At 58.6% G+C, this 53,489-nt stretch carries 67 protein-coding genes (1 of these 67 running past the window's edge); 36 read left to right on the top strand and 31 right to left on the bottom strand.

Annotated elements, in window-relative coordinates; genetic code table 11:
- The 3 genes from ACR0J0_RS19625 to ACR0J0_RS19615 all read left to right on the top strand — a co-directional run.
- Window positions 1–1,556 carry the 3' end of an AAA family ATPase gene (locus ACR0J0_RS19625; protein WP_480665708.1) on the top strand. The gene continues 1,900 nt to the left of window position 1, outside the view, so only the last 1,556 of its 3,456 coding nucleotides appear in the window; its start codon lies off the left edge, out of view; its stop codon occupies window positions 1,554–1,556.
- A gap of 54 nt (window positions 1,557–1,610) precedes the next feature.
- Entirely contained in the window at window positions 1,611–1,973 is a 363-nt protein-coding gene (locus tag ACR0J0_RS19620; protein ID WP_480665707.1) for a hypothetical protein, read from the top strand.
- Window positions 1,974–2,111: 138 nt separating this feature from the next.
- On the top strand, window positions 2,112–2,789 hold the full coding sequence (locus ACR0J0_RS19615; protein ID WP_480665706.1) for a cyclic nucleotide-binding domain-containing protein: 678 nt from the start codon (window positions 2,112–2,114) through the stop codon (window positions 2,787–2,789).
- 28 nt (window positions 2,790–2,817) lie between these two features.
- Here the strand turns inward: ACR0J0_RS19615 and ACR0J0_RS19610 are convergent, their stop codons facing one another.
- From ACR0J0_RS19610 to cobD, 3 genes are read right to left on the bottom strand one after another with little or no spacing between them, the layout of a single operon-like run.
- Window positions 2,818–3,981 carry a lytic murein transglycosylase gene (locus ACR0J0_RS19610; protein ID WP_480665705.1) on the bottom strand — a complete coding sequence of 388 codons (1,164 nt, stop codon included), beginning with the start codon at window positions 3,979–3,981 and terminating at the stop codon, window positions 2,818–2,820.
- 11 nt (window positions 3,982–3,992) lie between these two features.
- Entirely contained in the window at window positions 3,993–4,913 is a 921-nt protein-coding gene (cbiB, locus tag ACR0J0_RS19605) for an adenosylcobinamide-phosphate synthase CbiB (protein WP_480665704.1), read from the bottom strand.
- A complete protein-coding gene (cobD, locus tag ACR0J0_RS19600) occupies window positions 4,910–5,875 on the bottom strand; it encodes a threonine-phosphate decarboxylase CobD (protein WP_480665703.1) in 966 nt (321 codons plus the stop codon). The genes cbiB and cobD overlap by 4 nt, the downstream gene beginning before the upstream one ends.
- Before the next feature lie 183 nt (window positions 5,876–6,058).
- Here cobD and ACR0J0_RS19595 point away from each other — a divergent pair, with 183 nt between their 5' ends.
- A complete protein-coding gene (locus tag ACR0J0_RS19595; protein WP_480665702.1) occupies window positions 6,059–6,421 on the top strand; it encodes a response regulator transcription factor in 363 nt (120 codons plus the stop codon).
- Here ACR0J0_RS19595 and ACR0J0_RS19590 read toward each other — a convergent pair.
- On the bottom strand, window positions 6,403–7,392 hold the full coding sequence (locus tag ACR0J0_RS19590) for a glutathione S-transferase family protein (protein WP_480665701.1): 990 nt from the start codon (window positions 7,390–7,392) through the stop codon (window positions 6,403–6,405). The genes ACR0J0_RS19595 and ACR0J0_RS19590 overlap by 19 nt on opposite strands.
- Window positions 7,393–7,593: 201 nt before the next feature.
- Between ACR0J0_RS19590 and ACR0J0_RS19585 the strand changes: the two genes are divergently transcribed.
- Window positions 7,594–7,947, top strand: a complete 354-nt coding sequence (locus tag ACR0J0_RS19585) for a hypothetical protein (RefSeq protein ID WP_480665700.1) — start codon at window positions 7,594–7,596, stop codon at window positions 7,945–7,947.
- On the opposite strand, the gene ACR0J0_RS19580 is transcribed toward ACR0J0_RS19585, so the two are convergent.
- Both ACR0J0_RS19580 and ACR0J0_RS19575 read right to left on the bottom strand, forming a co-directional pair.
- Window positions 7,944–8,375, bottom strand: a complete 432-nt coding sequence (locus ACR0J0_RS19580; protein ID WP_480665699.1) for a L,D-transpeptidase family protein — start codon at window positions 8,373–8,375, stop codon at window positions 7,944–7,946. The two genes, ACR0J0_RS19585 and ACR0J0_RS19580, sit on opposite strands and share 4 nt — an antisense overlap.
- A gap of 99 nt (window positions 8,376–8,474) precedes the next feature.
- On the bottom strand, window positions 8,475–9,647 hold the full coding sequence (locus ACR0J0_RS19575) for a MalY/PatB family protein (protein WP_480665698.1): 1,173 nt from the start codon (window positions 9,645–9,647) through the stop codon (window positions 8,475–8,477).
- A gap of 94 nt (window positions 9,648–9,741) precedes the next feature.
- Here ACR0J0_RS19575 and def (ACR0J0_RS19570) point away from each other — a divergent pair, with 94 nt between their 5' ends.
- From def (ACR0J0_RS19570) to speB, 6 genes are all read left to right on the top strand, one after another.
- Window positions 9,742–10,260, top strand: a complete 519-nt coding sequence (def, locus tag ACR0J0_RS19570; RefSeq protein ID WP_480665697.1) for a peptide deformylase — start codon at window positions 9,742–9,744, stop codon at window positions 10,258–10,260.
- A complete protein-coding gene (gene def, locus ACR0J0_RS19565) occupies window positions 10,257–10,751 on the top strand; it encodes a peptide deformylase (RefSeq protein ID WP_480665696.1) in 495 nt (164 codons plus the stop codon). The genes def (ACR0J0_RS19570) and def (ACR0J0_RS19565) overlap by 4 nt, the downstream gene beginning before the upstream one ends.
- A gap of 2 nt (window positions 10,752–10,753) precedes the next feature.
- A complete protein-coding gene (fmt, locus tag ACR0J0_RS19560; protein WP_480665695.1) occupies window positions 10,754–11,668 on the top strand; it encodes a methionyl-tRNA formyltransferase in 915 nt (304 codons plus the stop codon).
- Between the two features lie 6 nt (window positions 11,669–11,674).
- Window positions 11,675–11,911, top strand: a complete 237-nt coding sequence (locus ACR0J0_RS19555; protein ID WP_239344498.1) for a hypothetical protein — start codon at window positions 11,675–11,677, stop codon at window positions 11,909–11,911.
- A 1-nt stretch (window position 11,912) separates the two neighbouring features.
- A complete protein-coding gene (locus ACR0J0_RS19550; protein WP_058273291.1) occupies window positions 11,913–12,149 on the top strand; it encodes a GlsB/YeaQ/YmgE family stress response membrane protein in 237 nt (78 codons plus the stop codon).
- A 63-nt stretch (window positions 12,150–12,212) separates the two neighbouring features.
- Window positions 12,213–13,034: an agmatinase gene (gene speB, locus ACR0J0_RS19545; protein WP_480665694.1), complete on the top strand. Its 822-nt coding sequence runs from the start codon at window positions 12,213–12,215 to the stop codon at window positions 13,032–13,034.
- Here speB and ACR0J0_RS19540 read toward each other — a convergent pair.
- From ACR0J0_RS19540 to ACR0J0_RS19515, 6 genes are all read right to left on the bottom strand, one after another.
- The gene (locus tag ACR0J0_RS19540; protein WP_480665693.1) at window positions 13,031–13,654 is read right to left on the bottom strand and encodes a trimeric intracellular cation channel family protein; all 624 of its coding nucleotides are present in this window, start codon (window positions 13,652–13,654) and stop codon (window positions 13,031–13,033) included. The genes speB and ACR0J0_RS19540 overlap by 4 nt on opposite strands.
- Window positions 13,651–14,118, bottom strand: coding sequence for a ribonuclease HI (rnhA, locus tag ACR0J0_RS19535; protein ID WP_480665692.1), 468 nt, complete (start codon window positions 14,116–14,118; stop codon window positions 13,651–13,653). Before rnhA ends, ACR0J0_RS19540 begins: the two co-directional genes overlap by 4 nt.
- A complete protein-coding gene (locus tag ACR0J0_RS19530) occupies window positions 14,111–14,698 on the bottom strand; it encodes a class I SAM-dependent methyltransferase (protein WP_480665691.1) in 588 nt (195 codons plus the stop codon). Before ACR0J0_RS19530 ends, rnhA begins: the two co-directional genes overlap by 8 nt.
- Window positions 14,695–15,147: a DUF3429 domain-containing protein gene (locus ACR0J0_RS19525; protein WP_480665690.1), complete on the bottom strand. Its 453-nt coding sequence runs from the start codon at window positions 15,145–15,147 to the stop codon at window positions 14,695–14,697. The genes ACR0J0_RS19530 and ACR0J0_RS19525 overlap by 4 nt, the downstream gene beginning before the upstream one ends.
- The gene (gene ispH / locus ACR0J0_RS19520; RefSeq protein ID WP_480665689.1) at window positions 15,144–16,094 is read right to left on the bottom strand and encodes a 4-hydroxy-3-methylbut-2-enyl diphosphate reductase; all 951 of its coding nucleotides are present in this window, start codon (window positions 16,092–16,094) and stop codon (window positions 15,144–15,146) included. The genes ACR0J0_RS19525 and ispH overlap by 4 nt, the downstream gene beginning before the upstream one ends.
- Window positions 16,095–16,289: 195 nt before the next feature.
- Window positions 16,290–16,862: a LabA-like NYN domain-containing protein gene (locus tag ACR0J0_RS19515; RefSeq protein WP_239344490.1), complete on the bottom strand. Its 573-nt coding sequence runs from the start codon at window positions 16,860–16,862 to the stop codon at window positions 16,290–16,292.
- A 141-nt stretch (window positions 16,863–17,003) separates the two neighbouring features.
- Between ACR0J0_RS19515 and folK the strand changes: the two genes are divergently transcribed.
- The 9 genes from folK to rnc all read left to right on the top strand — a co-directional run bounded on the left by folK (window position 17,004) and on the right by rnc (window position 24,250).
- Window positions 17,004–17,573 carry a 2-amino-4-hydroxy-6-hydroxymethyldihydropteridine diphosphokinase gene (folK, locus tag ACR0J0_RS19510; RefSeq protein ID WP_480665688.1) on the top strand — a complete coding sequence of 190 codons (570 nt, stop codon included), beginning with the start codon at window positions 17,004–17,006 and terminating at the stop codon, window positions 17,571–17,573.
- 94 nt (window positions 17,574–17,667) lie between these two features.
- Window positions 17,668–18,021, top strand: coding sequence for a DNA-directed RNA polymerase subunit omega (rpoZ, locus tag ACR0J0_RS19505; protein WP_155142277.1), 354 nt, complete (start codon window positions 17,668–17,670; stop codon window positions 18,019–18,021).
- A 26-nt stretch (window positions 18,022–18,047) separates the two neighbouring features.
- Complete coding sequence (locus ACR0J0_RS19500; RefSeq protein ID WP_480665687.1) at window positions 18,048–20,180, top strand: RelA/SpoT family protein; 2,133 nt, start codon at window positions 18,048–18,050, stop codon at window positions 20,178–20,180.
- 16 nt (window positions 20,181–20,196) lie between these two features.
- Entirely contained in the window at window positions 20,197–20,895 is a 699-nt protein-coding gene (locus ACR0J0_RS19495; protein WP_480665686.1) for a DUF2062 domain-containing protein, read from the top strand.
- On the top strand, window positions 20,888–21,634 hold the full coding sequence (locus ACR0J0_RS19490) for a pyridoxine 5'-phosphate synthase (protein ID WP_480665685.1): 747 nt from the start codon (window positions 20,888–20,890) through the stop codon (window positions 21,632–21,634). The genes ACR0J0_RS19495 and ACR0J0_RS19490 overlap by 8 nt, the downstream gene beginning before the upstream one ends.
- Window positions 21,631–22,254 carry a LysE family translocator gene (locus ACR0J0_RS19485; protein WP_480665684.1) on the top strand — a complete coding sequence of 208 codons (624 nt, stop codon included), beginning with the start codon at window positions 21,631–21,633 and terminating at the stop codon, window positions 22,252–22,254. The genes ACR0J0_RS19490 and ACR0J0_RS19485 overlap by 4 nt, the downstream gene beginning before the upstream one ends.
- A complete protein-coding gene (gene acpS, locus ACR0J0_RS19480; RefSeq protein WP_480665683.1) occupies window positions 22,251–22,670 on the top strand; it encodes a holo-ACP synthase in 420 nt (139 codons plus the stop codon). The genes ACR0J0_RS19485 and acpS overlap by 4 nt, the downstream gene beginning before the upstream one ends.
- Window positions 22,671–22,727: 57 nt before the next feature.
- On the top strand, window positions 22,728–23,567 hold the full coding sequence (gene lepB / locus ACR0J0_RS19475; RefSeq protein WP_480665682.1) for a signal peptidase I: 840 nt from the start codon (window positions 22,728–22,730) through the stop codon (window positions 23,565–23,567).
- Window positions 23,564–24,250 carry a ribonuclease III gene (gene rnc, locus ACR0J0_RS19470; RefSeq protein ID WP_480665681.1) on the top strand — a complete coding sequence of 229 codons (687 nt, stop codon included), beginning with the start codon at window positions 23,564–23,566 and terminating at the stop codon, window positions 24,248–24,250. Before lepB ends, rnc begins: the two co-directional genes overlap by 4 nt.
- Window positions 24,251–24,287: 37 nt before the next feature.
- Here the strand turns inward: rnc and ACR0J0_RS19465 are convergent, their stop codons facing one another.
- From ACR0J0_RS19465 to ACR0J0_RS19450, 4 genes are all read right to left on the bottom strand, one after another.
- Window positions 24,288–25,007 (bottom strand): hypothetical protein, encoded by a 720-nt coding sequence (locus ACR0J0_RS19465; RefSeq protein WP_480665680.1) that lies wholly within the window; start codon window positions 25,005–25,007, stop codon window positions 24,288–24,290.
- On the bottom strand, window positions 25,004–25,318 hold the full coding sequence (locus tag ACR0J0_RS19460) for a hypothetical protein (RefSeq protein WP_480665679.1): 315 nt from the start codon (window positions 25,316–25,318) through the stop codon (window positions 25,004–25,006). Before ACR0J0_RS19460 ends, ACR0J0_RS19465 begins: the two co-directional genes overlap by 4 nt.
- A gap of 15 nt (window positions 25,319–25,333) precedes the next feature.
- Window positions 25,334–25,501, bottom strand: coding sequence for a hypothetical protein (locus ACR0J0_RS19455; protein WP_480665678.1), 168 nt, complete (start codon window positions 25,499–25,501; stop codon window positions 25,334–25,336).
- Window positions 25,502–25,882: 381 nt separating this feature from the next.
- Window positions 25,883–27,259: a multicopper oxidase family protein gene (locus tag ACR0J0_RS19450; protein ID WP_480665677.1), complete on the bottom strand. Its 1,377-nt coding sequence runs from the start codon at window positions 27,257–27,259 to the stop codon at window positions 25,883–25,885.
- A gap of 158 nt (window positions 27,260–27,417) precedes the next feature.
- Here ACR0J0_RS19450 and era point away from each other — a divergent pair, with 158 nt between their 5' ends.
- Both era and ACR0J0_RS19440 read left to right on the top strand, forming a co-directional pair.
- The gene (era, locus tag ACR0J0_RS19445; RefSeq protein WP_480665676.1) at window positions 27,418–28,326 is read left to right on the top strand and encodes a GTPase Era; all 909 of its coding nucleotides are present in this window, start codon (window positions 27,418–27,420) and stop codon (window positions 28,324–28,326) included.
- Window positions 28,323–28,652 (top strand): DUF1491 family protein, encoded by a 330-nt coding sequence (locus tag ACR0J0_RS19440; RefSeq protein ID WP_480665675.1) that lies wholly within the window; start codon window positions 28,323–28,325, stop codon window positions 28,650–28,652. The genes era and ACR0J0_RS19440 overlap by 4 nt, the downstream gene beginning before the upstream one ends.
- Window positions 28,653–28,655: 3 nt before the next feature.
- On the opposite strand, the gene ACR0J0_RS19435 is transcribed toward ACR0J0_RS19440, so the two are convergent.
- Window positions 28,656–28,961 carry a hypothetical protein gene (locus tag ACR0J0_RS19435; protein ID WP_480665674.1) on the bottom strand — a complete coding sequence of 102 codons (306 nt, stop codon included), beginning with the start codon at window positions 28,959–28,961 and terminating at the stop codon, window positions 28,656–28,658.
- 104 nt (window positions 28,962–29,065) lie between these two features.
- A complete protein-coding gene (locus ACR0J0_RS19430) occupies window positions 29,066–29,506 on the bottom strand; it encodes a cupin domain-containing protein (protein WP_480665673.1) in 441 nt (146 codons plus the stop codon).
- A gap of 279 nt (window positions 29,507–29,785) precedes the next feature.
- On the opposite strand from ACR0J0_RS19430, the gene ACR0J0_RS19425 reads away from it, so the two are divergent.
- Both ACR0J0_RS19425 and recO read left to right on the top strand, forming a co-directional pair.
- Window positions 29,786–30,634: a hypothetical protein gene (locus tag ACR0J0_RS19425; RefSeq protein ID WP_480665672.1), complete on the top strand. Its 849-nt coding sequence runs from the start codon at window positions 29,786–29,788 to the stop codon at window positions 30,632–30,634.
- Window positions 30,635–30,713: 79 nt separating this feature from the next.
- Window positions 30,714–31,439 (top strand): DNA repair protein RecO, encoded by a 726-nt coding sequence (gene recO / locus ACR0J0_RS19420; protein ID WP_480665671.1) that lies wholly within the window; start codon window positions 30,714–30,716, stop codon window positions 31,437–31,439.
- On the opposite strand, the gene ACR0J0_RS19415 is transcribed toward recO, so the two are convergent.
- From ACR0J0_RS19415 to ACR0J0_RS19405, 3 genes are all read right to left on the bottom strand, one after another.
- Window positions 31,423–31,815 (bottom strand): META domain-containing protein, encoded by a 393-nt coding sequence (locus ACR0J0_RS19415; RefSeq protein ID WP_480665746.1) that lies wholly within the window; start codon window positions 31,813–31,815, stop codon window positions 31,423–31,425. The genes recO and ACR0J0_RS19415 overlap by 17 nt on opposite strands.
- A 37-nt stretch (window positions 31,816–31,852) precedes the next feature.
- A complete protein-coding gene (locus ACR0J0_RS19410) occupies window positions 31,853–32,407 on the bottom strand; it encodes a hypothetical protein (protein WP_480665670.1) in 555 nt (184 codons plus the stop codon).
- Window positions 32,408–32,623: 216 nt separating this feature from the next.
- On the bottom strand, window positions 32,624–34,315 hold the full coding sequence (locus tag ACR0J0_RS19405) for an acyl-CoA dehydrogenase family protein (protein WP_480665669.1): 1,692 nt from the start codon (window positions 34,313–34,315) through the stop codon (window positions 32,624–32,626).
- 145 nt (window positions 34,316–34,460) lie between these two features.
- Between ACR0J0_RS19405 and ACR0J0_RS19400 the strand changes: the two genes are divergently transcribed.
- Entirely contained in the window at window positions 34,461–35,225 is a 765-nt protein-coding gene (locus ACR0J0_RS19400) for a sulfite exporter TauE/SafE family protein (RefSeq protein WP_480665668.1), read from the top strand.
- On the opposite strand, the gene ACR0J0_RS19395 is transcribed toward ACR0J0_RS19400, so the two are convergent.
- From ACR0J0_RS19395 to ACR0J0_RS19385, 3 genes are all read right to left on the bottom strand, one after another.
- Complete coding sequence (locus ACR0J0_RS19395) at window positions 35,222–35,686, bottom strand: hypothetical protein (protein ID WP_480665667.1); 465 nt, start codon at window positions 35,684–35,686, stop codon at window positions 35,222–35,224. The two genes, ACR0J0_RS19400 and ACR0J0_RS19395, sit on opposite strands and share 4 nt — an antisense overlap.
- 111 nt (window positions 35,687–35,797) lie before the next feature.
- Window positions 35,798–36,088: a hypothetical protein gene (locus ACR0J0_RS19390; protein WP_170764026.1), complete on the bottom strand. Its 291-nt coding sequence runs from the start codon at window positions 36,086–36,088 to the stop codon at window positions 35,798–35,800.
- A 372-nt stretch (window positions 36,089–36,460) separates the two neighbouring features.
- Window positions 36,461–38,059 (bottom strand): phosphoenolpyruvate carboxykinase, encoded by a 1,599-nt coding sequence (locus ACR0J0_RS19385; RefSeq protein WP_480665666.1) that lies wholly within the window; start codon window positions 38,057–38,059, stop codon window positions 36,461–36,463.
- Window positions 38,060–38,407: 348 nt separating this feature from the next.
- Between ACR0J0_RS19385 and ACR0J0_RS19380 the strand changes: the two genes are divergently transcribed.
- Genes ACR0J0_RS19380 through ACR0J0_RS19350 form a run of 7 tightly spaced genes read left to right on the top strand, consistent with a single transcriptional unit; the run spans window position 38,408 to window position 43,823 of the window.
- Window positions 38,408–39,112: a response regulator transcription factor gene (locus ACR0J0_RS19380; RefSeq protein WP_480665665.1), complete on the top strand. Its 705-nt coding sequence runs from the start codon at window positions 38,408–38,410 to the stop codon at window positions 39,110–39,112.
- Between the two features lie 32 nt (window positions 39,113–39,144).
- Window positions 39,145–40,857 carry a sensor histidine kinase gene (locus ACR0J0_RS19375; protein ID WP_480665664.1) on the top strand — a complete coding sequence of 571 codons (1,713 nt, stop codon included), beginning with the start codon at window positions 39,145–39,147 and terminating at the stop codon, window positions 40,855–40,857.
- A gap of 3 nt (window positions 40,858–40,860) precedes the next feature.
- A complete protein-coding gene (locus tag ACR0J0_RS19370) occupies window positions 40,861–41,331 on the top strand; it encodes an HPr kinase/phosphorylase (RefSeq protein ID WP_480665663.1) in 471 nt (156 codons plus the stop codon).
- Window positions 41,316–42,209, top strand: a complete 894-nt coding sequence (gene rapZ / locus ACR0J0_RS19365) for an RNase adapter RapZ (protein WP_480665662.1) — start codon at window positions 41,316–41,318, stop codon at window positions 42,207–42,209. Before ACR0J0_RS19370 ends, rapZ begins: the two co-directional genes overlap by 16 nt.
- The gene (locus ACR0J0_RS19360; RefSeq protein ID WP_480665661.1) at window positions 42,206–42,598 is read left to right on the top strand and encodes a PTS sugar transporter subunit IIA; all 393 of its coding nucleotides are present in this window, start codon (window positions 42,206–42,208) and stop codon (window positions 42,596–42,598) included. Before rapZ ends, ACR0J0_RS19360 begins: the two co-directional genes overlap by 4 nt.
- Window positions 42,599–42,615: 17 nt before the next feature.
- A complete protein-coding gene (locus ACR0J0_RS19355; RefSeq protein ID WP_170428736.1) occupies window positions 42,616–42,885 on the top strand; it encodes an HPr family phosphocarrier protein in 270 nt (89 codons plus the stop codon).
- Window positions 42,886–42,923: 38 nt separating this feature from the next.
- On the top strand, window positions 42,924–43,823 hold the full coding sequence (locus tag ACR0J0_RS19350) for a lysophospholipid acyltransferase family protein (RefSeq protein ID WP_480665660.1): 900 nt from the start codon (window positions 42,924–42,926) through the stop codon (window positions 43,821–43,823).
- A 73-nt stretch (window positions 43,824–43,896) separates the two neighbouring features.
- Here the strand turns inward: ACR0J0_RS19350 and ACR0J0_RS19345 are convergent, their stop codons facing one another.
- On the bottom strand, window positions 43,897–44,772 hold the full coding sequence (locus tag ACR0J0_RS19345) for a 3-hydroxybutyryl-CoA dehydrogenase (protein WP_480665659.1): 876 nt from the start codon (window positions 44,770–44,772) through the stop codon (window positions 43,897–43,899).
- 162 nt (window positions 44,773–44,934) lie between these two features.
- Between ACR0J0_RS19345 and ACR0J0_RS19340 the strand changes: the two genes are divergently transcribed.
- Entirely contained in the window at window positions 44,935–45,756 is an 822-nt protein-coding gene (locus ACR0J0_RS19340) for a DUF6473 family protein (RefSeq protein WP_480665658.1), read from the top strand.
- A 54-nt stretch (window positions 45,757–45,810) separates the two neighbouring features.
- Here ACR0J0_RS19340 and ACR0J0_RS19335 read toward each other — a convergent pair whose 3' ends face one another.
- The 6 genes from ACR0J0_RS19335 to ACR0J0_RS19310 all read right to left on the bottom strand — a co-directional run bounded on the left by ACR0J0_RS19335 (window position 45,811) and on the right by ACR0J0_RS19310 (window position 50,041).
- The gene (locus ACR0J0_RS19335; protein WP_480665657.1) at window positions 45,811–46,740 is read right to left on the bottom strand and encodes an electron transfer flavoprotein subunit alpha/FixB family protein; all 930 of its coding nucleotides are present in this window, start codon (window positions 46,738–46,740) and stop codon (window positions 45,811–45,813) included.
- Window positions 46,740–47,498 (bottom strand): electron transfer flavoprotein subunit beta/FixA family protein, encoded by a 759-nt coding sequence (locus ACR0J0_RS19330; RefSeq protein WP_480665656.1) that lies wholly within the window; start codon window positions 47,496–47,498, stop codon window positions 46,740–46,742. Before ACR0J0_RS19330 ends, ACR0J0_RS19335 begins: the two co-directional genes overlap by 1 nt.
- A 184-nt stretch (window positions 47,499–47,682) precedes the next feature.
- Window positions 47,683–48,255, bottom strand: a complete 573-nt coding sequence (locus tag ACR0J0_RS19325; RefSeq protein WP_480665655.1) for a cob(I)yrinic acid a,c-diamide adenosyltransferase — start codon at window positions 48,253–48,255, stop codon at window positions 47,683–47,685.
- Window positions 48,256–48,459 carry a twin transmembrane helix small protein gene (locus ACR0J0_RS19320; RefSeq protein WP_480665654.1) on the bottom strand — a complete coding sequence of 68 codons (204 nt, stop codon included), beginning with the start codon at window positions 48,457–48,459 and terminating at the stop codon, window positions 48,256–48,258.
- A gap of 79 nt (window positions 48,460–48,538) precedes the next feature.
- On the bottom strand, window positions 48,539–49,366 hold the full coding sequence (locus tag ACR0J0_RS19315; protein WP_480665653.1) for an SDR family NAD(P)-dependent oxidoreductase: 828 nt from the start codon (window positions 49,364–49,366) through the stop codon (window positions 48,539–48,541).
- Between the two features lie 69 nt (window positions 49,367–49,435).
- The gene (locus ACR0J0_RS19310) at window positions 49,436–50,041 is read right to left on the bottom strand and encodes an SH3 domain-containing protein (RefSeq protein ID WP_480665652.1); all 606 of its coding nucleotides are present in this window, start codon (window positions 50,039–50,041) and stop codon (window positions 49,436–49,438) included.
- Window positions 50,042–50,244: 203 nt separating this feature from the next.
- Here ACR0J0_RS19310 and ACR0J0_RS19305 point away from each other — a divergent pair, with 203 nt between their 5' ends.
- The 3 genes from ACR0J0_RS19305 to ACR0J0_RS19295 form a co-directional block, all read left to right on the top strand.
- Complete coding sequence (locus ACR0J0_RS19305) at window positions 50,245–52,593, top strand: DNA topoisomerase IV subunit A (protein ID WP_480665651.1); 2,349 nt, start codon at window positions 50,245–50,247, stop codon at window positions 52,591–52,593.
- A 98-nt stretch (window positions 52,594–52,691) separates the two neighbouring features.
- On the top strand, window positions 52,692–53,285 hold the full coding sequence (locus ACR0J0_RS19300) for a hypothetical protein (RefSeq protein ID WP_480665650.1): 594 nt from the start codon (window positions 52,692–52,694) through the stop codon (window positions 53,283–53,285).
- A gap of 113 nt (window positions 53,286–53,398) precedes the next feature.
- The coding region (locus tag ACR0J0_RS19295; RefSeq protein ID WP_215675807.1) for a GTP-binding protein at window positions 53,399–53,489 on the top strand (91 nt) is incomplete at its 3' end.

Genomic DNA, 53,489 nt, shown 5'->3' with positions numbered 1-53,489 from the left:
AGCAGCTCAACAAGCTGGAGGCGCTGAAGCAAGAGCTGACCCGAACGGAGGCGCAGGCCGAAGGCGCCCGCGCGGCCCATGAAGCCCTTTCGCAGCAACTGGCTGACGTGACCGAAGCAGACCGCCGCGCGCGCGAAGCACGTCGCGCAGCCGATCAGCGTATGGCTGAAACTGCACGTCAACTCAGCCGCGCCGAAGCTGATCGCAACTTGGCGCAAGGTAAGCTTGAGACATTGACCCTGGCGGTTGATCGCCACAAGGAAGACGCCATGTCGGCCCGCGCCCAACTGCGCGAGGCTGAGGGTGCTTTGACCGAGTTAGGCGATCTCGACAGCGCCCGCGCGCAGGTCGAGGACATCAAACAGACGGTCGAGGCGGCGCGGATCACGATGCTGACCCATCGTTCGACCCATGATGAGCTGCGCCGCGAGGGCGAGGCGCGCACCCGGCGCACGCAAGAGGTGACAAAGGACCTGAGCGGTTGGCGACATCGGTTGGAGACAGCTGAGAAACGTATCTCCGAACTGGCCGAACGCAAGGAAAGCTCGGAGAAGGAGCTGTCCGAGGCGATGGCGGCGCCCGGTGAAATCGCCGAGGCACGCGAAGAACTGAATGAGTTGATCGAAGTGGCCGAAGCCCGCCGGGCCGAGGCTGCTGACAAGCTATCGGAGGCCGAAACTCAGCAGCGTGAGGTCGTGCTGGCCGAACGTGAAGCCGAACGTATGGCGTCGGAAGCCCGTGAAACCCGCGCGGCCGCCGAGGCACGTTGCGACGCCGCCAAGGAAAGCGTTGTTGCGGCGGCGGAACGTATCGCTGAGGATCAGCAGCTGACCCCGAACCAGTTGCTCAACCAGTTGGACGTGAACCCGGATCAGATGCCGGCGGCAGACGCACTGGAGGCAGAAGTAAACCGGCACAAGCGTCAGCGCGATGCGATGGGGGCGGTGAACCTGCGGGCCGAGGAAGACGCCAAGGAAGTTCAGGAAGAATTTGACACGCTGAACAGCGAGAAAGCCGATCTGGAAGAGGCGATCAAGGCCTTGCGCAGCGGTATAGCCAGCCTCAACCGTGAAGGGCGCGAACGCCTGTTGACTGCGTTCGAGCAAGTGAACTCGAACTTCGCCATGCTGTTCAAGCACTTGTTCGGCGGTGGTGAGGCCAATCTGGTCATGGTGGAAAGCGACGATCCGCTGGATGCCGGGCTTGAGATCATGTGCCAACCGCCGGGCAAGAAGCTCTCGACACTCAGCCTGCTTTCAGGCGGGGAACAGACCCTGACCGCGACGGCGTTGATCTTCGGCGTATTCCTCGCCAACCCCGCGCCGATCTGCGTGCTGGACGAGGTCGACGCGCCGCTGGATGACGCCAACGTCACCCGTTTCTGCGACCTGCTGGACGAAATGTGCCGCCAGACAGACACGCGGTTCCTGATCATCACCCACCACGCGGTGACGATGGCGCGAATGGACCGTCTGTTTGGTGTCACCATGCAGGAACAGGGCGTCAGTCAGTTGGTTTCGGTCGACCTGAAGAAGGCCGAACAGATGGTCGCCTGACCGCTCACCGCAACGTTATGACGGTTTGGCACTGAGGCAGGCTATGGTGGGCGCATGACCCGATTGTTCCTGATTTTGTCGACCTTTGTCGCGACACCGCTTTGGGCGGCTGAGTGGGCTACCAAGCCCGGTGATGTGCCCTTGAACCAACAGGAACTGGCCGCTTTGGAAGGGCAGACGTTGACCTTCTATGATGACGGACAGTCCCGGTTCTCGGCGGGTGGTGCCTATTCCTATACCTATTCGGCAATCAACGGCGGTGGCACAGCCTACGGCACGTTCTCTATCGCCGACGACGGCAGCGTGTGTATCCAGTATCGTAACGGTTTCAGCCGCTGCGATCTCTATGTCCGCAGCGGTGAACGGTTGATCCTGATCGACGAAAAGGGCGATCGGTATCCGGTGCGACCCGAGTAACAGACCCACGGTTCAACATCAGAGCATTAGGGGTTCGGCGTCCGTTTCCGGGCAGCTGTCGGGTTTTCACCTCCCACGTTGCTCTTTGCCTGCAGTCATTTACGGTGTTCAACATCCGCGCAGAAACGAGGTGACGGTATGTTAGGCTTGGACGTGTTGGTCAATACGGCGAACATTTTCTATCTTTTGTCCTATTCAGCAAAAGACATTTTCTGGCTGCGTGTCCTGTCCGTCATCGGCGCCTGTTTGCTGCTGCCTTACTATTACCTGCAAAGCGCGCCGCTTTGGGCGCCCATTGGGTGGAATCTGTTTTTCACCGCAATCAATATCTACTGGATTATTCGAATAATGCTGGAACGCCGCCCTGTGCCTTTCACGCATGAAGAGCGGCATCTTTATGAAACCGCGCTTCGCAACTTTACGGAACAAGAGGCGTTCAAGCTCCTTCGGATGGGCACGTATGAGACCGTTCCATCGGGGACCAGCCTGCTTACACAAGGCGCCAAGGTTACTCAGCTTTCGCTCATCGTTGAGGGCGCTGCCAGAGTTGAGATGAACGGATCAAACGTGGACCAGCTGGGAAGTGACCGGTTTCTGGGCGGAACAGCATTTCTGAGCGACCACACCACGTTCACGGCCCCGGTGACGGTTGTGACCACCCGCGAGACGCGCATCCTCGTTTGGCAGTTTTCAAAGCTTGAGGCCGAGTTCAAGAAGAATACGAACCTTCAGATTTCAATTGAGGCCAGCCTCGGACTGGAGATCTCACGCTTTCTGCAATCGGCACGGCTGCAATTGCCGCAACCGGCACCATAGGGTGCCGATCGAAGCGTTTGAGTAGGCCCTATAATTGGTTCAGCAGGTCCACAGTCGGCCATGCATCTGCGGGCAGTCCCAAGCGCGCTTGTTCAGATTGAACCGCAGCGCGCGTTCCAGCCCCCAGAATCCCGTCGATTTTGCCCACATCGTGGCCACGCGCCTGTAGCTTGCTTTGCAGTTGCTTCATCTGAGCCCCCGAAAGCGCCTGCGCTGTGTTGCCTGCGTCATAGATCTGTGCGCCTTCAAGTCTTGTTCCAAAATAGGCGGCGGTCAGGACGTAGACAAAGCTCTGGTTCCATTCGAAATAGACGTCGAAGTTTGGATAGGCCAGAAATGCAGGGCCTTGATGGCCTTGGGGCAAGATCAGAGAGGCGGGCAAGTCACTCAATGATCCGCCGCGCGCCTGAACGCCCATTGCTTTCCATTCTGACACCGGGCGCGGTTTGCCGGGGCCCGACAGCGACCAGTCCATCTGCGCGGGGACTGTCACTTCTTGCAACCATGGCTCACCCGGTCTCCAGCCCAGATGCGACAACATCTTGGCCCCGGACATCAGAGCGTCCGGCGCCGAGGTTTTCAGCGACACCGTACCGTCGCCATCCCCGTCTACGCCATTTTCAAGAATGTCACGGGGCAGCATTTGCACCATCCCGATCTCTCCTGCCCAGGCACCGGTTGTGCGGGCGGGATCGAAATTGCCCTGATCGTACAGCTCGATTGCTGCAAAAACCTGTGGCCGGAACAGCTCGGGACGGCGGCAGTCATGGGCCAGTGTTACCAGCGCGTTGCGGGTGTTGAAATCGCCTTGCACCGCGCCGTAGTCCGTCTCAAACGCCCAGAAGGCCAGCAGGACACCGCGCGACACGCCGTATTCCTGCTCGATCCGGTCAAACACGGCGTCGTATTTTCGAGACATGGCCTGCCCGCGATCAATGCGGTTTTGCGAGATCAGGCGACGCGAAAAGTCGACAAAAGGTTTCTGGAACACCCCTTGCGCCCTGTCAGCCTTGAGCACTGCACCGTCCTGCTGAACGCCCTTGAAAAAGCTATCTACCGTGGATTTGTCAAATCCTTGTTCAATCGCTTCGGCCTTGAGGCCCTTCACGAAGGAATTGAACCCGCCGCCGCATTGGGCCAGAGCGGGAGAGGCAAAAAGGGCGGCGGCAACGATGCCGGAGAGAATGCGCATGATCGGGTCCGTCAGAAAATGAAACTTGCCCCAACCCACACCGACACGAGGCCCAACGCAAGCCCCCAAACCTTCCACAGCATATCGCATGCGCGGAAAACTTCTGACGCGCCGATTTCGCGCGGGGCTTTGCCGTTGACCCAGGCCAGATCGCGGATCTGCCCGTCATAACTGCGCGGCCCAGCGAGGGCGACGTTCAACGCGCGCGCCATTGCAGCCTCGGGCCACCCGGCATTGGGTGAGATATGGCGGCGCGCATCTGCGACCATCTCGGACCAGCGCTCCCACTGGCCAGACAGGGCGACAATCATCACACAGGTCAATCGGGCAGGGATCAGGTTCAGCACGTCGTCCAGACGGGCTGCGGCCCAACCGAACTCGCGGTATTTTTCGTTGCGGTACCCGATCATGCTGTCGGCGGTGTTGACCGCCTTGTAGATCAGCAGCCCGGGCAGGCCAGCGATCAGGAACCAGAATGCAGGCGCGATGACGCCGTCGCTGAGGTTTTCCGCCGCGCTCTCGATGGCGGATCGGGCGACCTGCGCTTCGGTCATGTCCCGCGTGTCGCGTGAAACGATCATGGCCACTTTGGCGCGGCCCTCTTGCAATGAGGCCCGCAACCCTTCGCCCACGTCGCGGACATGAGATACCAGCGATTTCTGAGCCAAGAGGATTGCGCAGATAATGCCCTCGACCACCGGCCCAAGCAAAGAGAGTGCGCGGCCTAAAACCAACGCTCCGACGACCAGCAGAACCACAACCGCAGCTCCTTTCAGCCGCCGGTGCGTACCCTGATTCAGTCGCTTGTCCAGGCAGCCGATGACTTTGCCGATCACTACCGCCGGATGGCGGATGCGTGACCATAGCCAGTCGGGCTCTCCCAAGGCTGCGTCCAGACACATGGCGCAGACCAGAAGGAAAGCGGTGCTCACAGCGCGGCCTCCAGCCGATCCCAGCCGTCAGACGAGGGAAGGCCGAGGCGCAGATAGGTTTGCGAATAGGGGAAGACGCGGCTCCAGATATGGTTGCGGGCCAGCTTGTCTTGCCATGCCGCTGCGTTGTCGACCTCGTAAAGGCGGAACAGGGTGGTTCCACCGACCAGCGAAGCGCCTTTGGCTGTGACGATCCGATCAAGCCGATCAGTCGCTTGGCTTAGCTTCTGACGCGTGGCAACGGCCCATTCGGTATCTCGCAACGCCTGTTCGCCGATCCGCAGCGCGGGGCCGGAGACCGACCATGGCCCGGTTAGATCGTTCAGCCGCGAGATTAGATCAGGTTGACCGATCGCAAACCCCAGCCGTAGCCCGGCCAGCCCCCAGAATTTGCCGAAACTCTTGAGTACGAGCACTCCGGGCCGTTCAGCCATTTTGATCAATGAGGCATCAGGACAGACATCGCAAAAGCTTTCGTCAATTACGGTCAACGGTGCATCCACGTCAGCGGCATTCCAGATGCGCCCATCCGGGTTGTTGGGGTGCACGATAACGCGGGCTTCGGCTGGTCCGTCTGACTGTACGTTCCAACCCTGCGCTGAAAAGGCGGCCGCATGTTCGTTGTACGTGGGCGCAGTGATTTGCACGCGTCCAGTCGCTGCAAGAGCGGGGATTCGGGCGATAACTGCTGATGCGCCGGGTGCGGGCAATATTGCGGCGCTGCCCGGTACGGACCAGAAACGGCGCGCGGCGATGGACAGCCGTTCGAAAGCACCGTGATCGGGCAACGCCGCCCAATCCGACGAGGTCAGGCCCGACACAGCGTACGGGTGAGGATTGATACCGGTGGACAGATCCATCCAGTCCTCACGCGCACCGCCATATTGGGCGATTGCGCCGTCCAACCCACCTCCGTGGTCACGGGAGGCGCGTGGGTTCAAGTCTTGTTTGTGGCTTGCCATCGGGGTTCTCGCCGGAATTGCCTGTTTAGGCCCGCTTCAAGCGGATTTTTGCCGTTTGCACAAGCAAATCCGCGTGAGCAGCCCGGTTGATCGGCGTTGTTAACACTTTGTTAAGGAATAAGCGTGATCACAAACCACGGGGGTCGGCACCAGTCATTCTATCAAGTGCCGAGGTTGTTGCAAATGAAAGTACTGATTGTTGAGAGTAACCCCGACCTTGGTCGGGTCTGGAAAAGGCATCTGGAGAGGCAAGGTGCCGAGGTGACGCTTGTTGCCGGGCAAGAGGCGGCGATTCTTGCGCTTTATGGCACGGATTTCGATATCATTGTGCTGGATCTTGTTCTGGAAACCGGCAGCGCACTGGCCGTGGCCGATTTCGCCAGCTATCGCCGCCCGAAAGCGCGGGTGATCTTTGTCACCAATACCACGTTCTTTTCGGACGGGTCGATTTTTGCCCACAGCCCGAATGCCTGCGCTTATGTGCAAAGCGGTACGCCGCCAGAGGATCTGGCGGCGATGGTCGAACATTACGCAGCGGGTCGCTGACCGCGTCCGTGCGCCGCCATGTAATCCAGCACCGGGTTCGTCGGGATGATGCGATGCGGATTGATGCTGTCGTGGCTGTAGTGATAGTGGCGCACGATGTGATGCATGTTCACAGTCGATGCGACGCCCGGCCACTGGTAAAGCTCACGGGTGAATGCCCACAGGTTCGGGTAGTCGATCAAACGCCGCCGGTTGCATTTGAAATGCAGGTGATAGACCGGATCGAAGCGGATCAGCGTTGTGAACAGCCTCCAGTCGGCCTCGGTAATGCGGTTGCCCATCAGGTAACGGTTCGAGGCCAGCCGGTCTTCGAGCCAATCCAGGGTTTCGAACAGCGGGTTCACCGCATCGTCATAGGCTTGCTGGCTGGTGGCAAAGCCGGATTTGTAGACGCCATTGTTGACGTTGGAATAGATGCGCTCATTCACCTCTTCGATCTCATCGCGCATCGCCTCGGGCCAGTAATCATCGGTGTTGCCGGTGATTCCGTCAAAGGCCGAGTTGAACATACGAATGATTTCAGAGCTTTCGTTCGAGACTATCGTCTCCTGCTCTTTATCCCACAGGATCGGCACGGTGACTCGACCGGAATAGGAGGGATCGGCTTTGGTATAGATCTGATGGGCATGGCTCAACCCATACAGAGTGTCACCTGTTGCGCCATGGTCGTCAGGCTCAAGAGTCCAACCCTGATCCAGCATGTCGGGATGTACGACGGAAACCGAGATGTGATCGCTCAGCCCTTTCAACTTGCGAAAGATCAGGGTGCGGTGTGCCCATGGGCAGGCATGGCTGACATATAGGTGATAACGGCCGGACTCGGCTTTGAACCCGCCTTTACCCGAAGGCCCGGCACTGCCGTCGGCTGTCATCCAATTGCGAAACTGTGCAGCGCTGCGTTTGAAGGCGCCGCCCGTGGATTTGGTGTCATACCAGGTGTCGTGCCATTTGCCGTCGACCAAAAGGCCCATCTTTCGTCCTCCGAATAGCGATTTGGCCAAACATAATGGGTCGTAGGCGCGGTTCCTACGCGAGCGCGCGCGCACGTTGCCTGCGCACATGCACAGTTAGCTTGGGATTTCTGTGCAACAAATTTAAATCCGAGCGCTCTCGTTCATTGGATTTTTACGATAAGGGCTTCACAATATAAGTCATTGCCGGGGGAAGGTTTTATGACGACATATATTTCAAAGGAAATAACGGCCGAACTGGATGCGGCGCGAATCGCGGGGCTGAAGAAAACCAGCCGCCTGCGTGTTCAAATCAGCGACAATACCTACAAAATACTGAGATTGTGGAAGGATGGCTTTACGGTCGAGGCAGAAACCACGCCGCAACTGCGTGGGCTTGTCGACATCTATGATGGGGCCAATCACCTGTATCAGTGCCTCATCATCGCGGATGAGGAAGAGGCGGGTGAAATGCGCTATGAATTCAAGCGTAGCACCGCTGCCGCTGACAAGGCGCCGCTCGACTTTTATCGCGCGCCGGGCGCGCCGATCGCGCTGTTGGGGAATAAGGACTAGGGGCGGATTTCAACCACTGCGCCGTCAGGGGTTAGGCTCCAAAGGCGCTCCATTTCTGCATTCGACAAGGCAATGCAGCCTGCGGTCCAGTCACCGGGCAGCGTAAAACCGGTGACGCCATTTGGTTGCCCGTGAATAAAGATGTCGCCGCCAGGGTCAACGCCCTGACGATTGGCGCGCTCGATGTCCTGCGGCTGCGGATAATCAATCCCGAGTGACAGGTGAAATGCGCTCTGCGGGTTGCGACGGTCGATCCTGAAAATTCCCACAGGTGTCTTGCCGTCTCCCTCTTGCTGCTTGTCGCCATCGGGTGCGAATCCCAGCGCAATATCCGCTTGCAACACAACCGCGCCGTTTTGAGTTGCAGTCAGACGACGAGCGGACTTTTCGATCAAAATGTGGTCGATCCATGCGGCTTGCGGCGCCATAGGCGGCGCGGGAGGGCGTGGACCGAAACGGTGCCAGCCAAACCACGCCGCGCCCGCCACAAGGATAAGCAGCGTTATGAGGGCAAACCGACGCACAGCTTACTGTAGATCGGCAAACGCCAGCTTCAGCCGCGTGCACGCGTCTTCAACCCGTTCGCGTTGGGTGGCCAGATTGAACCGTTCGAACGTCTCACCACCTATGCCAAATCCGGGACCAGAGGATGTAGCGATCTTTGCATCCTCGCGCAGGCGGCGGACAAACTCGTCGTGATTCATCCCAGTACCTGAAAAATCGACCCAGGCCAGATAAGTGGCTTGCAATGGCATGGACCACAGGCCGGGGATTTCGGCGATGGCCGCATCAAAGACGGCGCGGTTGCCGGAAAGATGCGCGATCTGTTCGTCGACCCATGCAGCGCCCTCGGGCGAATAGGCGGCGGTGATCATGGCCACGCCAAGCGCGCTGGGGTCATAATCCAGCGTATGAATGCGGTGCCGCATCGCCGCGCGCAGCTTGGGATCGGGAATGATCATGTTCCCCGTCCGCTGCCCCGCGATGTTAAACGTCTTGGATGCCGCCGTCAGGGTCACGGTCCAGGAACGCGCGTCCGGAGCAGCCACATCCATCGGCACAAACGTGTTTCCGGGATAAACCAGATCGTGATGAATCTCATCCGAGATCAGGATCAGCCCGTTGCGCTCTGCAAAGGTAGCCACGGCGCGCAACTCATCCGGTGTCCAGACCCGACCCGACGGGTTCTGGGGCGAACACCACAGCAGCATCTTTTCCGACCCGTCCAGACGTTCCTGCGCATCGTCCAGGTCAATGCCGTAAGTATCACCTTGTCGAACCAACGGGCACTCAACGACGCGGCGACCGGTTTTGTTCACCTTGTGCGCGAACTCATGGTAAACGGGTGTAAAAATCACCACGCCGTCGTCAGGTTCCGTCCAGACGTCCAGGCACAGAGCGATTGCATTGCCCAAGCCTTGCGAGGTCAGGACCCAATCTGTGTCGATGTCCCAGTTGTGGCGGTTTTTCATCCACCACTGGACAGACCCCAGGTAATGCGGGTGCAGCCAAGAATAGCCGAACACACCGTGATCGGCTGCTTTGCGGACGGTATCGATGACGCAGGGCGCGGTTGGATAGTCAGAATCTGCCGTCCACATGGCCAGCCCGTCTTTTGGCGAAACGCCGTAGAGCTGCTCCATCTTGTCCCATTTTGAACTATTGGTTCCGCGGCGGTCGATCAGGTCGTTGAAAGTCATGTCTGCTCCATCTGTCGGATCGAAAGCTAGCCACTATTCCGGCGGGCGCAAGGGGGGCGTTGCGGCGCGGGACGGGATGCCCTAAATCAACCCCATGAAACGCAATATTCTGATCCATCCCGATCCCCGCCTGAAAAAGGTCTGTGCGCCTGTGGCCGACATCAGCGACGAGCTGCGCAAGCTGGCCGACGACATGCTGGAGACGATGTACGATGCCCCGGGCATTGGCCTTGCCGCGCCCCAAATCGGTGTGCTTGACCGGCTGATCGTGTTGGACTGCGTAAAGGAAGAGGGTGAGTCGCCGCGCCCACTGATCATGTTCAACCCCGAGATCATTGCGTCATCGGATGAAACCAATGTCTACGAGGAAGGCTGCCTGTCGATCCCCGAGCAATTCGCAGAAGTGACGCGTCCCAAAGTGGTTGATGTCGCTTGGATCGACCGGGATGGAAATGCGCAGCAGGAAACCTTTGATGGCCTCTGGGCAACCTGTGTTCAGCATGAGATCGACCATTTGAACGGCAAGCTTTTCATCGATTACCTCAAGCCGCTGAAACGCCAGATGATCACGCGCAAAATGCAGAAACTGAAACGCGAACAGGCCCGCGCATGACCGTCCGCACCTGCCTGCCATGGCCCGACCAGCGCCTGCGGACCAAGGCCGAGGATGTTACCGAGATCACGGATGAGATCCGCGCCATCTGGGACGATATGATCGACACGATGGAAGCGATGCCCGGTGTTGGTCTCGCCGCGACCCAGATCGGTGTCATGCTGCGGCTGGCTGTTGTCGATGGGTCGACCGAACGGGGCAAGGCGGTGCGTCTCGCGAATCCGGAGATCCTGCACAGCTCGATCGAACTGCGCGAACATGACGAGGCCAGCCCGAACCTGCCCGGTGTATCGGCCAAGGTGAAACGCCCGCGCGCTGTGACCGTTAAATACCTGAACGAACAGGGGATTGTGGATCGTCGCGACTTTGTCGGGATCGAGGCCACCAGCGTCCAGCACCAGATCGATCATCTGAATGGCCGGATGTATTTCGACCGGCTCAGCAAGGTCAAACGGGACATGCTGCTGCGTAAAGCGAAAAAACAGGGTTAAAGATGCGCGTCATTTTCATGGGTACACCCGACTTTTCAGTCCCGGTTCTGGATGCATTGATCGAGGCTGGGCATGAGGTTGCAGCCGTCTACTGTCAGCCACCGCGTCCGGCGGGGCGCGGCAAAAAGGACCGCCCGACGCCTGTCCATGCCCGGGCTGAATCGTTAGGTTTGACAGTTCGCCACCCGGTTTCTCTGAAATCGGCCGAGGAACAAGATGCATTTGAGGCGCTGAAGGCCGATGTGGCCGTCGTGGTGGCTTATGGCCTGATCCTGCCGCAACCCATTCTGGACGCGCCAAAGCAAGGGTGTCTGAACATCCATGCCAGCCTGTTGCCGCGCTGGCGCGGGGCCGCCCCGATTCATCGCGCGATCATGTCTGGCGATGCCCAGACCGGTATCTGCATCATGCAGATGGAGGCCGGGCTGGACACAGGGCCGGTTCTGTTGCGCGAGGCGACAGATATCGGCATCGAGGAGACCACCGATCAATTGCACGACCGCCTCTCGGTCATGGGTGCGAACCTGATCGTCGAGGCGCTGCGTGATTTACCCAACCTGACGCCCGAACCGCAGCCCGAGGTTGGCGTCACCTATGCCGCCAAGATCGACAAGGCCGAGGCCCGGATCGACTGGTCCCAGCCCGCGGTTGAGGTCGACCGGCGGATTCGAGGACTGTCCCCGTTTCCCGGTGCCTGGACCGAGTTTGAGGGCGCGCGCATCAAGCTGCTGGCGTCTCGGATATCCGAAGGGCAGGGTATGCCCGGCCAGGTTCTGGATGACGCCCTGACCGTCGCCTGCGGTACGGGCGCCGTAGACCTGTTGCGCTTGCAACGGGCGGGAAAAGGCGCGCAGGATAAGGAAACCTTTTTGCGGGGCTGGCCCATTCCGGCTGGCAGCCGCTTGTCTTCGGAGTAGCGCCCCATGTTCATGGTCCTTATGGGCACTGTCGTGATCGCCGGGATCGTCGGCTATCTGTCCGAGGCGACGGGCTTTACGCACAACGGATACCTGCCATCCATCATTATCTGTGTTGGTGGCGCATTTCTGTTCTATTTCGTGCGTATCATGTTCGGCATCAGTTTTGGCCCACCGGGCCTGAACGCCGTAATCTCATCCATCGGTGCGTTGATCATCGTGCCGACGCACTGGAGGAAGTGACATGCCCGTCATTGCCTTGATCGTCATTGGCGCCGCTGCAGGATTTCTGGCCACGCGCCTTATGCGGATCGAGGCGAATATTCCCACCACAATGCTGATCGGCATCGTTGGTGCGCTGGTGGGGGGATTCCTTTTGCGGGCGTTAATCACCGTGGCGGGTTGGCTGTCGGGCTTTGTCGGCGCGGTGCTGGGCGCCCTGCTGGTAATCTGGATCTGGCAGACTTACCTACGCCGCTAACCTCTTGACCTTTGGGCGGGTTAACGGCCAGATCGCCGGAACTTATAGCCCAATAGGTATCTCATGCCACATGATCTGAACCCCGGTGACGTTGCCCTGATGGGCGTTCCGCTGGATCTGCACTCGTCTTTCCTGCAGGGTCCTGCTTTTGCGCCGGGGCGTATCCGCGAGGCGCTGCATTCCGGTGCCGCCAATCTGACCGCCGAGGATGGCACAGATCTGAGCGCGACGGATCGTTTCAAGGATACCGGCGATCTCGACGTGTTCGAGATGGTGGGGCAGGAACCCATCGACCGGATTGAGGCCGGGGCAGCCGCCCGTATCGAAACCGGCGCACGGCTTTTGTCGCTGGGGGGCGATCACTCGGTGGCGTTTCCGCTGATCAAGGCCCATGCCGAACGGTATAAGGGGTTGAACATCCTGCATATCGACTCGCATCCGGACCTCTATGACAGCCAGCAGATCGGCCCGCTGGGCCACGGCTGCCCGTTCGCGCGCGTGATGGAAACTTGCCAGATCAACCGATTGGTACAGGTGGGCATCCGTACCATGAACAAGCATCAACAGGAACAAGTCGACAAGTTCGGAGTCGAGGTGATCGATATGCGAAACTGGCGGCCAGATCTTGAGATCAGCTTTGACGGCCCAGTATATCTGTCATTGGATCTGGACGCGCTGGACCCGGCCTTTGCGCCTGGGGTTTCGCATCACGAGCCCGGCGGATTAAGCACCCGTGAGGTCATCAACCTGATCCATCGGTTCGAAGGCCAGTTGGTCGGCGCGGATATTGTCGAGTTGAACCCGCATCGGGACCCCTATGGCATGACCGCAATGGTGGCCGCGAAGTTCGTCAAAGAGATCGGTGCGCGACTGTTGTCACGCTAATGACGTGGCGGGCGGCTTTTGTAGACCGGCAGTTGCCATCCGAACACCAGAGACCCTGCCCGCAAGGCCCAGCAAATCAGGGCGCAAGCTGCCAGCGTGGCCAGTTCATCGAATCCAAGACGGTCTGCCACCACAGCGGCCAGCGCGCCGCTGAACGCGCAAGAGACATAAAGCTCGCCCTGTTTTAGGACCAAGGGCACCTCGTTGCAAACCACGTCGCGCATCAGCCCGCCCAGGCAGCCGGTCGTGACACCCATCAGCACGACGATCACTCCGGACTGGTTCATGGACAGGGCCGCTCCGGTTCCTGCTGCAACTGCGATGGCAAGCGCGAAGCTGTCCAGCCAGACCAGCAAGTTATACCGGCTTTCGACCAAATGAGCGGTGAAAAACACCAGCACCGCCGCCGCTGAGGCGATCAGGATATAGTCGGGTTGTCCGACCCAGAACACCGGGTGCCGGTTCAACAGCAGATCGCGGATGGTGCCGCCACCCACCGCCGTCAGGCAGGCGATAAAGGCGAATCCCACAAGGTCCAGCTGCGCCCGGCTGGCAACAAGGGCACCTGTCAGGGCAAATACCAGAACCGAGGCGTAATCGAGCAGTGCAAGACCGCTCACGCCTGCGCCTTTTTGGGTTTGAAAGGGGCCATGCCTGCGCGCGCCAGCTCGTCAGCCTTTTCGTTTTCGGGGTGACCCGCGTGGCCCTTGACCCACTCCCACGTCACGTCGTGGCGGGTCTGTGCTTCATCCAGTCGCTGCCACAGATCGACATTCTTGACGGGTTTTTTGTTCGAGGTCTTCCAGCCGTTCCGCTTCCAACCAAAAATCCAACCGGTCACGCCGTTCTTTACGTAGGCGCTGTCGGTGACGACGGTTATTTTCGAAGCGCGTTCCAGTGTTTCAAGCGCACTGATCGCCGCCAGCAGTTCCATTCGGTTGTTGGTGGTCTCGGCCTCGCCGCCGTTCAACTCGCGCTCTTTCAGGACGGTGTCGCCGTCCATTGCGCGCAAAAGCACGCCCCAGCCACCGGGGCCTGGATTACCCGAGCACGCGCCGTCGGTATAGGCAAACAACTCAGGCATGGGCGATCACCAGAATAAAGCCGTCATAAGATCCGGCCAGGCCTGTGCCCATGCCGGTTGTGATCCGGTCGATGGTGAACCCGGCCATGGCCAGCGCCTCTTCGATCTCAGTCTGTGAGAAATAGGTGTAATAGCGATCAAGATCGTCGCGGTGGTCTCCGGTTCCCAGTTTCAGACCGAGGAAAAAGATGCCCTCTGGTTTTAGCGCACGATGAATGGCTGCCAGATGGCGCGGGAAATCCTCACGCGGCGCGTGCAGCAAGGAAAAGCTGGCATAGATGCCGTCATACGTGGCCACTTCGGTCACGTCTTCGAAGGTGCCCAGATGTGCGTCCACACCGTTTTCGCGCGCGTGGTCCACAAAGGCAGGGGTCGCATCCAAGGCCCTGACCCGCAGCCCTTCGCGCATGAAAAACGAACTGTCTGCGCCAGGGCCTGATCCCAGATCCAGAACATAGCCCTCGGGCACAACAGCTTCGGCAAAGGCCATTCGGGCCTCGATCTGTTCGGGGGGCAGGGGAATGCTCAGATACTCGGCCACGCGCGTGGTGTAGGCGTCGATTGTCTTACGGTCGGTCACAGGTAAACTCCTACGGCAAGGCATAGTAGCACGATAACGGTAAGCAAAACGCGCAACCTGAGCCACCATGTGGGCGTCAGCCGCCAGTACGCGAAGATGGCGTCCAATATCAGCAATCCGGCAAATCCATACATAAGGTTGATGCCCGCTGTGACGGGGCCGCCCCCTGTCATGAAGAACGCCCACAAGGTCGGCAAAACTGACAGCACATAACATGTCGCCGCTTTGCTGCCCGAGGTTTTGGTGGCGAACCCCCAAAGGACACCGGACATGAAGCTAAGAATGACTGAGCCGTAAAACAGCTGAATATACGGCCCGACAAAGCGTGATCCGAGCGTCTGTCTGCCCCAGTCCTGCAGGTCGCCATTCAAGTAGGTCAGTGCGCCCCAGATGAATGGGATAAGGCCTGCCAGTGAGAGGATCAGCGGAGCCCTTGGCACGCCCCTCATGCGGGTTGCCTTAAGACGCGCGGGACTTTGAATTCGACGTTTTCGACGGCGGTTTCGACCATCTCGACGGTCACGTCGTAATGCGCGCGAAAGCCGTCGATCACCTCATTGACCAGAACTTCGGGGGCCGATGCGCCAGCGGTGATCGCAACGCTGGAAATTCCATCCAGCGCGCGCCAGTCGATGTCACCGGCGCGCTGCACAAGCTGGGCATAGTTGCATCCGGCGCGCGAGGCGACCTCGACCAAACGACGCGAGTTCGATGAGTTCGGCGCACCGACGACCAGCAGAGCGTCCGATTTCGGTGCAACGGCCTTGACCGCCTCCTGCCGGTTGGTGGTGGCGTAACAGATGTCTTCCTTATGTGGGCCAACGATCGCGGGGAACCTAGCCTCGAGTGCCGCGATTATGTCCTTTGTATCATCCACCGACAGGGTGGTCTGGGTGACAAAGGCCAGCTTGTCCGGATCGCGGACCTGAACCGTGGCGACGTCCTCTACGGTTTCAACCAGCAGGACTTCACCATCGGGCAATTGGCCCATCGTGCCAACGGTCTCCGGATGGCCTTTGTGACCGATCATGATCATCTGCAGACCGGCATCCGCGTGACGCTGCGCTTCGACATGCACTTTGGAAACAAGTGGGCAGGTTGCGTCGACATAGATCATTTCGCGTTGGGCAGCTGCGGCCGGAACGGATTTCGGCACGCCATGCGCTGAAAAGATCACTGGACGGTCATCAGGGCATTCGTCCAGTTCCTCGACAAATACGGCCCCTTTGGCACGCAGACCATCGACAACAAATTTGTTGTGCACGATCTCATGGCGCACATAGACGGGCGCACCCCATTTCTGCAGCGCCATTTCAACGATCTTTATGGCCCGGTCGACACCGGCGCAGAAGCCGCGTGGCGCGGCGAGGTAGAGCGTAAGGGGCGGCTTGGTCATGTCACAGTCTCCATAGGCCACAGGTAAGTCTTTTCCCGGTCATGGTCCAGACAGGACGGCGTCATTGATCTGACATGAATCAGTGCTAGCCAGTGGGTGTTTCAGCACCTGACCTTAGTTAAAGAAGCGCGGTCAGGCAGATAAAGCCTGACCGCGCCAATTTCTTCCCCCCCCCGGTAAGTGAGTGGCCGGGTATTACTGCCCACCTGCAGCGACGCTGCGGGGTTCCATTGGTACCTCGCGCGGAGGACGTCCGATCACGTCGCGCAGGTCCTCAAGCTCGATGAAGTTGTCTGCCTGACGGCGCAGCTCGTCCGAAATCATCGGCGGCTGGCTGCGAATGGTCGAGACGACCGAAACACGCACGCCCTGACGCTGCAGGCTGGCAATCAGCGGGCGGAAATCCCCATCGCCCGAGAACAGCACGATATGATCCACGCGCGGTGCCAGCTCCATGGCGTCGACGGTCAGTTCGATGTCCATGTTTCCTTTGACTTTCCGACGCCCCATGCTGTCGGTGTATTCCTTTGCCGGTTTCGTCACCATGGTGAAGCCGTTGTAGTGCAGCCAGTCAACCAAAGGACGGATCGGAGAATACTCGTCGTTTTCCAAAAGCGCTGTGTAGTAAAAAGCTCTGAGCATTTTGCCGCGGCGCATGAATTCCTGGCGCAGCAATTTGTAGTCGATGTCAAACCCCAGTGCCTTTGCGGCTGCATATAGATTCGAGCCGTCGATGAACAGCGCTAGCCGTTCGTCTTTATAGAACATAAATAGGTCCTTCCGGTATAATACAGAGCGCCTTGGTGTTACGTGAGTGGGTATTGGAAATAAGCGGCGCGCTGGTATTCCTATAATTAGGCCATTTCGGACGTATCGCAAGCATGCAATTCGCCGAATATAGGGAGTAGAATGCACAAAATCATGTCAAAAGCCGTTATCGCGCTGGGCGCAAATCTCAAAATGAGAGAATGGGAGCCCAAGGTGACACTTCAGAGAGCACTTGACGCGATTTTGCGTCAAGGGGTGGTGATTCGCGCCACCAGCCGCTTCTTCGAGACGCCTTGTTTTCCTGTGGGTGCCGGGCCGGACTACGTTAACGCGGCTGCATTGATCGAAACGGATAGGACGCCGCCCGAATTGCTGCATCTGCTTCACCAGATTGAGCATGAATTCGGTCGCGAAAGGGTGCAGCGCTGGGGTATGCGCACGCTGGATCTGGATCTGGTGTGTTATGACGATCTGGTACTACCGGACCGCACCGAGTTTGACCGTTGGCTGGCTTTGCCGGCAGAGGAGCAAAAGCAAAAGGCGCCCGACCAACTGATCCTGCCACACCCGCGATTGCAGGACCGTGCTTTTGTGCTGGTTCCTATGGCCGATGTCGCCCCCGACTGGCGGCATCCGGTGCTGGGCCGGACAGTGACCGAAATGCTCGCCGACCTTCCTGCGGAGGACATTGCGGCGGTCACGGCCGCGTGATCGGTGCATTTGCAGCATTTCTTGCTTGTCAAGGCAAGGATTCGCCCTTAGATAAACCTCTTCCTGACATGGATTCAGTAACGGAGAGCGCCCAATGGCCCGCGTGACGGTTGAAGATTGCGTAGACAAGGTTCCTAACCGGTTTGAACTGGTGATGCTTGCCGCCCATCGTGCGCGCGAGATTTCCGCTGGTGCGGCGATCACCGTTGACCGCGACAACGACAAGAACCCTGTCGTATCGCTGCGCGAAATCGCCGACGAAACCCAGAGCGCGGACGAACTGCGCGAGCGCCTGATCGAGGCTAACCAGACTCAGATCGAGGTCGACGAGCCGGAAGAAGATCAGATGGCGCTGCTGATGGGTGCGGAATCGGACAAACCTGCCGATGACGATATGTCGGAAGAGAAGTTGCTGCGCGCTCTGATGGAGGCTCAAGGCCAGGGGTAATCCCCAAAGATGAAGGTGCGGACCGGATGATTTCTGCAGACGACCTGATTGCGTTGGTCCGCAACTACAATCCAAAGACGAATGCTGACCGCATCGCCCGAGCCTATGAGTTCGGCAAGCAGATGCACGAGGGTCAGTTCCGCCATTCCGGCGAACCCTATTTCACCCACCCCGTTGCCGTTGCCGCCATCCTGACCGAACAGCGTCTGGATGATGCGACCATCATTACGGCCCTGTTGCACGACACGATCGAAGACACCAAGGCCAACTACGGCAAAGTGTCCGAGCTGTTTGGGGAAGAGGTCGCCAAACTCGTTGATGGCGTCACCAAGCTGACCAACCTGCAGCTTTCCAGTCGCGAAACCAAGCAGGCCGAGAATTTCCGCAAGCTGTTCATGGCCATGTCCAAGGACCTGCGGGTCATTCTGGTCAAGTTGGCTGACCGTCTGCATAACATGCGCACCATCAAGGCGATGCGGCCGGAAAAGCAGATCGTCAAAGCGCGTGAGACGATGGACATCTACGCGCCGCTTGCGGGCCGCATGGGTATGCAGTGGATGCGTGAGGAATTGGAAGACCTCGCCTTCCGTGTCCTGAACCCCGAAGGTCGCCAGTCGATCATCCGCCGTTTCATTACCCTGCAGCGCGAAACCGGGGATGTGATCCACCGGATTACCGGCGATATGCGCCATGAACTGGAAAAGGCGGGTATTGAAGCCGAAGTTTTCGGCCGTGCTAAGAAACCATATTCGATCTGGCGCAAGATGCAGGAAAAGGATCAGGGCTTCTCGCGCCTGTCCGACATCTACGGCTTCCGCATTATCACGCAGTCTGAAGAAGATTGTTACCGTACGCTCGGAGCAATCCATCAGCGATGGCGCGCGGTGCCGGGTCGGTTCAAGGATTACATCAGCCAGCCGAAATCGAACGGCTATCGCTCGATCCATACAACGGTCTCAGGACGTGATGGTAAGCGGGTCGAGGTGCAGATCCGTACCCGCCAGATGCACGATGTGGCTGAAACCGGCGTTGCGGCGCACTGGTCCTATCGTGACGGCGTCCGCTCGGAAAACCCCTTTGCGGTCGATCCGGCCAAATGGATTGCAAACCTTACCGAGCAATTTGACAGCGAGGACGATCACGAGGACTTCCTCGAAGCCGTCAAGCTTGAAATGTATTCGGACCAGGTGTTCTGCTTCACGCCCAAAGGCGATGTAGTCAAGCTGCCGCGCGGTGCGACGCCGATTGATTTTGCCTACGCCATTCACACCCGCATTGGTCACGCCTGTGTCGGGGCCAAGGTGGATGGCATCCGTGTCCCGCTGTGGACCCGGATTAAGAACGGGCAATCGGTGGACATCATCACCGCCGATGGTCAGACGCCACAGGTCACATGGCTTGAGATCGCAGTCACCGGCAAAGCGCGCACGGCCATCAGAAGAGCGCTGCGCGAGGTGGACCGCGAACGCTTTATCAAGCTGGGCAAGGAACTCGCGCGCTCAGGGTTTGAACATGTCGGCCGCAAGGCCACCGAAAAGGCGCTGGATACGGCCGCCAAACACCTGCGCCTGAAGGACCGGCACGAGTTGCTGGCGCGATTGGGCAGCGCCGAACTGACGGCGCACGACGTTGTCAGCGCGGTCTATCCTGAGCTTACGCAGGACGAGGGCGACGCCATTTCGCCGCGCCGCGCGGTGATTGGCCTAGAGCCCGGCCAGAAATTCGACCGCGCCCCATGCTGTCAGCCATTGCCGGGTGAACGGATCGTCGGCATCACGTACCGCGGCAAGGGCGTTGTGGTGCATGCCATCGATTGTGATCGCCTGACCGAATTCGAAAGCGAACCTGAGCGTTGGGTCGACCTGCATTGGCACTCGGGCACGCACCCGGCCGTCTACGGGGCCACCCTGGACGTCACTATTGGCAATGACGCTGGGGTACTGGGGCGCATTTGCACATTGATCGGTGAGAAAAAGGCCAATATCTCGAACCTTGAATTCGTGGACCGCAAACCGGATTTTTACCGTCTTCTGGTCAGTGTTGAACTGCGCGACCTGGAACAGCTGCATTCACTGATGCTGATGTTGGAGGCAGAAAGCGATGTTGCCGCGGTCGAACGCTATCGGGACAGGACCAAAACCGCCGTTGCGGCTGGCTGAGAAGGGGTGATCAGGAGTGGTTTTCAAGCGCCGAGATCGACGCTCGCCTGTCCAGATCGCGTCTGAGTTTGTCTATCCCAAGGGGGGATGGACGCGTGCCTTTCACTACGTCAAACACCGCGTCCGCAGGTTGCCGGACTCTCCCGAACGCATCGCGCGCGGGGTCGGGGCCGGGGTGTTCACGGCCTTTACGCCATTCTACGGCCTGCATTTTCTTTTCGCCGCGATTTTTGCGCGCCTGATCAACGGCAACATATTGGCCGCGCTCAGCGGGACGTTCTTTGGCAATCCGCTGACCTATGTTCCGATTGGGGTTGTCTGCCTGCAAACCGGCCATTTCCTTTTGGGCGACAGTTTTGAAAAGGAAGAAACCAAGGGCCTGATGGATAACTTCGTCGACGCGCTGGGTGACCTCAAGAACAACTTCTTTGCCCTTTTCACCGACCGCGTTGCCGATTGGCGCGGGTTGGACGTGTTTTACGACGAGGTGTTCTTTCCCTACCTGATCGGCGGCATTCTGCCCGGCCTGCTTGCGGGGGCGATCTGTTACTACCTCAGCCTGCCGCTGATCCGCACTTATCAACAGCGCCGCCGCGACAAGATCAAGGCAAAGTTTGAAGAAATCAAACGCTTGGCTGAAACAAATCCTGCCGTTCCGCAGTCGAATACCCTAGGCTCGGGCCAAGGGCTTAAGAAGGATTCGAGCGATGTCTGACAACCACCTACGTCTGGGCGTGAATATCGACCACGTGGCGACTGTGCGTAACGCGCGCGGCGGGGCCTATCCCGACCCGTTGCGGGCCGCCAAACTGGCCGAGGAAGCCGGGGCAGACGGTATCACCGCACACCTGCGCGAAGACCGCCGCCACATCTCGGACGCCGATATCGACGGTTTGATGGAGGTGCTTTCGGTGCCTCTGAATTTTGAGATGGCGGCAACCCCAGAGATGCAGCAAATCGCCTTGCGGCACAAACCGCACGCGGTCTGCATCGTGCCCGAAAAACGTGAAGAGCGTACGACCGAAGGTGGACTGGAGGTCGCGCGTGAAGAAAACAAGCTGGCCCATTTCATCGCACCCCTGCGCGACGCCGGCTGCCGTGTTTCGATTTTCATCGCCGCCGATCAACGCCAGATCGAAGCCGCACACCGCATCGGCGCTGAAGTGATCGAATTGCACACTGGTGCCTATTGCGATGCTCATGCTGAAGGTCACATGGAGGAGGCCGCACGCGAACTGGAAGCCCTGCGCGAGATGTCCGCCTTTGCCCATTCTCTGGGCCTTGAGGTCCACGCAGGCCACGGCTTGACTTACGACACGGTGCAGCCGATCGCGGCCTTTCCTGAGGTTCGCGAATTGAATATCGGTCACTTCTTGATCGGCGAGGCGATTTTCCGCGGCCTCACGCCCGCGATCAAGGAAATGCGCCGGATGATGGATGAGGCGCGGGCATGATAACGCCCGGTTTTGTCGCCATCTGGTTTGCCTGGCTGATGGCCGGGGGCTCTCCTGGACCGGCGACGATGGGGATCGCGGGTACCGCGATGAACGAAGGCCGCAAGGCAGGATTGGTTTTTGCGCTGGGCATTTGCGCGGGTTCTGCCGCTTGGGGCATCGCTGCCGCGCTGGGGTTGTCGGCAATTATGCTTGCCAATGTCTGGGTGTTCGAGGTGATCCGCTACATCGGCGTGGCTTATCTGGGATGGCTCGCGTTCAAAGCGTTGCGGCGGGCGATGACCTCGGACGAGGTTGCCTTGGGTAAACCTGTTACTGGCTCGCTACGCACCGTCTTCGCCAAAGGCGCAGCCATTCACCTGACCAATCCAAAGGCGATCCTGAGCTGGGGATCCATCTACGCGATTGTCGCTCCGAATGACGCGAGCCTTGCGATGTTGCTCGGCTACTTTTGTCTTCTCTACGCGGGCTCGCTGCTGATCTTCATCGGATATGCCTTCTTGTTTTCTTCCGAGCGCATGGTTCGGGCTTATCGCCGCGCCCGCCGCTGGTTCGACTTTGCGTTCGCCGGGTTCTTTGGGCTGGCGAGCTACAAAATTCTGACGGTACGGCTCTCATGATACTGGGCATCGGCACGGATCTTGCGAATATCGACCGCATTCAGGGCACGCTGGAACGGTTTGGCGACCGGTTCCGCAACCGGGTCTTCACTGAAATCGAGCAGAGCAAGGCCGAACGGCGCCACGACACCGCAGGCACCTATGCAAAACGCTGGGCCGCGAAAGAGGCGTGTTCCAAGGCGTTGGGCACCGGTCTGCGCATGGGGATTGCGTGGAAGGACATGGCCGTCACCAATCTGAAAACCGGCCAGCCGGTGATGCATGTAACAGGCTGGGCGGCGGAACGGTTGAAAGAGATGACGCCCGAAGGGTATGAAGCGATCATCCATGTCACCCTGACCGATGACCACCCCTGGGCCCAAGCCTTTGTCGTGATCGAGGCGCGCCCGCTTCACGATGCGCCCGCTCAGCCTTGACTCGCCCCCACCCGACACGCATGTAGCACCCCAACAACCTAACGACCGGAGAGCAGTATGGCCGAGGAAGCCAAAACAGGTAATGCCGTTTGGGAGACGATCAAAACCATCGTCTATGCCCTGCTGATCGCGGGCGTATTCCGTACGATCCTGTTTCAGCCTTTCTGGATTCCATCCGGCTCGATGAAACCCACTTTGCTGATCGGGGATTTCCTGTTCGTCAACAAGATGGCCTATGGCTATTCCTACGCGTCCTGTCCCAGCGTGATCGTCCCAAGCGTCGGCCTGAACATTGACGCCGAAGATATCTGTGGTTGGATGCAGAGCGGCGATAACACCCGTATCTGGGGGGGCGAACCGGAACGCGGCGACGTCATCGTGTTCCGTCATCCGGTCAGCGGCCGCGACTATATCAAGCGCTTGATCGGCCTGCCCGGAGACCGCATTCAGATACGCGAAGGCCAGATTATCCTGAACGGAACTCCGGTCCCGCAGAAACCCGATGGTGTGTTCACCGAGATTGCTGCTCCGCAAGGCTCGCAGGGACTGCGCCCGCGTTGCGAAAACGGACCGGTTGGCTTTGGCGGCGTGTGTGAAAAGTCGCGTATGATCGAAACCCTGCCGAACGGTGTGTCCTACGAAGTGCTGAACATCGGCAATCAGGCATCAGACAACACAGGCATCTATACCGTGCCGGAAGGCCACTATTTCTTTATGGGCGACAACCGTGACAATTCAAGCGACAGCCGCCTTCCGCAATCCGCTGGTGGTGTAGGCTATGTGCCCTACGATGGCCTGATCGGGCGGGCAGATCGCATTCTGTTCTCGTCCGCAGGCCGGTCGATGCTGTTCTTCTGGACATGGCGCGGCGACCGTTTCTTTAAGGCGGTCAATTGAAACTATCGTCTGAAATAAAGGCGTTCCAGCAGCGGCTTGGGTATGAATTTGCCAAACCCGAGCTGCTGGTCCGCGCGTTGACCCACGGTTCGGTGTCGTCGTCGACACGCCCCGACAACCAGCGGCTGGAATTTCTGGGTGACCGTGTTTTGGGACTGGTCATGGCCACTGCACTGCTGGAGGCCGACAAGAAAGCTTCGGAAGGGCAGCTTGCGCCCCGTTTCAATGCGCTGGTCCGCAAAGAGGCGTGTGCCGACGTGGCCCGCCAGATCGATCTGGGCGCGGTGCTTAAACTGGGCCGGTCCGAGATGCTTTCGGGTGGCCGTCGCAAGCAAGCTTTGCTTGGTGATGCGATGGAGGCGGTGATTGCCGCAGTATATCGCGATGCAGGTTTCGAGGCCGCACGCGACGTGATCCTGCGTCTTTGGGGCGACCGCATCCACAACGTCGAGGCTGACGCGCGCGATGCCAAAACCTCGCTTCAGGAATGGGCGCAGGCGCGGGGACAGAAACCGCCTTCTTATGTTGAGATCAGGCGTAGTGGCCCCGACCATGCTCCGGTCTTCACCATTGCCGCGCGTCTGCAGGATGGTACCGAAGCGCAAGCGACGGCCGGATCCAAACGTCAGGCTGAGCAAGCGGCGGCCAAGGCCATGCTGGCACGGTTGGACGCAGCGAACTAGGGGGCGGGTGGCGGCACCCCTTCGCGCTGTAATACCTTCATGACACTGACGATGGTCTTGGTGCTGACGTCGATTGATCCGGTAAGCGCGACTCCGATGCCGCCGTCGCCGATTTCCAACGTGCCGCCGCTATTATACCTGGGCGACAAAGACGCCAATTCCTGTGGCATGTCGGGCAGATCGGCGTCTTGCTTAGAATTGCATCGCCGGCTTTCAGAAAGATCGCGCGGGTATCCTGTAGAATCTTCGTCACGTCATCTGAGATCAGGCGTTGATCCGCAAGGGTCAGCTCCAAATCTGACGGTCCGAAGAACACACACTGATCCCTTTCGATGGCGAAAGCTGTGGTGGAAAGGAACAAAGCGAATGAGACGGTTTTTTCCTGCCGTTCGGGCGTCTGGCCAAGTGCCCGGTTGCACTTGAATGTGTCCAGCCCAAATCGCCCCTGTACGGAGATTTCCTGGCCGTTCGACACTGCGTCGATGGTGTCCAAGTCGATCTCTGCATTACACCCCTCCGCGAAACTGATGTCGGCAAGGGCGGCGGGCAGCGCGGCCTGGATTTTGCTCAAATCCAACAAGGCGTTGATGCCGATACGGGTAGGGGCCTGATCCGTCAATGTAAGGGTCAATTGGTAGGGCGCTTCGGTGTCCTGCAACGTGAGGGACTGAATAAAGTCCAGCGTGACGTCTTTTGCGCCCGCGTTAGAGCCCACTGACAAAAGTGCGCAGATCAATGGGATGAAGTGAGTCTTCAATTGTTGACCCCCAGCCCGCGTTTATCCTGCAGCAATGCAACAAGCTCCAATAACGTGGTCGAACTGGTGTCGACCGACCCGGTCAGTGCGGTCCCGATGCCGTCCGCGCCGATTTCTCGTATTCCGCCGGATGTGCAATTGGGGTCAAGCCCGGCGAGTTCCTCAGGCAGTTCCGGACAAACCGGGTTTTCGGCCAGAACTTCGACGCCTTTCTCCAGAATAAGCGCGTGCGCATTTTCAGAGATGCCGATCCAGTCGGAGACGGTGCCAACAAACCCCTGCAGGTCCAATTCGACATCCTCCAGACGCAAGAGGATGCAATTCTCCTAGGCGTCTGCGCCTGCTTTGACCACGACGTCAACGTTCTGGCCGAACAGCAGGACACCCCGGTAGTGCACCTTGGGATCGTCTGTGTCGCACGCATAGAACTTGGCCTGAAACTGTCCGTCGACGGTCAGGGCGTCGCCCTCTGCAGCTGTCTCGGTATCGGCCAAAGCGAATTTCTGTTTGCAGGTTTCTTTAAGAATGTTCGAAAAAGTCCACGGCGTTTTTTTCCAACGATCTGAGGTCCAAAAACGCCTCTACCCCCAGTTGGGTGTCAGACATCTCGCTGGGAGTAAGGTATAGCGAGTAAGGGATGTCTTTTCCTTTGACCGACACGCTGTCGGTTACTTTGAAAGCGACGTCGTCCGCATGGGCTGTACCCGCCAGAAATGCCAATGACACAAGCGCGGCACCAATGTGCAGCGCTGCGGTGCTAAGGGCGACGCACCCTACGCGGATTGCCAGTTTTGTCAGCCGGTTCGTTCACAGCCCCCATTTTCGCAGCAGTTTAGCAGCTTTAGCCATAGGGGGCTGAGACTTTAACCGTTGAGTTACACGACCCGAATAAATCCGGTCAGCCCGGTCTTTTGATGTTCGATCACATGGCAATGAAAAGCCCAGTCTCCCGGGTTGTCGGCGACCAATGCAATTTCGGCCACTTCGTCCTTCAAAAGCAGCATTGTGTCTGTCACCAGCGGTGGCAGTTGGCGCAGGTTAGACCGCAGCGGAACAAAAGCCAGCCCGTGCAGGTGGATCGGGTGCAGGTTGGGGGATTCGTTTCGCAATCGAAGGATATAGCTTTTGCCCATTTTCAGCGTTGCCAGGGGTCCAACCCCTTGCGCGGCGTCACCCGGCCAGGGTTTGCGGTTGATGGACCAGAAGTTGTAGCCCAACGAGCCACAGAACCCGTTATTCGGCTCACCCCCCTCAGGTGTCCAGCCAAAAACAAAATCATGCACTTCGGCATTGGCCAGATCGGGTTTGGCGATGGGGTTAACGGGCAGAGGCCGCAATTCTTCCAAATCCCGCGCCGCTGATGCACCAATCGACCGCAATTGCGCCATGGCTTTGTGCGGCTGACCAGGGAGCTTGGCCATCAACGCGACGGCCTTGCCCTCATTTGCGGGCATCGCCACAGCAAAATCCACGCGCTGACCCGGACCAACCAACAGCGGTTCGTCGGCACTGGGCATTGGGACCTCGATCTCAAGCGGGTGTCCATCCCACGCGATGATCCGGGCATTGCCGCCCTCAAGATGCAGTTTGTAGATGCGAGCTGTGTCTGTGTTGACTACGCGTAGCCGCACCAGACTGCCTGTCGAATGCTCGTAGACAGGACTTTGCAACCAGTTGGCGGTATGCACGTTGCCGAAGGTGCCGGCCCGCGCCGCTCCACGCTGAGTGTAAGCCGGTAGAAAGGCTCCTTCTTCGTTCAGCCGGAAATCGCGCAGATTGATCACCTGTTCGCTGTCAAAGCCCGGATCCTCGGGCTCGGCAATCACCATGACGCCTGTCAGACCGTGGGCCATCTGCTCCATCGTCATGCAGTGCGGATGGTACCAAAAGGTGCCTGCATCTGGCGGGGTGAATTCATAGTCGAACAGCTCACCTTGACCCATCGGCATCTGCGTCAGGTAGGGCACGCCGTCCATCCCGCTTGGAATACGCAAGCCATGCCAGTGCATCGCGGTATAGTCCGGCAGCGTGTTGCGCACCGGCAGCCGCATGACCTCGCCTTGTTTGCCATAGAGAACCGGTGGAGGCGCGTCCGGAGACAGGCTGACCATCCCGGTCGTGACCGTATCGCGCAGAGCAAAGCTTGCCGGTTGGATCGTCAGTTCTTGAGCGCTTTTTGCCATTCCGAATCCGCCCAGACCCAGCGCGCCGACGGCGGCTCCGCCGCCTAAAAGGAACTCCCGACGTTTCATATTGTGCCTCATCATCTGAATGATCGCCTGGCTGGCATTGGCGCGGCGTTGCCCCCGCTTGCCACTGCATTTGCATGGCTGCAATGCGACAAAACCCTCTGGCCCGCCGGGGCTTTCTGCTATAGGGGTGCGCACTTGCAAACAGGATCGCCAGACACATGACCACACGCGCCGGATTTATCGCCCTGATCGGAGAGCCCAACGCGGGCAAATCCACCCTGCTGAACCGCATGGTGGGGGCCAAGGTTTCGATCGTGACGCACAAGGTGCAGACCACTCGCGCGCGTATTCGCGGCGTGGCGATGGAGGGTGATGCACAACTGGTTTTTGTCGATACGCCCGGCCTGTTCAAACCGCGCCGCCGGTTGGACCGTGCCATGGTCGCCGCTGCGTGGGGTGGGGCTGCGGATGCCGACGTCGTCGTGCTGATGGTCGAGGCGCATCGCGGTATCACGGAAGGGGTCGAGCGCATCCTCGAAGGTCTGGAAGAGATCGGCCAAGGCCGCACCATCGCTCTGGCCATCAACAAGATCGACAAAGTGCCGTCCGAAAAGTTGCTTGCCCTGACAAGTGAGCTGAACGCGCGTTACCCGTTTGCCGAAACCTTCATGATTTCGGCCGAGCGTGGCTATGGCGTCGATGATTTGCGTAAATGGCTGGCATCTGAACTGCCGGAAGGCCCATGGCTGTATCCCGAAGATCAGATTGCCGATTTGCCCCTGCGCATGATTGCTGCCGAGATGACGCGCGAGAAACTGACCCTGCGTCTGCATCAGGAATTGCCCTATCAGCTGACCGTTGAGACTGAGAACTGGGAAGAACGCAAGGACGGCTCGGCCAAGATTGATCAGGTCATTTACGTCATGCGCGATGGCCACAAAGGCATCGTGCTGGGGAAACGTGGCGAAACGATCAAGGCAGTCAGCCAAGCTGCTCGGGCGGAACTGGAAGAGTTCCTCGACCGCAAGATCCACCTGTTCCTGCAGGTGAAAGTCCGGCCCAACTGGCTGGAAGAATCCGAACGGTACTCGGAAATGGGTCTGGATTTCAAAGACGGCAACGCATGAGCCGCCTGACGGCTGAATTTTGGGTCCATGCCTATCTGGCGCGCCTGCGATTCCAGGAAATCCCGGCTTTTGTCGTTGCTCACGGTGACGACACGGCAGGCGCGGTTCTGGTTAAGCTCAACACTCTTGACGGACAGGCGGTCGCGTTTCAGCGCAGTTTTGATCTGATGAGCGGTGAGCGGAAATGGGTCGAGCTGTCCAGCGGCGCGGAGTCAGATGTGGATGACGCCATCACCCGTCAACGCAGTTTCGACCCTGACCTCTGGGTGGTCGAGGTCGAGGACCGGCAGGGGCGGCACCTGTTGGGGGAAGAAGGGCTGGAATAACCTCTACCACCCGGTCGATTTGCCTTTGACGTCATGCCCGGTTGCGTTGGGCGCGCCGCCCGCAAATTCTCGCACTTTCGCTGCAAACGTTTTGAAATACGGTTGTGCCTGCACATGCGCCAGCGTTTCGGCGCTGTCCCAGCGACCCCAGTGAATTCGGGAAACCCCGTCATCGGCGACCGCGACCTGATAGGTGAACTTGCCGGCAGCGTCCGGATCTGAATCGATGGCCGAAATGAAAGCGCTTGTCGTGGTCTCCCATTCGGTTTCGTCTCCATCGAAAGTATAAGTGATGGTGATACCTCGCATCGCGGCCTCCTGTTTAACAGCATTGTTAAATAAAGGATGGTGACGGCCTGTTGTCAAGCCAGAGACTTTCGCTGGCGGGTCTACAGCCGCGCTCGGACACAGCTTTACCCGACCAGTTCAACACCTGTTTGCCGTAGGACGTCTGCCAGTTTAGCTCCGTCTTGAACCGGCCCCGGTACCTCACGGTCCAGGGCGGTGAACATCTCGACGGCATGCGAGCCGCGGCCGCTGATTTCAAGCAATTGCGCGCCTCCAGGGCCGAATTTGAAACTGTGCACCATACCGGCGGGAAAATGGACCAAAGTGCCCTCTGTCGCGACTCTGGTCTCACCGTCGATTGTGAAATGTACCTCACCCTTCACGACGAAAAAGGATTCATCCCACGGGTGCGTATGCGGAGGCGGCCCATTCCCTTCGTGGCCATAATTCAGAGTAACGGCATAGTCACCAATCTGCTCAAGGCGCGCCAGCACCGTTATTTTGTCCCCCAGTACATTCAGAGGTTCTGGGTAATTGGACGGAGACGTAAAAAATGACTTCTTCATGTTGCGCTCCTAAAGGTGTCGAGGATGTGTCCCGCGCAAATCGATCAACAGCAAATATCAGGCTTTCGGCAGTTTAGCACAAAGGCCGCCGACAGGCTCTGCCACTGGAACAGGGTGCGCAAGCGACGGCGACGACACATTTCAGAATTTTGGTTCTTGCGTTGATTTGAACAAGCCCTGCGAAATGCTATCTGAAAGTGTGTGGCTATCCCTATCGAGTTGAAAAAGATGAAGTCTCTTGCTTTAATCTGCAGTTCCGCGGCTCTTGCTTTGGGCTTCATGTCACTACCTACATTCGCGCAACAGCGGCTGGGTTGGGTGTATCAGATCGACGGGCTGGCGGCCTATCAGGGCGACGCGAATCTGAGTGAGGGCGGGGATTTTTCGGCGAGCCGCGCTTTTCTGCGTACCACCGCGTTGTACAATTTCGATGGCGGGGCCTCCGCAGGACTGTCGGCCAGCATCGGCAGGTTTGACTACGACTTCAGTCAGGCGGACAACCAGCCTTGGCAGGATATCCGCGATATCCGGATCTCGGCGCCGGTGCGGTTTCGTGTGGGCAACAAAGCGAGCGTATTTGCGTCGCCACAGATCAGGTGGGACTATCAGAGTGGTGCCGAAGCGTCAGATGGCAGAACCTATGGCGTTTTCGCCGGTATCGCCTGGAAATTAAGTGAAAGCCTGACTGTTGGCCCGGCCTTTGGGGCGTTTTCACAGCTCGAAGATGACGACGTCGACTTTTTTCCGGCGCTGCTGGTCGACTGGGACATCAATGATCGTTGGAACCTGAACACCGGCTCGGGGATTGGGGCCACGCAGGGTCCGGGCCTGACCCTCAGCTATGCGCTGAATGACACTATGAACGTTGCCCTGTCAGCGCGGTCAGAGAGAGTTCGATTCCGGCTCGACGAGGAAGGGCTGGCACCGAACGGAGTTGGCGAAGACAAGAGCATCCCCGTGGTTCTGTCCTTTGGCTACAACCCCAATCCCGGCGTCTCGCTAAACGTGTTCGCGGGGGCCGAGTTGGATGGGCGCCTGACGTTGGATGATGCGAATGGCACGGAACTTAGTCGGCAGAGCTATGAGACAGCTCCACTAGTGGGGGTGGCATTCCGGGCCCGGTTCTAAGTTCAAGGACCCTTGCAGATGCGCACGCCTTGCGATCTGTTGCGCTGATAGGCCGAACCGCAGGGGAAAGGAGCCTGATTTGGACTGGCGCGATCACGGCATCCTTTTGACCACCCGCAGACACGGTGAAACCGCAGCGATCATCGAGGTGTTCACCGAAGATCACGGCCGACATGCCGGCGTCGTGCGCGGGGGCACCAGCCGTAAGGTCGCCCCGATCCTGCAACCAGGTGCGCAGCTGGATGTGCTTTGGCGCGCGCGGTTGGAAGAACATCTTGGCACCTTTCAGGTCGAGCCTCTGCGTTCGCGCGCTGCAGCCGCGTTCTCGGGGAGGATGGCACTGGCAGGGCTGAACGCAGCCGTAGCGCTTTTGTCCTTTTGCCTGCCAGAGCGTGAACCGCACCCTGCGATCTACAAGCAGACCGAACAGTTGATGGATCTGCTGGGGCAGGACGAGATTTGGCCGCTGGCCTACCTGCGATGGGAGTTGGCGCTGCTGGAAGAGCTGGGGTTCGGTCTGGACCTGTCGGCTTGTGCCGTTACCGGGGCCACCGACGGCCTGGTCTATGTTTCGCCAAAAACCGGACGCGCGGTCAGTGCCGAGGGGGCCGGGGAATGGGCGGACAAACTGTTGCCCCTGCCGCCATGTCTGCGCGGCCAAGGAACTGCGCCGGATACCGAGATTGCGTCAGGCCTGAAGACAACTGGGTATTTTCTGGAAAACCACCTGGCACCGTCATTGGGCCACCATCCCTTGCCCGAAGCGCGGGCAAGGTTTGTGGACCAGTTCACTCGGCGGCTTTGAAAACCATTTCGTGCCCGTCTTCATTGCGCAGGACCAGCACGTCACCGGACACTTCGGATTGGGTCATCGCCATGAGGGCTGCGAAGTAAAACCCCTCGGCCTCTAACCCGGCACAGGCGGCACGGGTGGCGCTGAGGTCCTGAATCTCGAACCACGGATAGGGCGCGTTTAAAATACCACTGTAGCTGTTACAGGGGGCATTCCCGGCGATTTTGCCTTCCTCCGGGAATTGCAATAAAGCGCTGGCCTCAAAGGACTGCCCATCTATTTCCTGCAGGACCCATGTTTGGTCCGCCGCGCCATAGGCTGCAACGGATTCGTCCTTGTCGCATTGAAACAAGGCAAGCAGGGGCAAAGTCAGGATCAGGCGCATGATATGGGTGTCTTAGCTGTTTACTGGCACGAAGGGAACTTTAGTAGGGTATCGCGCCGCTCAGCAGCTCTTCGCGGACTTCCAGGCGGGGACGCCAGTTGTACCTGGTGTCTTCGCGCACCAGATCCCAGTACAGCGCCCCGCTGTTGCGCCATGGGTCAAGGATGATGCCGTCAAGCATCGCGTCTCCTTTGGCGCTGATCGCCGCCGAGTGGTGAATGATCCGGAATGCGGTCGGGGGTGAGGTGGCCCAGTGCACGTCCAGAGTTCGGAAGTTTTCCTGCTGAAGGCGGCGGGTCATGGCCTGCGCCCAATCATTGCACAGACCCTTCTCGCGGAACCCGTTAATGACCTTGGCATTATGAACGATCGCCGGATCGGTGACGTTCCAATCCCGCTTTAGCTGTTGGGAGTATGTGTAGGCGATCGTGGCGGCCTGTTGCGCCTCAACCGGATCGACGTTGGGACCAAGAGCCTCAATCGCAAGCGCCAATGCATCAATATCGCTTAGACCTGCGGTCGGCTGAACAGTGGCGCAGCCGCCTAGGGCAAAGGTTGCGAGTGTCGTCCAAAGCGCAAAGATAAGTCGGGTCATTGTGTGCACACCATTCCCAGGGTCCGGTTTATTTCCCAGCGTGGCGTAACGGGGTTCGGACCGAAAGCAAAGGGGGAAGTTTCCCCACCGTGGGATCAGAAGCCGTCGCGGCAGTATTTGCACAAAATGAAGGGAGGGTTGCGTGAAAAGCTGCCAACAAAAGAAAGACCCGGCACAAGGCCGGGTCAGTTGGGGAAACGGGATACCGAAGTCCGGTTAGCCCAGCAAACGCCGTGCAATGACCTGTGCCTGAATTTCGGCAGCCCCCTCAAAAATGTTCAGAATGCGCGCGTCGCACAGAACGCGGCTGATCTTGTATTCCAATGCGAAACCGTTGCCGCCATGGATCTGCAGACCGTTATCCGCCGCAGCCCATGCCACGCGGGCACCCAACAGCTTGGCCATGCCGGCCTCAAGGTCGCAGCGCTGTCCGTGGTCCTTTTCCCAGGCCGAGAAATAGGTCAGCTGACGCGCGATCATGATTTCGACCGCCATCATGGCCAGCTTGCCGGACACACGAGGGAATTTGATCAGCGATTTGCCGAACTGCTTGCGATCCTGCGCGTATTGCATCGCGATATCCAGAGCGCTTTGGGCGACGCCGATGGCGCGGGCGGCGGTTTGGATTCGAGCGGACTCAAAAGTCTCCATCAGCTGTTTGAAGCCTTTGCCTTCCTCGCCGCCCAGCAGGTTTTCGCCTTTGACTTTGAAACCATCAAAGCCCAGCTCGTATTCTTTCATGCCACGATAGCCCAGAACCTCGATCTCGCCGCCGGTCATGCCGGGGGTGGGGAAGGGGTTGTCATCGGTGCCCGGCGTTTTTTCGGCCAGAAACATCGACAGACCGCGGTGATCCGTCGTGTCCGGGTTTGTCCGTGCCAGCAGGGTCATCACATGGGTCCGTGCTGCGTGGGTGATCCAGGTCTTGTTGCCGGTGATTTCGTAATCACCGTCAGCATTCTTGACCGCGCGGGTGCGCAGGCTGCCAAGGTCCGATCCGGTGTTTGGCTCAGTGAAAACAGCAGTCGGCAGAATTTCGGCGCTGGCCAGTTTCGGCAGCCAGTTGGCTTTTTGTTCGTCGGTGCCGCCTGCGATGATCAGTTCGGCCGCGATCTCGGACCGCGTGCCCAATGAACCCACGCCGATATAGCCGCGCGACAATTCCTCGGACACGACGCACATAGACGCCTTGGACAGGCCGAAACCGCCGAATTCTTCGGGGATGGTCAGGCCAAAGACGCCCATCTCGGCCAGTTCCTCGATGACTTCCATTGGGATCAGCTCATCCTTGAGGTGCCATTCGTGCGCGAAAGGTTCGACCTTTTCGACCGCATAACGGCGGAACTGGTCGCGGATCATCTCAAGCTCTTCGTCCAGACCCGAGGCGCCGAACATGGTGGCGCCAGCCTGATCTTCCATCATCTCGACCAGACGGCTGCGAGCAGCCTGCGAGTTGGCCTGCGCCATCAGCGTTTGAATTTCGGAAATCTGGAAGCCGGACAGAGCGTCCCAGCCCAGACCCATATCCTGAAGGCGTACGACTTCGCCCTGATTCATGGGAATGCCGCCAGCGACCTGATGCAGGTATTCGCCAAAGGCGATCTGGTGCAGCAGTTGCTCGATCTCGCCAAACTTGCCGTCGGCTTCCAGCGCCTCGGCCCAGCGTTGCATCTGTTTCAGAGACTGAGAGTAGGTGGCCAGCCAGGACAGGCCGTGGGCCGCCGTCTGGTTGGCCTCGATCAGGGCACCTGAGACCCGGCCATCTGCGGAAACCATACCGCGAACCGACTCGCGCGCGCGCTCGAACACTGCCTCAACGGCGGGTACGGCCGCACGGGTCAGCGTCAGAAGATCGGGCAAAATCGCGGTTGTCGTCATCTGGGTCATATCCTGTCCGTCATGGGCCATGAATCGTGTCCTTCTTTCGTGTCGTCTGGTCATATCATGCTGCACGTGCAGCGCAACAAAAATACGTATTATGTGGCGAAAAAGTTCTAAAATTGCTTTGACGTTTTTGCAGTGCAGCGCCCGCCAGAGGTGATATCACGGGGTCATGACATTGTTTTCCATAATAACTCTGCACGATCTTCTGTTCGCCATGGGCGTTGCCTTTCTGGCGGGCTGGGTCAAAGGAATAGTCGGCTTTGCCATGCCGATGGTGCTGGTGTCCGGGCTGAGTATCTTCCTGCCGCCCGAGCTGGCCATTGCCGGGCTGATCCTTCCGACACTTGTAACCAATGTCTTTCAGGCCTTGGGGCAGGGCGTCCCTGCCGCTGTGTCATCGATCAAGCAGTTTCGTATTTTCCTGATCGTCGGGTTGGTGTTCCTTCTGGCGGGGGCCCAACTGGTCACTCTGGTGCCGACGTCGACCTTTCTGTTGATGATCGGCATTCCGGTCGCGTTTTTTGCGTTGATTCAGGTGTTGGGGGTGAAGCTTGTACTGGAACAACCTTCGGCCCGTATCGAGATCATCATGGGGGCGGTGGCAGGCTTCATTGGGGGTATGTCAGGCATCTGGGGACCGCCGACCGTTGCGTATCTGACGGCTTTGAATACTCCAAAAGCGGTCCAGATGCGTGTTCAGGGTGTCATTTACGGCCTTGGCGCAATTGCGCTGGCACTGGCGCATCTGGGGTCGGGCATTCTGAGGGCCGACACAGCGCCATTCTCCGCGGCTCTGATCGCGCCGGCGGTAGCCGGAATGTGGGTTGGGATGCAATTGCAGTCACGGATCGACCAAGCGCTGTTTCGTAAGGTGACGCTGATGGTGCTGCTGGTCGCCGGTTTGAACCTGCTCCGCCGGGGGCTGATGGGTTAACCCCTGCTGTCCACAAAACGGAGCGTGTAATACAGCCCGAGCATCAGAAAAAACAGCCCCGAAATATCGCCGATCAAAAAGGCAACGTATTCCACTTTTGCGCTGCCGAATGCCATGTTGGTCAAAGCGGAAACAAGGAAGGACGTGACGACGCCCACACCCATGACGCACAACCAGCAAGGCTTTCGGTCGGGGCTGGGAAACAGATCCCAGCCTGCCCATTTGCACAGATAGAAAACGGCCGGAACAGTTGTTACAGCGATGACGATCGCCAGCAATCGGCTGGGTAGAAAGACATCGGTGCCGCCCAGAAACGCAAAAACGATGAAGACCCCGGGCAGCAAGGCGAAAATCGCGCGCCAACCCAGTAGCCACGCTGCCAACACACGCACGCCATGGGGTAGAAACAGAAGACTGGCCCGGCTTGGGTATTCCGGAAAGAACACGTTTTGAAGCGGCATCAGGACCTCGAAGGTGAGGTATGATGCAACTGCGTAAGCCAATGAGGCAAAGAAAGTATCAGAGGCCCATCTGCGCACGGTGTTCAGCCATCAGTGCGCAGGTTGGGCGCATCATTTGGGCGCATGAACGATATACCGTCCCCGATTGGCGCTGCCGCTCTGAGACAGGTAGCCCTTTTGCACCAACGATTTCAGCGCACGGAAAAATGTCGGACGCGAAACGCTTTGGACAAGAGTGTGCTCGATCAGACCGAAGGTGCGGACTTCCTGATCAGCTTTGGACAGTTCTTCGGCCGCGTAATAAATGTCACGCTCAACCGGAGAGAGTTGCTCAAGGCCCAGAGTCCGTTCCATACTCTGCATCAATTTGCGAAGTTCGGTCAGTTTCGAGATTTCCGTCATTTCTTTTTACCTGTTGTTTTCCTTGTCGTCTTTCGCGCGTGAGCGAAAGTGAGCAGCTCGCTGAATCTCAATGATATGCGGCGCGTCTCATATTGACACCCATCCCCGATGGATTACACTAGATAGTTGATTAGGTTGCTCAAATCGCGAATGTGAGTGCGCGCTCATGAGTAGCCCCAAGGTCTTTTTACTTCCCGCCCGGTGCGCAAGCGCCGGGCTCATTCATCATAATGACATCCGGAAATACTCTAATCAGACGGGTCGGGCAATGTATTTGTATATGCATTGTGCATTATACAACTATAAGGTGATAACCTAGTTTCTGCTCGCCTGGGGCAAAGAAAAAAGGGGGCGAGACCGCCCCCTTTTGATTTAGCCGATTGCTACGGCTTTGATGTCATCATCAATAAAGGGCAGATATTGCTCAAAGTTCTCCGCAAACATCTGCACCAGTTTCTCAGCCTGCTTGTCAAACGCTGCCTGATCATCCCAGGTGCGGCGCGGGTCCAGCAAAACTTCGGCGACGCCAGGCACCGAAACAGGGACGTCAAAGCCAAAGTTGGCATCCTTGCGGAACTCAGCATCACGCAGTGATCCTTCCAGAGCGGCGGTCAGCAGGGCGCGAGTGGCGCGAATCGGCATCCGGCTGCCAACGCCATAGGCACCACCGGTCCAGCCGGTGTTGACCAGCCAGCAGGTCGCACCATGCTGGGCGATCTTGTCGCGCAGCAGGTTGCCGTACTCTTCCGGACGACGCGGCATGAATGGTGCGCCAAAGCAGGTCGAGAATGTCGGCTGAGGCTCGGTGATGCCACGTTCGGTGCCGGCAACCTTCGAGGTGAAGCCTGACAGGAAGTGATACATCGCCTGCGCCGGTGTCAGCCGTGCGATCGGAGGCAGAACACCGAACGCATCACAGGTCAGCATGATGATGTTCTTCGGGTGTCCACCCAGCGCACTGCTCGATGCGTTCGAGATGTATTCCAGCGGGTAGGCGCAACGCATGTTCGCTGTCAGCGAGTCGTCTTCGAAATCCAGCTCTTTGGTTTCGGGGTCAAAGACCATGTTCTCGATCACCGTGCCGAATTTGCTGGTGGTCGCGTAGATCTCGGGTTCGGCCTCGGCGTTCAGGTTGATGGTCTTAGCATAGCAGCCGCCTTCGAAGTTGAAGGTCCCACGATCCGACCAGCCGTGTTCGTCGTCCCCGATCAGGGTGCGCGATGGGTCGGCCGACAGGGTGGTCTTGCCGGTGCCGGACAGGCCAAAAAAGACAGCTGTGTCGACCGGATTGCCAACGGCATGGTTGGCCGAGCAGTGCATCGGCATCACGCCTTTTTCCGGCAGCATGTAGTTCAGCAAGGTGAAGACCGACTTCTTATTTTCACCCGCGTACTCGGTGCCGCCGATCAGGATCAGTTTGCGGTCGAAATTTAGCGCAATCACCGTCTCGCTGCGGCAGCCGTGCTTGGCCGGGTCGGCCCGGAAGCTGGGGCAGTTGATGACGGTAAAGTCCGCAACGAACTCTTCCAGATCCTCCCGATCGGGGCGACGCAGCAGGTGGCGGATGAACAGGTTGTGCCAGGCCAGTTCGGTGACCATGCGCACATTGATCGAGTAGGCCGGATCGGCACCGCCAACGAGATCCTGCACGAAATAGTCACGACCCTTCATGTGCTCGAGCATGTCGGCATATAAGGCGTCAAACCCTTCGGGGGTCATCTCGGCGTTGTTTTCCCACCAGATGGTGTCCACGACGCTGTCAGTCTTCACGACGTGCTTGTCCTTGGGCGAACGGCCGGTGAATTTGCCGGTGGTGACCAGGAAAGCTCCGCCATTGCCAAGGGTGCCTTCGCCGCGCTTCAGCGCTTCTTCGATCAGCGCTGGTTCCATGAAGTTGTAATAGACATTGCCCAGACCCTCGATGCCCTGATCTTCGAGGCGGAATTGCGGGTTAACCCGTCCAGATGTCATGCGTTTCTTCTCCTGTGGCGGCGCGCCGGCGGTTGGGCCGGGGTGCGCTCTTGGGGCAGTATACCGGGAAAAACCGGCGGATGGGCGGGTCTTATCACGGTCGTTTGGGGCATGAACAGCGCGGTTTGACCCAGTTAGCGCAACCAAGTCAAAGTTTAGCGCCACCACGGATTTCCTGCCGGAAAACAAGGCGCTTTTACGCGCGCATTAACGGCTTTTTTGCCGCAGCTGTGTGACAACAATCGCACGAATCGCAGATACGGATTGATTCGGGGCCGTAAAATCGCCAAAGATGCCTTACTAATAAGCGAATTATTGCGTGAGTGAGCAGGAATAGGGGTTAACCCGATGTCGAAGATTGCATTGGTGGACGACGACAGAAATATTCTGACGTCCGTTTCTATGACGCTCGAAGCCGAAGGGTTCGAGGTCGAGACTTATAACGATGGGCAGGCAGCGCTGGACGCTTTCAACAAGAAACTGCCGGATATGGCCGTTCTGGACATAAAGATGCCGCGGATGGACGGGATGGACCTGTTGCAGCGGCTGCGGCAGAAAACACAGATGCCCGTGATTTTCCTGACATCCAAGGATGACGAGATCGATGAGGTTCTTGGTCTGCGGATGGGTGCGGATGACTACGTCAAGAAACCCTTTTCTCAGCGCCTGTTGGTCGAGCGCATTCGTGCGCTGTTGCGCCGGCAAGAGGCGACGTCGGGCGATGTGACTACGGCCAACACTGGTGACGCCAAGGTTATGGAGCGCGGCGATCTGCGGATGGATCCCCTGCGCCATGCTGTCAGCTGGAAGGGTTCGGACGTTTCTTTGACAGTGACCGAATTCCTGCTGTTGCAGGCGCTGGCGCAGCGACCGGGCTTTGTCAAAAGCCGCGATCAGCTGATGGATGTGGCCTATGACGATCAGGTCTATGTGGATGACCGCACGATCGACAGCCATATCAAACGCCTGCGCAAAAAGATGCGCGCTGCAGACCCGGAGTTCTCGGCGATCGAAACACTGTACGGAATTGGGTACAGGTACAACGAAGAATAGGCGTAGCCACATACTAGGGGTAAGCGGGTCTCGTGCGCGATACCGAACAAGCCAGCGAATTGCGGGACGGCGATGTCGTTCTGGGGGATGATTGGGTCATCCCGCAGGATCCCGAGTCGGCCGAGCTGAGGGCATCGCGCCGTCGCCGCAACCTGTTCGCAATGCGCGGCTCGCCGCTGGCCCGCAAAATCATCACTTTCAACCTGATCGCGCTGGTGACCCTGGTGACAGGGCTGCTTTACCTTGACGATTCCAGGGAAGAGCAAGTTCAGCAGACAGCCCGCAACCTGATCGGTGATGCGCAACTGGTCAGCAACGTCTTCGAAGCACAGTTGCGGCAGAAAGCGTCAGATTTGTCCCAGGGTGCAAGCGCGCTGGACGTGAAGGATACACTTGAGGGCCTCAGCCTTCCCGCAGGGGGCGAGGTCTTTGTCTATGATGGACGGGGAACACTGATCGGTTGGGCGCGCGGGGCAGCCTCGCAGTCATCGGAACTGCTGATGTCCGAAGCAGAACTTCAGACCGGCAGTACACTGATCAGCGACGCCCTGAATGCTGTCTGGACCGGTTTGTCACGCGTGTTTACGGGCTCAGAACCCAGCGAGGCGCCAACGCTAGCACAAAGGGTTCAGTCCATAATACCCGAAGCGCTTCAGGGTCATATGAAGGTGCAGGCGGTCAAGGATGACTTCGGTGAAACGGTAATCGTCGCCGCTGCTCCGATCCTGCAGGATGGCGCTGCCGTCGGGGCCGTTGCCATGGCCGGACCATCCGGTGAAATCGACGCACTGGCCCGGCGAGAGCAAGAGCGCATTCTGCAAATGTTCGTTGTCGCGTTGCTGGTCTCGATCGGGCTTAGCCTGGTTTTGGCATCGACCATCGCGAACCCGCTGGCCGATCTGGCCGCCGCTGCTGAATTGGGCAAGGATCGGGGGGCAGGCGTGAACCCGGGCCGAATCCGTATTCCAGACCTGACCGCGCGCCCCGACGAGATTGGCCTGCTAAGCCGGTCGCTGCGCGGCATGGTCACTGCGCTGTACAATCGGATCGATGCGAACGAACAGTTTGCCGCCGATGTCGCGCATGAGATCAAGAACCCGCTGGCCAGCCTTCAATCTGCGGTGGGAACGCTGCGGATGGTTACACGTGAGGACCAGCGTGAAAAACTGATGGGCGTGATTGAACATGACGTGCGTCGGCTGGATCGTCTGGTCAGCGATATCTCGAACGCATCACGTCTGGATGCCGAACTGGTCAAGGAAGAAGAACAGCCCTTTGACCTTGTGAAGCTGGTCGGCAATATCAGCCAGTATCTGGGCGAAGAGGCGCGGGCCAAGGGCATCGACTATATCACCGACTTGCCCGCGGATCCGATTGTAATCAATGGGCTCGAGGCGCGGCTGGCGCAGGTGTTTGTCAATCTGATCACCAACGCGACTTCATTTTGCGAGGAAAGCGACGCGATCCGTGTCTGGGTCCGGCGGCGCGAAAACCGCGTGCTGGTCGTGGTCGAAGACACTGGCCCCGGTATCCCTGAACAGGCTTTGACCAAGGTCTTCAAAAGGTTCTATTCACAGCGCCCAGCCGAACATTTCGGTAATAACTCGGGCCTTGGGCTGGCGATTTCCAAGCAGATTGTCGAAGCACATGGCGGTGTGATCTGGGCCGAGAACATTCGACCGACCGAAGCCGACATTACCTCGGACCCGCTGGGCGCACGCTTTGTCGTTGGGTTGCCCATATAAGTCATGAATGGCGCGACCCTATTAGAGTCAGAAGACAAGGACACAGCCATTATCCATGCAAGCTGCGTAGCGGTTGAGGGGCGAGGCGTTCTGATTGTCGGATCTTCAGGGTCAGGGAAATCAGCTCTGGCCTTGCAGATGATGGGCCTGGGGGCCGATCTTGTCGCAGATGACAGGGTGGAGTTGCGCGACGGTGAGGATCAGGTGTTGGCAGAAGCAGCGCCGAACATCCGCGGGATTATCGAGGCCCGGGGTGTTGGATTGCTCCGGGCGTCATCGGTGGGGCCGGTTAGTGTAAGCTATGTCGTGGACATGGATCAGCCCGAACCGGCGCGGTTGCCGGTACCGGTTTCGGTTCGTGTCCTGAGGCAAACTGTTCCCTTGCTTCGGGCGCACGGCGTCCCCAATTTGGCAGGAGCACTAATGCAACTGACTAAAATGGGGCGCGTGGACCCGGAATGGCCCAGCAAATGAAACCACAGCGGCGAATCGTTCTGGTGACTGGTCCCTCGGGGGCCGGGCGGTCAACCGCGATCCGTGTGCTTGAAGATTTGGGCTTTGAAGCCATCGACAATCTGCCGATGGGTCTTTTGATGCGCCTGTTGGATGGTTCCGAAAATGACCGCCCGATGGCGCTGGGCATCGACGCGCGCAACCGCGATTTCTCGACCATCGGTTTTGTTGAACTTGCCGTGCGCCTGCGGCGGATGGAGCATGTCGACCTGACGATACTCTACCTCGACTGCAACGACGAGGTTCTGTTGCGCCGTTTCTCGGAAACCCGTCGGCGCCACCCGGTTGCGGTTGATGCGGGTCCTGAAACCGGTGTCCGGCAGGAGAAGGAGCTGCTGGCCCCGATCCGTGAAATCGCCGACATCCTGATCGACACCAGCCCTCTGAACGTTCACCAGCTGCGCGAGGAGGTCGAGCGCTGGTTCGCGCCGAAGGGTGGGCGGCATTTGGCCGTATCGATTGAATCCTTCTCATACAAACGCGGCCTTCCACGCGGGCTGGATATGGTCTTTGATTGCCGGTTTCTGGCAAACCCTTATTGGCGTCCGGAACTGCGGGCGGAAGATGGTCGAAACCCGGATGTGGCGCACTATGTTCAGTCAGATGCGAACTATGCGCCGTTTTTCGACCGGGTTGTCGATCTGTTGAAGTTTCTTCTGCCGGCATATCGCGCCGAAGGCAAAGCGCACCTCTCGGTGGCCTTTGGGTGTACCGGAGGGCAACACAGATCGGTTGCAACCGCCGAAGCGGTTGCAAAGGCCCTTGCAGAAGAGGGGCAGCAAGTGGCAATTAGGCACCGCGAAATGGAACGTCGATCGTTGAATGTGAGGCCGGATTGATCGGGATCGTACTCGTAGCACATGGCGGGCTGGCTCAGGAGTATCTGGCCGCTATGCAGCATGTGGTGGGGCAGCAACCTGGACTGGCCGCGATCTCGATCGAGGCCGACCATGATCGTGAAGCCAAGCAGGCCGAAATCTGTGTTGCTGCAGACAATGTCGATGTCGGGGACGGTGTCGTCGTGGTGACTGACCTGTTCGGGGGAAGCCCATCGAATCTGAGTCTGAAAGCCTGCACGCCGCAGGATCGCCGTATTCTTTACGGTGCAAACCTGCCTATGCTGATCAAACTGGCCAAAAGTCGCCACCTGCCGATCGGGGATGCTGTTCGGCGGGCAATGGAGGCTGGCCGCAAGTACATTAACGCGCAAAACGTGACGTTGGATTAAGACCGGATTGATTAAGAATGACCAATCGAAGCTTGAAAATAATCAATGAAAAGGGGCTACACGCCCGCGCCTCGGCCAAGCTGGTTGAGGTGGTCGAGGGCTTTGATGCGCAGGCCGAGGTGTCCAAAGACGGACTTTCTGCATCAGGGGACAGTATCATGGGTCTTTTGATGTTGGCAGCCTCGCGCGGAACGACTATTGACGTCGAGACGTCCGGACCGGATGCTGAGGCGTTGGCTGATGCATTGGAAACCCTGGTGAACGACAAGTTTGGCGAAGGGTTCTGATCGCTCAGTCGCGACATGAAGAACGGGAAGACCAGGAATTGGCGGAAACGACGCACGAGACCAAGACAGGCCCGGTTGTGGATGGGACAGAAGACCAGGGCGAAATCTACGACCGTAGAACCCTGACCTATGCGAACTCGTTCGACGATGCCTGGACGTCTACAGCTATCCGCGCCATCGAATGGTGCACGGGTAAATTGACCATTCTGCGAATGGTCAACAAGTTCGAGAAAAAGAACGAATACTATCGTGGTCAGCGGTTCTGGGGCGGCGCCCTCAAGACTATGGGAATCGAACTAACAACACCGCAGGAACAGATTGAACGGATGCCGAAGAAGGGGCCGGTTGTCGTGGTTGCAAACCACCCGCACGGCATGGTCGACGGCATGATCCTGGCTGAGCTGATCGGACAGGTGCGCAGCGATTACCGAATCCTGACCCGCTCGGTCCTGACAGGTCTGGACGAGGCGGCGACGTCTTTCATGATCCCGGTGCCTTTTCCGCATGACCCGGAAGCACAAACCAAAATGCTGGAAATGCGTGGCAAGGCAATGGAGCACCTGAAAGACGGTGGCGTAGTTGCGCTGTTCCCGTCGGGGGTCGTGATGTCCTCGGACGACTGGTTCGGACCAGCAATAGAGCGTGAATGGAACGTATTCACCGCCAAGATGATCCGGCGTTCAGGCGCCCAGGTGGTGCCTATTTTCTTTCCTGGTAGAAACTCACGCGCGTATCAGATTGCCAACAAACTTTCGCCCATCTTGCGGCAGGGGCTGTTGCTGCATGAAATCGTCCGCTCGTGCAACAAGCCGCAGTCGCCGGTGATTGGCGAGCCGATTTCGGAAGAAGATATGCAATTGCTGGAACGCGATCCGCGCGGTTTCATGGCCTGGCTCAGAAAACACACCATGGCGCTTGGCCAATCGCTCAAGCCCTGATCCGCTTTTCGTCTGGCTGAAAATATCTCGGAGGTGAGCCCGGATAAAATCCGGGCGCGGGGGCTGGCCCCTTTTATCGCGTCGGAACCGGAGTTTCGCCCCGGTAATCATAGAACCCGCGTTCGGTCTTACGCCCCAACCACCCGGCTTCGACGTATTTCGTTAGCAGCGGGCAGGGTCGATATTTGGTGTCCGCGAGCCCGTCATGCAGCACGTTCATGATGGCCAGACACGTGTCCAAACCAATGAAATCTGCCAGTTCCAGCGGGCCCATGGGGTGGTTCGCACCCAGTCGCATCGACTGGTCAATCGATTGAACGCTGCCGACACCTTCATACAAGGTATAAACCGCCTCATTGATCATCGGCATCAGGATGCGGTTCACGATGAAAGCCGGGAAATCCTCAGCGCTGGCTGCTGTTTTGCCAAGCCGATCGACGACCGCTTTGCAGGACTTGAATGTCGCTTCATCCGTGGCAATGCCCCGGATCAACTCGACCAGTTGCATCACAGGTACGGGGTTCATGAAATGGAATCCCATGAAACGCTCGGGGCGGTCCGTGCGGCTCGCCAGTCGTGTGATCGAGATGGACGATGTGTTCGACGTCAGAATCGTGTGCGGTAACAGATGAGGCTGCAGGTCCTCGAAAATCGCTTGTTTGATTGCTTCGCGTTCGGTGGCGGCTTCGATCACCAGATCAGTCTGGCCCAGTTCCGGCAGATCAAGGGTCGTCTTGATCCGGCTCAGCGCCGCTTGCATGTCCGCGTCCGAGATTTTGCCTCGCGACGCCTGACGCGCCAGATTGCTTTCAATCGTCGCTATGGCGCCATCAAGCGCGTCCTGCGATACGTCGTTCAGCAGAACGTCATACTCCGCCAGTGCCAGAACATGAGCAATGCCATTGCCCATCTGACCTGCGCCAATCACTCCGACTGATTTTACATCCATGTTCAGGTGCCTTTGTGTCCCGGGTTACGGCGACAATATCGGCAGATCGGGGCGGGCGGCAAGGGAATCCGGTTGTTCGAATTTGCTTCAAATGCGCACATTAGGATTTTCTCAAGACTTGCGGCTTCTAAATGGCAATCGGGTGAAATTTGGGTGAGTGTTATGAGCTATCATCAAACAAGCTCGGGGGGACCCGGGCATGACGTTTGCCAGTATGGCGGGTCGAGGTTGTGGTTTCGCGGTGCGCAGCGAGTGTTGGACCGACCTTACGTGGCTTGCGTCGGCGGAGATGAGACATTCGGGCGATTTGTCGACCGACCCTTTGCAACGATACTAGAGGAAGGGTTGAAGCGGAGCGTTTTGAATTTGGGAAGCCTGTTCAGCGGCGTCGATGCATTGTGCCGCGACGGTGGGCTGTTCGACCTGCTCAACGTTGCTGATGCCTGCGTTGTGCAAGCGCCCGATTTGCTCGGGCAATCAAACCGATTCTATCGCGTCCATCCCAGGCGCAACGACCGGTTTCTGGCACCGACACAGGACTTGAGATATCTGTATCCCGAGGTCGACCTGACCGATGTACATTTTGTGCGCCACTTGCTGACGTGTTTGCATGGATTTGAGGATGCCCGCTTTGAAGTGGTGGCGGACGAACTGCGCAGCAACTGGGTTCGGCAGGTTGGCACCTTTCTGCAACGGCTGAAATCACCGGTGATTCTTCTGCGGCTGCAAGTGCTTCGGGATGCAGAAAGCAGGGACCATCCCGAATTTCCCGGCGTGTGCGTGACGGATCAGATGATGGACACTCTAGCCAACCAGTGCGCTGACTTTGTGGATGTGACAACTCAGGTAAGTGGTCAGTCGGATGAGCTTGAAGACATGTTGTTCGGGACGATGCAGCAGCCAATGGCGGAGCATATGATCGGGCCGGCGGCGCATCGGGCTATTGCGGCCGCTTTGCTTGGCCCCGTTCGAAACCTAAACTGAAAAAGGCCCGCCTATTGGCGGGCCTGGCAAGACTTTCCGTAGAAACCCTTAGGATTAGCCAAGTTTCTCGGTGAGTTCCGGCACGGCCTGGAACAAGTCTGCGACCAGACCGAAGTCGGCGACCTGGAAGATCGGGGCCTCTTCGTCCTTGTTGATCGCAACGATGACCTTCGAGTCCTTCATGCCAGCCAAGTGCTGGATCGCGCCCGAGATGCCGACGGCGACATACAGATCGGGGGCAACAACCTTACCGGTCTGACCTACCTGCCAGTCGTTCGGCGCATAGCCCGAGTCCACGGCCGCGCGCGATGCGCCAACGGCGGCGCCCAGCTTGTCGGCCAGGGTTTCGATCAGTTTGAAGTCCTCTTCTGAACCGACACCGCGGCCGCCCGAGACAACAACGCCAGCCGAGGTCAGTTCCGGACGGTCGCTTTCAGCAACCTTGTCCTCGACCCACGACGACAGACCCGGGTTGTCGCCAACCGAGATGGTCTCAACCGAAGCCGAACCGCCTTCGCCGGCCGCATCAAAGGACGCGGTACGGAAGGTGACGACTTTCTTGGCGTCGTTCGACTTGACGGTCTGGATCGCGTTGCCCGCATAGATCGGGCGCTCGAAGGTTGAACCGTCAACCACGCCGGACGCATCCGAGATCACCATGGCGTCCAGCAGCGCGGCCACGCGCGGCATCACGTTCTTGGCGTCGGTGGTGGCAGGGGCCACGATGTGCTCGTACCCATCGGCCAGGCCCACGATCAGGGCTGCGGTCGATTCCGCCAGGCGGTGACCCAGCGATGCGTCTTCGGCAACCAGAACTTTCGACACGCCGTCGATCTTGGCGGCGGCCTCACCGGCAGCAGCGGCAGAACCGCCCGCGGCCAGAACGGTCACGTCACCCAGCGCCTTGGCAGCGGTGACAGCCTTGGCGGTGGCGTCCAGCGCCAGTTCGCCGTTGTTAACCTCTGCGAGAAGAAGAACAGCCATTACACAGCCCCCGCTTCTTTGAGTTTCTCGACCAGCTCGTCAACCGAGCCTACGATGATACCGGCGGCACGTGCCGGCGGCTCTTCGGTTTTGACGATTTCCAGACGCGGAGTGACGTCGACACCGTAATCGGCGGCGGTCTTCTCATCCAGCGGCTTTTTCTTCGCCTTCATGATGTTGGGCAGCGACGCGTAGCGCGGCTCGTTCAGGCGCAGGTCAACGGTCACGATGGTCGGCATCTTGACGCTGATGGTCTGCAGACCGCCGTCCACCTCGCGGGTGATCTTGGCGGTGTCGCCTTCAATGTCCAGTTCCGAGGCAAAGGTGCCCTGGCTCCAGCCCAGCAGGGCCGACAGCATCTGACCGGTGGCGTTCATGTCGTTGTCGATCGCCTGCTTGCCCGCCAGAACGATGCCGGGCTGCTCTTCCTCGACCACTTTGGCCAGGATCTTGGCAACGGCCAGCGGCTCAATGTCCTGATGGACGTCATCGGCGGCCACAACCAGAATGGCGCGGTCGGCGCCCATGGCCAGCGCGGTCCGCAGGGTTTCCTGCGCCTGCTTCACACCGATCGAAACCGCAACGACTTCGTCAGCCTTGCCCGCTTCTTTCAGGCGAATCGCCTCTTCCACCGCAATCTCGTCGAACGGGTTCATCGACATTTTGACATTGGCGAGATCGACACCGCTACCATCCGCTTTCACGCGGACCTTCACATTATAGTCAATCACGCGCTTCACAGGCACGAGTACCTTCATTTTGCGCTTGCTCCTCACAAAAAATGGTAAGCCGCGTTGCGACTCCACCAATGCTCTCGGGGGACTGAATAACGTCTCAATTCATGCTGCAACAGAGCAAAATCGTCACGTCATGAACTTGAGACGTCGCGTTTCGTGTATTTTGACGCAACGGCGCGAAAGAATATTGCTTTCAACGTTGGCTTCAGCGGTTCGCGCCCGGAACCCACAACACGTCTGCCGTGCCGTTTTCGTTGGCGCAGCGGGCAGCAACAAAAAACCAGTCGCTGAGGCGGTTGAGATACTTCACAGCGACCTCGTTCACAGGCTCCATGTTGGTCAACTCTACGGCCAGCCGCTCGGCGCGGCGGGAAACCGTCCGGCAGACATGCAGGTGTGCCGCCAGTTGCGACCCTCCGGGCAGGATAAAGCTGCGCAGCGGTTCCAGTGTTTCATTCATGACGTCGATTTCGGCTTCCAGCCGGTCGATCTGAGACGGAATGATCCGCAACGGCGGGTAGTCGGCCTCGGCATCTTTTTCCATGTCGGGGCGGCAGAAATCCGCGCCTAAATCGAACAGGTCGTTCTGGATGCGCGCCAGGGCAGCGTCAACGTCACCTTCGGCCGCCGTTCGTGCGACACCGACAAAGGCGTTCAACTCGTCCACGGTTCCATAAGCTGCCACACGACCTGAGTACTTGGCGACGCGTTCGCCATTGCCCAGAGCAGTTTTGCCATCATCGCCGGTACGCGTGTAGATCTTGTTCAGAACGACCATTTATTGCACTCCCTGTCCGCGCAGGTAGACGTAGAGCACGATGAGCACCACGGCAATGAACTGAAACAGGATGCGCAGCCGCATCATCTTGTTGCTTTTCATCGCGGCAGCCTTGCCGCTTTTGCCGAAATTGGAGATTCCAATTGCCAGCACGACGACGACCGCCGCCATGGCCAACAGCAAAACGACCATCAATAGGTCCATGAGTACACCGTCCGCGTTTTCGTTTCGTTAGGCTACCATGTAGCCGGGCAGCCGTGAAAAGCGAATGAGAATCTTCGCCTCAGACGTCCGACAGGATGCGATCGATAGTACGGGTTGGCAGAAGGCGGCGTAGGTATCCCGCGATATAGGTCGGTGTCGTGACATAATACCGGGCACGCGGTCTTTTCGATTCGACCGCGTGGGCCAGCTTGTTGGTCACGGCCGATGCTGGAAGCTCGAAACGGTCCGGTCCTGAGGATTCGTACAGTCTTTTCAACAACGAAGACTCGTATTTTTCGCGTAGGGCCGAGTTCTCCCAATTGATGAAGCGCTCGAAGAAGGGGATCGAATTTTCGCGGATTTTTGACGTGATCGGACCGGGTTCAATCAGGATCGCTTTGATGTCCGTTCCGGCCAGTTCCAATCGAAGAGTGTCGGTCAAACCTTCGACAGCATATTTCGTGGCCACATATGCGCCGCGCCACGGGAAAGCGACGAAACCCAAAACCGATGAGTTCTGAACGATTCGCCCGTGCCCCTGACCGCGCATGACCGGAATCACCTGGCGGGTCAGTTCGTGCCAGCCAAAGAAGTTGGCTTCGAAAATCAGGCGCAGTCCTTCGGTCGGCAGATCCTCGACGGCACCGGGCAGGCCGTGTGCGCCGTTGTTGAAAAGCGCATCCAGAGTGCCGCCGGTGGCCTCAAGCACTTCGGCGAGGCCTTTGGAAATGCTTTCGGCATCCGTGTAGTCAATGCGCGGGCTTTCAAAGCCCTGCGCCCGCAACCGGTCGCAATCGCGCTGTTGACGGCAGGAGGCAAAGACGCGCCAACCGCGCGCACGCATGCCGTGTGCTGCGTCCAAACCGATTCCGGACGAGCAACCGGTAATGAGAATGGTTTTCTGCATGATCTTCCTGAAACTTAACTCAAGCCAAAGCTATGGCGAGGTTGAGGTCAGGACAATGACGGCACTACGTCAGTTTGCTGTTTTTCTGACCAGGGAAGCCGAAATCCAGCCGACCTGTTGCGCAGGCAACACGCGCAGGCGCAGCCAGCCGGTTCCGGATTCGCTCAGGACTTCGACCTTTTGGCCCATGGTCGCTTTGCCGATGATGGGATAGATTGTACCCGGCCCGTCGCGCATGTTCACACGGGTACCCGAGATTTCGCGGATGTCTTTTTCAGGCTCGGGAATAACCTCGGTTTCTACGGCCTCCTGCGTCACGTCTTCGGTGATCTGGCGCAGCCCCGCCACTCCGTCCTCCAGTGAGGCAAGCGTGATATTGGCGCTTTGATCGTCGAACACCGAAATGCCCGAGAGCGATTGCAGACTTGTCGGTTCCGGCACGATCTGGACGATCTCTTCGGTTGCGGGCTCCGGTTGCACGCGTGCGGTGGTCGTCACAGCCGCGACATTGGTCACCAGTTCCTCGGCCTTATTAACGGTTGCGGGTTTCGGCGCTGTTGCTACGCGCACAGGTTGTTCGCTGCGCTGGCCGCGCGGTTCAAAGTCCGGCCCGCCGCTCATTACATAGAAACACCAGCCCAAGGCAGCGAAAGTGATAACAATAAGGCGCGTCATGGCGCATCCCCCAAGATCAATCGTAAGAAACAAGAATTCAGCAGCAGTCTAATAAAGACAGCCTACCATATTTCCGGGTTCGAGTCGAAAAACGGGGGAAATCCGGGGCTTGTCTCCCCCTGTTGCAAAAAGCGCCACTTGTCCCCAGCAAAATACATGCTGGTTGCTTTACCAGCGGGCTCTTGCGGCGTATCACATCATCTATGACCGACACGATCGACGACCCCAACATGGAGGCCCCTGAAAACGGGGGCGAGATAGCCGAGCCACTGCGCCGCGCGATTGGCGAACGCTATCTGACCTATGCGCTGTCCACCATCATGCACCGGGCGTTGCCGGATGCGCGGGATGGATTGAAGCCGGTTCATCGGCGAATCCTCTACGCGATGCGCGAGTTGCGACTCAGCGCGACGGGCGGGTTCCGTAAATCTGCGAAGATTTCCGGCGACGTGATGGGTAACTATCACCCGCACGGCGACGCTGCGATTTACGATGCGATGGCGCGTCTGGCGCAGGACTTCAACGTCCGCTACCCGCTGGTCGACGGGCAGGGCAACTTCGGCAATATAGACGGCGACAATCCAGCTGCCTCGCGATACACCGAGGCGCGGATGACCATCGTGGCCGAGGCGCTGCTTGAGGGCCTGAACGAAGACGCCGTCGATTTCCGTGACAACTATGACGGCACACTGACCGAACCGGTTGTACTTCCCGCGCAGTTCCCGAACCTGTTGGCCAACGGTGCCAGCGGTATTGCGGTGGGTATGGCGACGAACATTCCGCCGCATAACATTTCAGAGCTATGCGACGCCTGCCTGCATCTGATCAAAACGCCGGATGCGCGCGACGACACCCTGCTGAACTACGTGCCCGGCCCGGACTTCCCGACCGGTGGTGTGATCGTCGAGCCGCCCGAGAACATTGCGCAGGCCTATCGCGCCGGGCGCGGGTCGTTCCGTCTGCGCTGTAAGTATGAGGTCGAGGATCTGGGCCGTGGCCAGTGGCAGATCATCGTCACCGAGATCCCGTATCAGGTTCAGAAATCCAAGCTGATCGAAAAGATCGCGGAGCTGATCCAGACCAAGAAAATCCCGATCCTCGCGGATGTCCGCGACGAATCCGCCGATGATATTCGTCTGATCCTTGAGCCGCGTTCCAAGAACGTGGACCCTGAGGTTCTGATGGGCATGCTCTATCGCAACTCGGACCTTGAGGTGCGGTTCAGCCTGAACATGAACGTGCTGATCGATGGTGTGACTCCGAAAGTCTGCTCGATGAAGGAAGTGCTGCGCGCCTTCCTCGATCACCGGCAAGAGGTTCTGATCCGCCGCTCGCATCACCGCATGGCCAAGATCGACCACCGTCTTGAGGTGTTGGAGGGCTTTATCGTTGCCTTCCTCAATCTCGACCGGGTGATCGACATCATCCGCTATGACGACGACCCCAAAGCCGCGCTGATGCGCGAGGATTGGGGCGTCGACCACATCCGTGCCACCAGCGAAGCCGATTATGTTTCGCCCAAGCCGGGTGAGGGCGAACTGTCCGAAGTGCAGGTCGACGCAATCCTCAACATGCGCCTGCGTAGCTTGCGCCGTCTGGAAGAGATGGAACTGGTTCGCGAACGTGATGCGCTGATGGAAGAGCGTGCTAATCTCGAAGACCTGCTGGCCGATCCCGCCCTGCAATGGGCCAAGATCGCCGAGCAACTTAAAGAGACCAAGAAAACCTTCGGCAAAGACTACGAGGGTGGTGCACGCCGGACCCAATTTGCCGAGGCCGGCCAGATCGAGGAAGTTCCGCTTGAAGCGATGATCGACAAAGAGCCGATCACGGTTGTCTGCTCGCAAATGGGCTGGATCCGCGCCATGACCGGCCATATCGACCTGAAGCGCGAACTTAAATTCAAGGACGGCGACGGCCCGCGGTTCATCTTCCACGCGGAAACGACGGACCGGTTGCTTGTCTTCGCCTCGAATGGACGATTCTATACAGTCAGTTCGGCGAACCTGCCGGGCGGGCGCGGTATGGGCGAGCCTTTGCGTTTGATGGTTGATCTGCCGAACGAAGCGCAGATCATCGACATCCTGATCCACAAGCCGGGGCGCAAGCTGCTGGTGGCCTCGGACGCGGGCAACGGCTTCATGGTGCCTGAGGATGACGTGCTGGCGCAGACCCGCAACGGTAAACAGGTGCTGAACGTCAAGGGTGACGAGACCGCGATGATCTGTAAACCGGTCGACGGAGACCACGTCGCCGTGGTGTCCCAGAACGGCAAATTCCTGGTGTTCCCGGTGGATGAGCTGCCGGAAATGGGTCGCGGTAAGGGCGTGCGCCTGCAGAAATACAACATGGCGCGCGGCCGGCAGGGGACGCTGGAACTGGACGGCGGTCTGTCCGACGTGACCACTTTCAACTGGGAAGAGGGTCTGAAGTGGTCCATGGGCGGCGACAAGACCCGGCACGAGGCGGATTTGTCTCAGTGGCTCGCGAAGCGCGCAAGTGTCGGGAAAAAGCCGCCTTATGGCTTCCCGCGGGACTATAAGTTTTCGTGATCAGGCGGCCACAACAGTGAAATTCCGCCGATACTGCTTGGCACGGGCGGTATCGGTGCGCTAGATCAAAGAAAAACAGGCCTATCGAGACGAGACACATGCTGCGCATTCTGACCCTGATCACCGGACTTGCCCTGATGGGCGCGTGTACACAGACGCAGGTTTATGAAGAACCTGAATCCTTGGGCGAGTTCAAGCTGCGCGTCAATTACGCATTTGCCGAGAAGGCCAAGCAGGGCCCGGTGTCTCGGGATGCGACGCCTAAGGAATGGGAAGACGCCATTCAGAAAGCGGTGGATGTTCGTCTGGGCCGCTACGAGGGCGCGCAGGAATATGACATTGGTATCAGCCTCGAAGGTTACATGCTGGCCCCTCCGGGCGTGCCTGTGATCTATAATCCCAAAAGCACGGCTATCGTCCTGGTGAATGTTTACGACGTCCGCAAGAAAGAGTTTCTGGCCAAGGGCAAGCAGTTTCAGGTTCTAGAAGATACAACCAGCGAAAGTGCTTTGGCAGGCTCAGGTCACACCCGCACGAGAGAAGAGCAAATGGACGGTCTTGCACTAAAAGTAGCCGATCGTGTCGAAGAGTGGTTGGCCGAAGAACACAAGGACAATGGCTGGTTCGACAGGCGGCCAGACCTGATCCAGCCGCTGGAATCCGTCGAGGTTACGCAAAATCCGGCGTCATAAACGGGTTTTAACGCAGGATGTGCTTGATTTTCCCCTTTGAACCAAATATCTCGCGCGCGCAGATGTAACCACGGGACCAAGGGTCCCCCAAATCGCAAAAGGGCGCCTGAGGAATGGCAAAGGAAAAGTTTGAGCGTACAAAACCGCACGTCAACATCGGCACGATTGGCCACGTTGACCACGGCAAGACCACGCTGACCGCAG

The organism is Ruegeria sp. BF12 (assembly GCF_056538705.1).
Note: the sequence above shows the minus strand (reverse complement) of the source record. Positions and strands in the feature narration are given on the sequence as shown.

Excerpts from the sequence above, each read along its gene's own strand:
- ACR0J0_RS19620 (WP_480665707.1), top strand. The coding sequence starts at position 1,611 with ATGACCCGATTGTTCCTGATTTTGTCGACCTTTGTCGCGACACCGCTT.
- ACR0J0_RS19615 (WP_480665706.1), top strand. The coding sequence starts at position 2,112 with ATGTTAGGCTTGGACGTGTTGGTCAATACGGCGAACATTTTCTATCTT.
- ACR0J0_RS19610 (WP_480665705.1), bottom strand. The coding sequence starts at position 3,981 with ATGCGCATTCTCTCCGGCATCGTTGCCGCCGCCCTTTTTGCCTCTCCC.
- cobD (WP_480665703.1), bottom strand. The coding sequence starts at position 5,875 with ATGGCAAGCCACAAACAAGACTTGAACCCACGCGCCTCCCGTGACCAC.
- ACR0J0_RS19595 (WP_480665702.1), top strand. The coding sequence starts at position 6,059 with ATGAAAGTACTGATTGTTGAGAGTAACCCCGACCTTGGTCGGGTCTGG.
- ACR0J0_RS19590 (WP_480665701.1), bottom strand. The coding sequence starts at position 7,392 with ATGGGCCTTTTGGTCGACGGCAAATGGCACGACACCTGGTATGACACC.
- ACR0J0_RS19585 (WP_480665700.1), top strand. The coding sequence starts at position 7,594 with ATGACGACATATATTTCAAAGGAAATAACGGCCGAACTGGATGCGGCG.
- ACR0J0_RS19580 (WP_480665699.1), bottom strand. The coding sequence starts at position 8,375 with ATGGCGCCGCAAGCCGCATGGATCGACCACATTTTGATCGAAAAGTCC.
- ACR0J0_RS19575 (WP_480665698.1), bottom strand. The coding sequence starts at position 9,647 with ATGACTTTCAACGACCTGATCGACCGCCGCGGAACCAATAGTTCAAAA.
- def (WP_480665697.1), top strand. The coding sequence starts at position 9,742 with ATGAAACGCAATATTCTGATCCATCCCGATCCCCGCCTGAAAAAGGTC.
- def (WP_480665696.1), top strand. The coding sequence starts at position 10,257 with ATGACCGTCCGCACCTGCCTGCCATGGCCCGACCAGCGCCTGCGGACC.
- fmt (WP_480665695.1), top strand. The coding sequence starts at position 10,754 with ATGCGCGTCATTTTCATGGGTACACCCGACTTTTCAGTCCCGGTTCTG.
- ACR0J0_RS19555 (WP_239344498.1), top strand. The coding sequence starts at position 11,675 with ATGTTCATGGTCCTTATGGGCACTGTCGTGATCGCCGGGATCGTCGGC.
- ACR0J0_RS19550 (WP_058273291.1), top strand. The coding sequence starts at position 11,913 with ATGCCCGTCATTGCCTTGATCGTCATTGGCGCCGCTGCAGGATTTCTG.
- speB (WP_480665694.1), top strand. The coding sequence starts at position 12,213 with ATGCCACATGATCTGAACCCCGGTGACGTTGCCCTGATGGGCGTTCCG.
- rnhA (WP_480665692.1), bottom strand. The coding sequence starts at position 14,118 with ATGCCTGAGTTGTTTGCCTATACCGACGGCGCGTGCTCGGGTAATCCA.
- ACR0J0_RS19525 (WP_480665690.1), bottom strand. The coding sequence starts at position 15,147 with ATGAGGGGCGTGCCAAGGGCTCCGCTGATCCTCTCACTGGCAGGCCTT.
- ispH (WP_480665689.1), bottom strand. The coding sequence starts at position 16,094 with ATGACCAAGCCGCCCCTTACGCTCTACCTCGCCGCGCCACGCGGCTTC.
- ACR0J0_RS19515 (WP_239344490.1), bottom strand. The coding sequence starts at position 16,862 with ATGTTCTATAAAGACGAACGGCTAGCGCTGTTCATCGACGGCTCGAAT.
- folK (WP_480665688.1), top strand. The coding sequence starts at position 17,004 with ATGCACAAAATCATGTCAAAAGCCGTTATCGCGCTGGGCGCAAATCTC.
- rpoZ (WP_155142277.1), top strand. The coding sequence starts at position 17,668 with ATGGCCCGCGTGACGGTTGAAGATTGCGTAGACAAGGTTCCTAACCGG.
- ACR0J0_RS19500 (WP_480665687.1), top strand. The coding sequence starts at position 18,048 with ATGATTTCTGCAGACGACCTGATTGCGTTGGTCCGCAACTACAATCCA.
- ACR0J0_RS19490 (WP_480665685.1), top strand. The coding sequence starts at position 20,888 with ATGTCTGACAACCACCTACGTCTGGGCGTGAATATCGACCACGTGGCG.
- ACR0J0_RS19485 (WP_480665684.1), top strand. The coding sequence starts at position 21,631 with ATGATAACGCCCGGTTTTGTCGCCATCTGGTTTGCCTGGCTGATGGCC.
- acpS (WP_480665683.1), top strand. The coding sequence starts at position 22,251 with ATGATACTGGGCATCGGCACGGATCTTGCGAATATCGACCGCATTCAG.
- lepB (WP_480665682.1), top strand. The coding sequence starts at position 22,728 with ATGGCCGAGGAAGCCAAAACAGGTAATGCCGTTTGGGAGACGATCAAA.
- ACR0J0_RS19450 (WP_480665677.1), bottom strand. The coding sequence starts at position 27,259 with ATGAAACGTCGGGAGTTCCTTTTAGGCGGCGGAGCCGCCGTCGGCGCG.
- era (WP_480665676.1), top strand. The coding sequence starts at position 27,418 with ATGACCACACGCGCCGGATTTATCGCCCTGATCGGAGAGCCCAACGCG.
- ACR0J0_RS19440 (WP_480665675.1), top strand. The coding sequence starts at position 28,323 with ATGAGCCGCCTGACGGCTGAATTTTGGGTCCATGCCTATCTGGCGCGC.
- ACR0J0_RS19435 (WP_480665674.1), bottom strand. The coding sequence starts at position 28,961 with ATGCGAGGTATCACCATCACTTATACTTTCGATGGAGACGAAACCGAA.
- ACR0J0_RS19430 (WP_480665673.1), bottom strand. The coding sequence starts at position 29,506 with ATGAAGAAGTCATTTTTTACGTCTCCGTCCAATTACCCAGAACCTCTG.
- ACR0J0_RS19425 (WP_480665672.1), top strand. The coding sequence starts at position 29,786 with ATGTCACTACCTACATTCGCGCAACAGCGGCTGGGTTGGGTGTATCAG.
- ACR0J0_RS19410 (WP_480665670.1), bottom strand. The coding sequence starts at position 32,407 with ATGACCCGACTTATCTTTGCGCTTTGGACGACACTCGCAACCTTTGCC.
- ACR0J0_RS19405 (WP_480665669.1), bottom strand. The coding sequence starts at position 34,315 with ATGGCCCATGACGGACAGGATATGACCCAGATGACGACAACCGCGATT.
- ACR0J0_RS19400 (WP_480665668.1), top strand. The coding sequence starts at position 34,461 with ATGACATTGTTTTCCATAATAACTCTGCACGATCTTCTGTTCGCCATG.
- ACR0J0_RS19395 (WP_480665667.1), bottom strand. The coding sequence starts at position 35,686 with ATGCCGCTTCAAAACGTGTTCTTTCCGGAATACCCAAGCCGGGCCAGT.
- ACR0J0_RS19390 (WP_170764026.1), bottom strand. The coding sequence starts at position 36,088 with ATGACGGAAATCTCGAAACTGACCGAACTTCGCAAATTGATGCAGAGT.
- ACR0J0_RS19385 (WP_480665666.1), bottom strand. The coding sequence starts at position 38,059 with ATGACATCTGGACGGGTTAACCCGCAATTCCGCCTCGAAGATCAGGGC.
- ACR0J0_RS19380 (WP_480665665.1), top strand. The coding sequence starts at position 38,408 with ATGTCGAAGATTGCATTGGTGGACGACGACAGAAATATTCTGACGTCC.
- ACR0J0_RS19370 (WP_480665663.1), top strand. The coding sequence starts at position 40,861 with ATGAATGGCGCGACCCTATTAGAGTCAGAAGACAAGGACACAGCCATT.
- rapZ (WP_480665662.1), top strand. The coding sequence starts at position 41,316 with ATGGCCCAGCAAATGAAACCACAGCGGCGAATCGTTCTGGTGACTGGT.
- ACR0J0_RS19355 (WP_170428736.1), top strand. The coding sequence starts at position 42,616 with ATGACCAATCGAAGCTTGAAAATAATCAATGAAAAGGGGCTACACGCC.
- ACR0J0_RS19345 (WP_480665659.1), bottom strand. The coding sequence starts at position 44,772 with ATGGATGTAAAATCAGTCGGAGTGATTGGCGCAGGTCAGATGGGCAAT.
- ACR0J0_RS19340 (WP_480665658.1), top strand. The coding sequence starts at position 44,935 with ATGAGCTATCATCAAACAAGCTCGGGGGGACCCGGGCATGACGTTTGC.
- ACR0J0_RS19335 (WP_480665657.1), bottom strand. The coding sequence starts at position 46,740 with ATGGCTGTTCTTCTTCTCGCAGAGGTTAACAACGGCGAACTGGCGCTG.
- ACR0J0_RS19330 (WP_480665656.1), bottom strand. The coding sequence starts at position 47,498 with ATGAAGGTACTCGTGCCTGTGAAGCGCGTGATTGACTATAATGTGAAG.
- ACR0J0_RS19325 (WP_480665655.1), bottom strand. The coding sequence starts at position 48,255 with ATGGTCGTTCTGAACAAGATCTACACGCGTACCGGCGATGATGGCAAA.
- ACR0J0_RS19320 (WP_480665654.1), bottom strand. The coding sequence starts at position 48,459 with ATGGACCTATTGATGGTCGTTTTGCTGTTGGCCATGGCGGCGGTCGTC.
- ACR0J0_RS19315 (WP_480665653.1), bottom strand. The coding sequence starts at position 49,366 with ATGCAGAAAACCATTCTCATTACCGGTTGCTCGTCCGGAATCGGTTTG.
- ACR0J0_RS19310 (WP_480665652.1), bottom strand. The coding sequence starts at position 50,041 with ATGACGCGCCTTATTGTTATCACTTTCGCTGCCTTGGGCTGGTGTTTC.
- ACR0J0_RS19305 (WP_480665651.1), top strand. The coding sequence starts at position 50,245 with ATGACCGACACGATCGACGACCCCAACATGGAGGCCCCTGAAAACGGG.
- ACR0J0_RS19300 (WP_480665650.1), top strand. The coding sequence starts at position 52,692 with ATGCTGCGCATTCTGACCCTGATCACCGGACTTGCCCTGATGGGCGCG.